Annotated in this window: 63 protein-coding genes, 1 tRNA gene and 1 pseudogene (1 of these 65 only partly in view); 35 read left to right on the forward strand and 30 right to left on the reverse strand. The window is 71.4% G+C overall.

Annotation, left to right across the window (positions count from 1 at the left end; all coding sequences use genetic code 11):
* Positions 1-363: DUF5811 family protein (locus B9G49_RS03295; protein WP_233125151.1), on the forward strand; the 363-nt coding region annotated here is incomplete at its 5' end.
* Between the two features lie 29 nt (positions 364-392).
* Here the strand turns inward: B9G49_RS03295 and B9G49_RS03300 are convergent.
* The 3 genes from B9G49_RS03300 to B9G49_RS03310 form a co-directional block, all read right to left on the reverse strand.
* Positions 393-1301, reverse strand: a complete 909-nt coding sequence (locus tag B9G49_RS03300) for a succinylglutamate desuccinylase/aspartoacylase family protein (protein WP_086215404.1) — start codon at positions 1299-1301, stop codon at positions 393-395.
* Positions 1302-1357: 56 nt separating this feature from the next.
* Positions 1358-2962, reverse strand: a complete 1605-nt coding sequence (locus B9G49_RS03305) for a lipopolysaccharide biosynthesis protein (RefSeq protein WP_086215405.1) — start codon at positions 2960-2962, stop codon at positions 1358-1360.
* Between the two features lie 91 nt (positions 2963-3053).
* Positions 3054-4040: an aldo/keto reductase gene (locus B9G49_RS03310; protein WP_086215406.1), complete on the reverse strand. Its 987-nt coding sequence runs from the start codon at positions 4038-4040 to the stop codon at positions 3054-3056.
* A 91-nt stretch (positions 4041-4131) separates the two neighbouring features.
* On the opposite strand from B9G49_RS03310, the gene B9G49_RS03315 reads away from it, so the two are divergent.
* Positions 4132-4359: a hypothetical protein gene (locus B9G49_RS03315; RefSeq protein ID WP_233125152.1), complete on the forward strand. Its 228-nt coding sequence runs from the start codon at positions 4132-4134 to the stop codon at positions 4357-4359.
* Here B9G49_RS03315 and B9G49_RS03320 read toward each other — a convergent pair.
* Together B9G49_RS03320 and B9G49_RS03325 are read right to left on the reverse strand one after the other, a co-directional pair.
* Positions 4319-4741 (reverse strand): hypothetical protein, encoded by a 423-nt coding sequence (locus B9G49_RS03320; RefSeq protein ID WP_086215407.1) that lies wholly within the window; start codon positions 4739-4741, stop codon positions 4319-4321. The two genes, B9G49_RS03315 and B9G49_RS03320, sit on opposite strands and share 41 nt — an antisense overlap.
* Positions 4742-4807: 66 nt before the next feature.
* Positions 4808-5890 (reverse strand): alanine--glyoxylate aminotransferase family protein, encoded by a 1083-nt coding sequence (locus B9G49_RS03325; protein WP_086215408.1) that lies wholly within the window; start codon positions 5888-5890, stop codon positions 4808-4810.
* 145 nt (positions 5891-6035) lie between these two features.
* On the opposite strand from B9G49_RS03325, the gene B9G49_RS03330 reads away from it, so the two are divergent.
* The 3 genes from B9G49_RS03330 to B9G49_RS03340 all read left to right on the forward strand — a co-directional run bounded on the left by B9G49_RS03330 (position 6036) and on the right by B9G49_RS03340 (position 8291).
* A complete protein-coding gene (locus B9G49_RS03330; RefSeq protein WP_198943803.1) occupies positions 6036-6632 on the forward strand; it encodes a metal-dependent hydrolase in 597 nt (198 codons plus the stop codon).
* A 97-nt stretch (positions 6633-6729) separates the two neighbouring features.
* Positions 6730-7758, forward strand: coding sequence for a thymidylate synthase (thyA, locus tag B9G49_RS03335; protein WP_049931586.1), 1029 nt, complete (start codon positions 6730-6732; stop codon positions 7756-7758).
* The gene (locus B9G49_RS03340; RefSeq protein ID WP_086215410.1) at positions 7758-8291 is read left to right on the forward strand and encodes a dihydrofolate reductase; all 534 of its coding nucleotides are present in this window, start codon (positions 7758-7760) and stop codon (positions 8289-8291) included. Before thyA ends, B9G49_RS03340 begins: the two co-directional genes overlap by 1 nt.
* A 42-nt stretch (positions 8292-8333) precedes the next feature.
* Here the strand turns inward: B9G49_RS03340 and B9G49_RS03345 are convergent, their stop codons facing one another.
* On the reverse strand, positions 8334-8750 hold the full coding sequence (locus tag B9G49_RS03345; RefSeq protein WP_086215411.1) for a thiol-disulfide oxidoreductase DCC family protein: 417 nt from the start codon (positions 8748-8750) through the stop codon (positions 8334-8336).
* Between the two features lie 214 nt (positions 8751-8964).
* On the opposite strand from B9G49_RS03345, the gene B9G49_RS03350 reads away from it, so the two are divergent.
* Both B9G49_RS03350 and endA read left to right on the forward strand, forming a co-directional pair.
* Positions 8965-10632, forward strand: a complete 1668-nt coding sequence (locus B9G49_RS03350; RefSeq protein WP_086215455.1) for an HTTM domain-containing protein — start codon at positions 8965-8967, stop codon at positions 10630-10632.
* A 55-nt stretch (positions 10633-10687) separates the two neighbouring features.
* Positions 10688-11854 (forward strand): tRNA-intron lyase, encoded by a 1167-nt coding sequence (gene endA, locus B9G49_RS03355; RefSeq protein WP_086215412.1) that lies wholly within the window; start codon positions 10688-10690, stop codon positions 11852-11854.
* 96 nt (positions 11855-11950) lie between these two features.
* Here endA and B9G49_RS03360 read toward each other — a convergent pair whose 3' ends face one another.
* On the reverse strand, positions 11951-12118 hold the full coding sequence (locus tag B9G49_RS03360; RefSeq protein ID WP_394334811.1) for a helix-turn-helix domain-containing protein: 168 nt from the start codon (positions 12116-12118) through the stop codon (positions 11951-11953).
* Between the two features lie 12 nt (positions 12119-12130).
* On the opposite strand from B9G49_RS03360, the pseudogene B9G49_RS03365 reads away from it, so the two are divergent.
* Positions 12131-12664: pseudogene (locus B9G49_RS03365) on the forward strand (P-loop NTPase); the annotation flags it as partial.
* A 17-nt stretch (positions 12665-12681) separates the two neighbouring features.
* Here B9G49_RS03365 and B9G49_RS03370 read toward each other — a convergent pair.
* Positions 12682-13173: a hypothetical protein gene (locus B9G49_RS03370; protein ID WP_086215413.1), complete on the reverse strand. Its 492-nt coding sequence runs from the start codon at positions 13171-13173 to the stop codon at positions 12682-12684.
* 130 nt (positions 13174-13303) lie between these two features.
* On the opposite strand from B9G49_RS03370, the gene B9G49_RS03375 reads away from it, so the two are divergent.
* A complete protein-coding gene (locus B9G49_RS03375; RefSeq protein ID WP_086215414.1) occupies positions 13304-13906 on the forward strand; it encodes a hypothetical protein in 603 nt (200 codons plus the stop codon).
* Between the two features lie 27 nt (positions 13907-13933).
* Here B9G49_RS03375 and serS read toward each other — a convergent pair whose 3' ends face one another.
* The 3 genes from serS to B9G49_RS03390 form a co-directional block, all read right to left on the reverse strand.
* Positions 13934-15304 (reverse strand): serine--tRNA ligase, encoded by a 1371-nt coding sequence (serS, locus tag B9G49_RS03380; RefSeq protein ID WP_086215415.1) that lies wholly within the window; start codon positions 15302-15304, stop codon positions 13934-13936.
* A gap of 91 nt (positions 15305-15395) precedes the next feature.
* Positions 15396-15635, reverse strand: a complete 240-nt coding sequence (locus tag B9G49_RS03385; RefSeq protein WP_086215416.1) for a hypothetical protein — start codon at positions 15633-15635, stop codon at positions 15396-15398.
* A gap of 87 nt (positions 15636-15722) precedes the next feature.
* Positions 15723-16244 carry a hypothetical protein gene (locus tag B9G49_RS03390; protein WP_086215417.1) on the reverse strand — a complete coding sequence of 174 codons (522 nt, stop codon included), beginning with the start codon at positions 16242-16244 and terminating at the stop codon, positions 15723-15725.
* Between the two features lie 127 nt (positions 16245-16371).
* Between B9G49_RS03390 and B9G49_RS03395 the strand changes: the two genes are divergently transcribed.
* The 5 genes from B9G49_RS03395 to yciH all read left to right on the forward strand — a co-directional run bounded on the left by B9G49_RS03395 (position 16372) and on the right by yciH (position 22786).
* Positions 16372-17739 carry a dihydroorotase gene (locus B9G49_RS03395; protein WP_086215418.1) on the forward strand — a complete coding sequence of 456 codons (1368 nt, stop codon included), beginning with the start codon at positions 16372-16374 and terminating at the stop codon, positions 17737-17739.
* Positions 17740-17954: 215 nt separating this feature from the next.
* Positions 17955-18995, forward strand: coding sequence for a MoxR family ATPase (locus tag B9G49_RS03400; RefSeq protein ID WP_086215419.1), 1041 nt, complete (start codon positions 17955-17957; stop codon positions 18993-18995).
* A 27-nt stretch (positions 18996-19022) separates the two neighbouring features.
* Positions 19023-20165 (forward strand): DUF58 domain-containing protein, encoded by a 1143-nt coding sequence (locus tag B9G49_RS03405; protein WP_086215420.1) that lies wholly within the window; start codon positions 19023-19025, stop codon positions 20163-20165.
* Positions 20162-22438 carry a transglutaminase domain-containing protein gene (locus tag B9G49_RS03410; protein WP_086215421.1) on the forward strand — a complete coding sequence of 759 codons (2277 nt, stop codon included), beginning with the start codon at positions 20162-20164 and terminating at the stop codon, positions 22436-22438. Before B9G49_RS03405 ends, B9G49_RS03410 begins: the two co-directional genes overlap by 4 nt.
* Before the next feature lie 54 nt (positions 22439-22492).
* Entirely contained in the window at positions 22493-22786 is a 294-nt protein-coding gene (yciH, locus tag B9G49_RS03415) for a stress response translation initiation inhibitor YciH (protein WP_004596695.1), read from the forward strand.
* Between the two features lie 119 nt (positions 22787-22905).
* Here yciH and B9G49_RS03420 read toward each other — a convergent pair whose 3' ends face one another.
* Entirely contained in the window at positions 22906-23739 is an 834-nt protein-coding gene (locus tag B9G49_RS03420; RefSeq protein WP_086215422.1) for a geranylgeranylglycerol-phosphate geranylgeranyltransferase, read from the reverse strand.
* Positions 23740-23877: 138 nt separating this feature from the next.
* On the opposite strand from B9G49_RS03420, the gene B9G49_RS03425 reads away from it, so the two are divergent.
* Both B9G49_RS03425 and B9G49_RS16470 read left to right on the forward strand, forming a co-directional pair.
* Complete coding sequence (locus B9G49_RS03425; protein WP_049931600.1) at positions 23878-24483, forward strand: helix-turn-helix domain-containing protein; 606 nt, start codon at positions 23878-23880, stop codon at positions 24481-24483.
* Positions 24484-24553: 70 nt separating this feature from the next.
* Entirely contained in the window at positions 24554-24712 is a 159-nt protein-coding gene (locus tag B9G49_RS16470; protein ID WP_158093597.1) for a hypothetical protein, read from the forward strand.
* Between the two features lie 21 nt (positions 24713-24733).
* Here the strand turns inward: B9G49_RS16470 and B9G49_RS03430 are convergent, their stop codons facing one another.
* The 3 genes from B9G49_RS03430 to fer all read right to left on the reverse strand — a co-directional run bounded on the left by B9G49_RS03430 (position 24734) and on the right by fer (position 26966).
* Positions 24734-25969, reverse strand: coding sequence for a TIGR04347 family pseudo-SAM/SPASM protein (locus B9G49_RS03430; protein WP_086215423.1), 1236 nt, complete (start codon positions 25967-25969; stop codon positions 24734-24736).
* On the reverse strand, positions 25966-26361 hold the full coding sequence (locus B9G49_RS03435; RefSeq protein WP_086215424.1) for an Htur_1727 family rSAM-partnered candidate RiPP: 396 nt from the start codon (positions 26359-26361) through the stop codon (positions 25966-25968). The genes B9G49_RS03430 and B9G49_RS03435 overlap by 4 nt, the downstream gene beginning before the upstream one ends.
* A gap of 215 nt (positions 26362-26576) precedes the next feature.
* Positions 26577-26966 (reverse strand): ferredoxin Fer, encoded by a 390-nt coding sequence (gene fer / locus B9G49_RS03440; protein WP_049931604.1) that lies wholly within the window; start codon positions 26964-26966, stop codon positions 26577-26579.
* A gap of 264 nt (positions 26967-27230) precedes the next feature.
* Here fer and B9G49_RS03445 point away from each other — a divergent pair, with 264 nt between their 5' ends.
* Together B9G49_RS03445 and B9G49_RS03450 are read left to right on the forward strand one after the other, a co-directional pair.
* Complete coding sequence (locus B9G49_RS03445; protein WP_049931605.1) at positions 27231-28100, forward strand: CheF family chemotaxis protein; 870 nt, start codon at positions 27231-27233, stop codon at positions 28098-28100.
* 79 nt (positions 28101-28179) lie between these two features.
* The gene (locus B9G49_RS03450; RefSeq protein ID WP_086215425.1) at positions 28180-29094 is read left to right on the forward strand and encodes a hypothetical protein; all 915 of its coding nucleotides are present in this window, start codon (positions 28180-28182) and stop codon (positions 29092-29094) included.
* A gap of 118 nt (positions 29095-29212) precedes the next feature.
* Here B9G49_RS03450 and B9G49_RS03455 read toward each other — a convergent pair whose 3' ends face one another.
* Positions 29213-30115, reverse strand: coding sequence for an MOSC domain-containing protein (locus tag B9G49_RS03455; RefSeq protein ID WP_086215426.1), 903 nt, complete (start codon positions 30113-30115; stop codon positions 29213-29215).
* A gap of 82 nt (positions 30116-30197) precedes the next feature.
* Positions 30198-31010 carry a hypothetical protein gene (locus B9G49_RS03460; RefSeq protein WP_086215427.1) on the reverse strand — a complete coding sequence of 271 codons (813 nt, stop codon included), beginning with the start codon at positions 31008-31010 and terminating at the stop codon, positions 30198-30200.
* Between the two features lie 100 nt (positions 31011-31110).
* Between B9G49_RS03460 and B9G49_RS03465 the strand changes: the two genes are divergently transcribed.
* Positions 31111-31506 (forward strand): CopG family ribbon-helix-helix protein, encoded by a 396-nt coding sequence (locus B9G49_RS03465; protein ID WP_086215428.1) that lies wholly within the window; start codon positions 31111-31113, stop codon positions 31504-31506.
* Positions 31507-31534: 28 nt separating this feature from the next.
* Positions 31535-31888, forward strand: a complete 354-nt coding sequence (locus tag B9G49_RS03470; protein WP_086215429.1) for a type II toxin-antitoxin system PemK/MazF family toxin — start codon at positions 31535-31537, stop codon at positions 31886-31888.
* Here B9G49_RS03470 and B9G49_RS03475 read toward each other — a convergent pair.
* The 5 genes from B9G49_RS03475 to B9G49_RS03495 all read right to left on the reverse strand — a co-directional run bounded on the left by B9G49_RS03475 (position 31885) and on the right by B9G49_RS03495 (position 35728).
* Positions 31885-32178: a chorismate mutase gene (locus B9G49_RS03475; RefSeq protein ID WP_049931610.1), complete on the reverse strand. Its 294-nt coding sequence runs from the start codon at positions 32176-32178 to the stop codon at positions 31885-31887. The two genes, B9G49_RS03470 and B9G49_RS03475, sit on opposite strands and share 4 nt — an antisense overlap.
* 32 nt (positions 32179-32210) lie before the next feature.
* A complete protein-coding gene (locus B9G49_RS03480; protein ID WP_086215430.1) occupies positions 32211-33170 on the reverse strand; it encodes a shikimate kinase in 960 nt (319 codons plus the stop codon).
* Positions 33171-33258: 88 nt separating this feature from the next.
* Positions 33259-33891: a hypothetical protein gene (locus B9G49_RS03485; RefSeq protein ID WP_086215431.1), complete on the reverse strand. Its 633-nt coding sequence runs from the start codon at positions 33889-33891 to the stop codon at positions 33259-33261.
* A complete protein-coding gene (locus tag B9G49_RS03490; protein ID WP_049931614.1) occupies positions 33888-34349 on the reverse strand; it encodes a hypothetical protein in 462 nt (153 codons plus the stop codon). Before B9G49_RS03490 ends, B9G49_RS03485 begins: the two co-directional genes overlap by 4 nt.
* Positions 34346-35728, reverse strand: a complete 1383-nt coding sequence (locus B9G49_RS03495) for a hypothetical protein (protein WP_086215432.1) — start codon at positions 35726-35728, stop codon at positions 34346-34348. Before B9G49_RS03495 ends, B9G49_RS03490 begins: the two co-directional genes overlap by 4 nt.
* Positions 35729-35885: 157 nt before the next feature.
* Here B9G49_RS03495 and B9G49_RS03500 point away from each other — a divergent pair, with 157 nt between their 5' ends.
* The 5 genes from B9G49_RS03500 to B9G49_RS03520 all read left to right on the forward strand — a co-directional run bounded on the left by B9G49_RS03500 (position 35886) and on the right by B9G49_RS03520 (position 38667).
* A complete protein-coding gene (locus B9G49_RS03500; protein ID WP_049931616.1) occupies positions 35886-36344 on the forward strand; it encodes a DUF5796 family protein in 459 nt (152 codons plus the stop codon).
* Between the two features lie 25 nt (positions 36345-36369).
* On the forward strand, positions 36370-36609 hold the full coding sequence (locus B9G49_RS03505) for a hypothetical protein (RefSeq protein WP_049931617.1): 240 nt from the start codon (positions 36370-36372) through the stop codon (positions 36607-36609).
* A 79-nt stretch (positions 36610-36688) separates the two neighbouring features.
* Positions 36689-37045, forward strand: coding sequence for a ferredoxin (locus B9G49_RS03510; protein ID WP_086215433.1), 357 nt, complete (start codon positions 36689-36691; stop codon positions 37043-37045).
* 51 nt (positions 37046-37096) lie between these two features.
* Positions 37097-37181, forward strand: a tRNA-Leu gene (locus B9G49_RS03515).
* Positions 37182-37536: 355 nt separating this feature from the next.
* Positions 37537-38667 (forward strand): ATP-binding protein, encoded by a 1131-nt coding sequence (locus B9G49_RS03520; protein ID WP_086215434.1) that lies wholly within the window; start codon positions 37537-37539, stop codon positions 38665-38667.
* A 171-nt stretch (positions 38668-38838) separates the two neighbouring features.
* Here B9G49_RS03520 and B9G49_RS03525 read toward each other — a convergent pair whose 3' ends face one another.
* From B9G49_RS03525 to B9G49_RS03545, 5 genes are all read right to left on the reverse strand, one after another.
* Positions 38839-39291, reverse strand: a complete 453-nt coding sequence (locus B9G49_RS03525; RefSeq protein ID WP_086215435.1) for a MoaD/ThiS family protein — start codon at positions 39289-39291, stop codon at positions 38839-38841.
* A gap of 120 nt (positions 39292-39411) precedes the next feature.
* Positions 39412-39855 carry a CBS domain-containing protein gene (locus B9G49_RS03530; RefSeq protein ID WP_049931622.1) on the reverse strand — a complete coding sequence of 148 codons (444 nt, stop codon included), beginning with the start codon at positions 39853-39855 and terminating at the stop codon, positions 39412-39414.
* A 105-nt stretch (positions 39856-39960) separates the two neighbouring features.
* A complete protein-coding gene (locus tag B9G49_RS03535) occupies positions 39961-40872 on the reverse strand; it encodes a 1,4-dihydroxy-2-naphthoyl-CoA synthase (RefSeq protein WP_049931623.1) in 912 nt (303 codons plus the stop codon).
* A gap of 196 nt (positions 40873-41068) precedes the next feature.
* Positions 41069-41308, reverse strand: coding sequence for a hypothetical protein (locus B9G49_RS03540; protein ID WP_049931624.1), 240 nt, complete (start codon positions 41306-41308; stop codon positions 41069-41071).
* A gap of 101 nt (positions 41309-41409) precedes the next feature.
* Entirely contained in the window at positions 41410-42183 is a 774-nt protein-coding gene (locus B9G49_RS03545; RefSeq protein WP_086215436.1) for a GTP cyclohydrolase III, read from the reverse strand.
* A gap of 150 nt (positions 42184-42333) precedes the next feature.
* Between B9G49_RS03545 and B9G49_RS03550 the strand changes: the two genes are divergently transcribed.
* From B9G49_RS03550 to B9G49_RS03575, 6 genes are all read left to right on the forward strand, one after another.
* On the forward strand, positions 42334-43113 hold the full coding sequence (locus B9G49_RS03550) for an HAD-IIA family hydrolase (RefSeq protein WP_086215437.1): 780 nt from the start codon (positions 42334-42336) through the stop codon (positions 43111-43113).
* 349 nt (positions 43114-43462) lie between these two features.
* Positions 43463-44797, forward strand: coding sequence for a DUF92 domain-containing protein (locus B9G49_RS03555; protein ID WP_086215438.1), 1335 nt, complete (start codon positions 43463-43465; stop codon positions 44795-44797).
* A 1-nt stretch (position 44798) separates the two neighbouring features.
* Positions 44799-45266, forward strand: coding sequence for an N-acetyltransferase (locus B9G49_RS03560; protein ID WP_049931629.1), 468 nt, complete (start codon positions 44799-44801; stop codon positions 45264-45266).
* Between the two features lie 73 nt (positions 45267-45339).
* The gene (gene hisI / locus B9G49_RS03565) at positions 45340-45723 is read left to right on the forward strand and encodes a phosphoribosyl-AMP cyclohydrolase (RefSeq protein WP_086215439.1); all 384 of its coding nucleotides are present in this window, start codon (positions 45340-45342) and stop codon (positions 45721-45723) included.
* Positions 45724-45726: 3 nt separating this feature from the next.
* On the forward strand, positions 45727-46902 hold the full coding sequence (locus B9G49_RS03570) for a hypothetical protein (RefSeq protein WP_086215440.1): 1176 nt from the start codon (positions 45727-45729) through the stop codon (positions 46900-46902).
* A 73-nt stretch (positions 46903-46975) separates the two neighbouring features.
* Positions 46976-47374, forward strand: coding sequence for a hypothetical protein (locus tag B9G49_RS03575; RefSeq protein WP_086215441.1), 399 nt, complete (start codon positions 46976-46978; stop codon positions 47372-47374).
* Positions 47375-47446: 72 nt separating this feature from the next.
* Here the strand turns inward: B9G49_RS03575 and B9G49_RS16640 are convergent, their stop codons facing one another.
* The 3 genes from B9G49_RS16640 to B9G49_RS03585 all read right to left on the reverse strand — a co-directional run bounded on the left by B9G49_RS16640 (position 47447) and on the right by B9G49_RS03585 (position 49530).
* Positions 47447-47614, reverse strand: a complete 168-nt coding sequence (locus B9G49_RS16640) for a hypothetical protein (protein WP_167373073.1) — start codon at positions 47612-47614, stop codon at positions 47447-47449.
* A 100-nt stretch (positions 47615-47714) separates the two neighbouring features.
* Positions 47715-48266, reverse strand: a complete 552-nt coding sequence (locus tag B9G49_RS03580; RefSeq protein ID WP_049931633.1) for a hypothetical protein — start codon at positions 48264-48266, stop codon at positions 47715-47717.
* Positions 48267-48369: 103 nt separating this feature from the next.
* The gene (locus B9G49_RS03585) at positions 48370-49530 is read right to left on the reverse strand and encodes an acyl-CoA dehydrogenase family protein (protein WP_086215442.1); all 1161 of its coding nucleotides are present in this window, start codon (positions 49528-49530) and stop codon (positions 48370-48372) included.
* A 234-nt stretch (positions 49531-49764) separates the two neighbouring features.
* On the opposite strand from B9G49_RS03585, the gene B9G49_RS03590 reads away from it, so the two are divergent.
* From B9G49_RS03590 to B9G49_RS03605, 4 genes are all read left to right on the forward strand, one after another.
* Entirely contained in the window at positions 49765-51084 is a 1320-nt protein-coding gene (locus B9G49_RS03590; protein WP_086215443.1) for a DUF362 domain-containing protein, read from the forward strand.
* Between the two features lie 89 nt (positions 51085-51173).
* Entirely contained in the window at positions 51174-51962 is a 789-nt protein-coding gene (locus B9G49_RS03595) for an SDR family oxidoreductase (RefSeq protein WP_086215444.1), read from the forward strand.
* Positions 51959-52306, forward strand: a complete 348-nt coding sequence (locus tag B9G49_RS03600; RefSeq protein WP_086215445.1) for a cupin domain-containing protein — start codon at positions 51959-51961, stop codon at positions 52304-52306. Before B9G49_RS03595 ends, B9G49_RS03600 begins: the two co-directional genes overlap by 4 nt.
* A 21-nt stretch (positions 52307-52327) precedes the next feature.
* Positions 52328-52851 carry the 5' portion of a fumarylacetoacetate hydrolase family protein gene (locus B9G49_RS03605; protein ID WP_086215446.1) on the forward strand. The gene runs 298 nt beyond the window's last position, so the window shows 524 of its 822 coding nt (coding positions 1-524); its start codon is at positions 52328-52330; the stop codon falls past the right edge of the window.

Raw genomic sequence — 52851 nt, forward strand, 5'->3', positions numbered from 1 at the left:
CGGGAGGCCGGGGCACGGGGGGGGCGGCGGCCTGGCTGGGCGCGGCCGGCGGGCGCTCGGGGGGACAGGGACCGGCAGCTCGGGGGCGCGGGCGCCGGAATCGTATCGCGCACGGAATCGTATCTGCCCGACAGCTACGCCGTCGGCTCCGAGCTGTCCGTCGGCGCGAACGGTCCGCAGGCGACGGTCGCCGTCAACCCTCCGGCCGGCCATCCCGTCTCGGCCGGGTTCACCCCCGACCCGGAGGACTTAGACGCCGGCATCGCCGAGTCCGACACCGACGAGGTCGCCCGCGGCCTCGCCGCCAGCGCGGCGGTTCAGGTGATGGACGCGGTCGGCGACATCACGCCGACCGCGAAGTGAGCTCCGGCTAACACGCAGTCCGACCGTTCTTACCGGTCCGCGCCGTTCCGCGCTCCGTCGCTTTCTCCCGTGCCCTCCGAGTCGTCGCGCGGGTACACCCGCAGGTCGCCCTCGCCCGGCGGCCTCAACGCGCCCGTGATGCGGCCGTACATGCCGAAGATGTCGTCGTACCCCTCCTCGCTCGCGAGGATCGGGACCAGCCCCGGCTCCTCGACGCGGTGGGTGTACACGTCGTCCTCCGCGAACACGGCGCCCTCCGGGATCGCCTCGAAGTTCGCGAAGTGGACGCGCGGCTCGCCGCCGCCCTTCGGCACCTCCTCGTCGCCTTTCACCACGACCGTCTCCGAGAACGTCGGCGGCTCGTCCGCGATCGCGCCGTGAACGCGGAGGAACGCTCGACACGCCTCGTGGCCGAACTCGACGGCCGCCTCGCTCCCCTGTCGGCCCACCTCGATCGAGACGGTGTGCGGGATCGTGGAGTCGAGCGTCGTCGACCGCAGGCCGCTCGCGTCGACGACGTGGTCGACCGGGAGCCCGGTGACGGTGCGGCGGACGGACTCCGTGAGGTCGCTGAAGATGGCGAACGGCGGCGGGGCGCTGTGGGAGGTGTGGAGCGCGAGCACGGCGTCGAACTCCTCCAACTCGGCGGCGAGCCGCGGCGCCAGCGCCCGCTCGTACTCGTCGCTGTCGGCGTCGCCCGGGAAGGCCCGGTTCAGGTCCGCGTCCGTGTAGCGCGTCTCGGCCGCGATCGCCGGTTCGTTGGCGAGTATCAGCCGGACGAGTCCGTCGGACTCCACGCGGTCGTCGTTCGGGTCGAGGGGTGGGAGTTCCTCGGCGAACCGCTCCACTATCCGGACGCCGGCGGGCTCGTCGCCGTGGATCCCGCCGACGATCGCGACGCGGGGCGACCCCGCCGACCCGCGGTCGATCGTTTGCATACCGTGGGTACGACGCGGTCGGCCAATAAATCGTCGCGATCCGCGCGCGGGGATCCTCAGCGGTCGAACCGCTCCGCGATCGCGGCGCGGTACCGGCGCGCCAGCCGCCGCGCGACGAACCGGTCGCGGGGGTCCACGCCGAGGAGTCGGAGCGCGGCCGCGTACGCCGCGAGCCCGATCACGCTCCCCGCGAGGACCGCCGGGAGACCGGTCAGCAGCGCCCGGACCGCGAACATCGCGGCGGCCGCGACGCCGCCGGCCGCGAGCGGGGTGAGGAACGTCCGGTCGAACGGCCACAGCCCCTCGAAGCGGCGGAGGAGGACGACCTGGATCCCGTTCTGGACCGCGATGGCGAGCGACGTGCCGAGCGCGGCGCCGACGAGCCCGTAGCGGACGACGAACGCGTACGTCAGGCCGACGTTGAGGACCGCGAGCAGCCAGTCGAGCGCCATCCGCGCGTACTGGTGGTCCGTCATCATCAGCAGCCAACCGGTCGCGCCGACCGCGCTCCCGACGAAGACGCCGCCGAGGTAGACGACGAGCGGGAGGTACCCGGCGACGTACGCCTCGCCGAACAGGCCGAGTATCTCCCGGCCGTACACCACGAGCGCGGCGAGTATCGGGACGACGGCTGTGACGATCTGCCGCGTGACGGAGCCGTACACCTCGTTGAGCGTCGCCGTCCGGTCGTCCGCGTACAGCTCCGAGGCGACCGGCGGGAGCAGTTGGTTGAAAGATAAGAGCGGGATCCACGCGACCGCGATCACCACGAGGACGACGTTGTACACGCCCGCCGCGGTCGCCGTCAGCAGCGCGCCGACGAGCAGCACGTCGACGCGGTTCTGGAACACCTTCCCGAGGCTGCTCATCGCGACGGGCGCGGCGTGGTCGTAGAAGCGGCGCGCCTCCGCGCGAGCACCGCGGAGCGTCGGGCGAACACCGGTGACGGACGCCGAGAGGGGGACGGCGGCCGCGGCGAGCAGTCCCGTCGCGGCGACGATGGCGCCGGCGACGCCGACGACCGAGTAGCCGAGCGCGAGCGCGCCGACGGCGCCGACCAGCCGGACGCCCGGGCGCAACAGCTTGTTGAACAGGACCTCGCCGCGGGCGGACCCCACCGCGCGGAAGAGCGCGGACGCGACCATCACGACCCCGAGCAGCCCGACGAGGCCGCCGAACGCGCGCATCGTTCCCGTGAACGCCGGCTCGGTGACGGTGCGGGCGTTTATCTCCGGCGCCGCGAGCCAGACGCCGGCCGCGATCGCGACCCCGAACCCGATCGTCGTCGCGTACGCGAGACCGGCGACGGCGCCCTGCCGGCCCCCGTCGTCCGCGTACTCCGGGAGGTACCGCTGGATCGCGGGGACGCTGCCGAACGTCACGAGCCGGGAGCAGAGCTGAGCGATCCGCCACGCCAGCGCGTACACGCCGTAGGCGGTCGGGCCGAGCCCGCGGGTCAGCGCGAACTCGGCCGCCACGATTAGCGCGCGCTGGCCGGCGACCCCGCCGGAGGTGAGCACAGCGCCGTGCGCGATCGTCTCTAACGCCTCGCGCTCGTCGTCGGGGATCTCGCCGCGCTCGCGCTCGTCGTCGGGCTCGGTCGCCGCCGCCTCGCGTTCGTCGTCGGGCTCGGTCGCCGCCGCCTCGCGTTCGCTCTCCACGGTCGTCTCTGCCGATCCGGTCGCGGTCGCGCAAAAAAAGGAACGCGTTTCGCGGCCGGCCCGACCGGACTCGCGGTCCCGCGGCCGCGACCTACCAGCGCTGGTGGACGTGTTCGCGCACGTGTTCGTCGTACACCGCCGCCGCGGCCTCGCGCTCGGCGTCGGAGAGCGCGGCGGCCACGCTCGCGGCCGCGTTCGCCCGGATGTGGTCGGGGGTCGTCGAGCCCGGGATCGCGGTCGAGACGGCGTCGTGGTCGAGGATCCAGCGCAGCGCAAACTCCGAGAGCGGCCGGTCGTCCGGCAGGCGCTCGTCGAGCGCGTCGGCCGCGTCGAGGCCCGCCTCGAAGGGGACGCCGGCGAACGTCTCGCCCACGTCGAAGGCGTCGCCGTCGCGGTTGTAGTTCCGGTGGTCGTCCTCGGGGAACTCGTCGTCGCGGGAGAGCGTGCCCGTCAGCAGCCCCGAGGCGAGGGGCACCCGGCAGATCACGCCCACGTCGCGCGCGGCGGCCTCGTCGAGGAACAGCTCCGCGGGCCGCTGCCGGAACGGGTTGAAGATGATCTGGACGCTCTCGACGCCGGGATACTCGATCGCCTTCAGCCCCTCCTCGACGCGCTCGACGCTGACGCCGTAGGCGTCGATCCGACCTTCGGATTCGAGCGTCGCGAGCGCGTCGAACGTCTCCGGCCGGTAGTACACGTCCGTCGGCGGGCAGTGGAGTTGGACCAAGTCAAGCGTCTCGACGCCGAGGTTCTCCCGCGAGCGGTCGACGAACCGGCGGAGGTTCGCCTCCGTGTACCCGTCGGGCTCGTGGGGGTCGAGTCGGCGACCGGCCTTGGTCGCGACGGTCACGTCACCGGCCGCGATCTCGTCGGCGAGCGTCTCGCCGAGGATCCGCTCAGAGCGACCGTCGCCGTACACGTCGGCGGTGTCGAAGAAGTCGATCCCGGCGTCGCGCGCAGTCTCGACCGCCGCGACCGCCTCGTCCTCCGTGACCTCGCCCCAGTCGCTCCCGATCTCCCACGCGCCGTAGCCGACCTCGCTGACCTCGCCGACATCGCCGAGTTCGCGGTGGTTCATACTGTCCGCTACTGATCGCGGCGGGGGCAAGGGCGTTCCGGAGGCGGCGAGGCCGCGACGTTCCATTCCACCGCTCACTTTTACCTGGAGTGTGGACGACACGAGTGACATGGCGAAGCTCGGGCTGGTAGTGAACGCGGTCGGTCTCCTGCTCAGCGCGGTCGGCACCCTCCTGCTGTACGCGCACGTGACCGACGAGTACCACTCGCACATTCAGGACATCGGGTCGATCGCGGTCGGCTACCTCGGCGTGATCCTGTTCGGGATGTCGGTGTCGCTCACCGGGATCGCGCTGTTGCTGCGGCGGTCCGCCGACTGAGGCCGCCTCCCTCGTGCGGGAACGGGAGGTGCGCCCGTCCCTGGTCCCACTCGGCGTTCATCACCCGCCAGCGGGGGTTGTCCCGCCACAGCGACAGTTCGTCGCGTTCGGCGAGCCGATGCGCCGTGGACTTGTCGTGGCCGTTCGCCCGGTGGAGGATCTCTCTGAGCTCATGATACAGGATGAACCGGTCGTACCTCGACCACTTCTCGGAGATCCAGACCTCGTTCCTCGGGATGCCTAGGTCGTCGGCCGCTGGCGGGTAGATCAGCTCCCCGTCGAGTTCGACGCGGTAACAGGCGTTGTACTTCGCGATCCTCTCGTGGGGGACGTGTTCGACTGTCCAGCCGTGCTCCCGAATCTCCTCGCGTGGCGACGGCATAACCGGATCGCCCGCCGCGTCTGAGATGAAGATATCGGCGGTTTGCGGGCTCGTCTCACCCCCCGTTCATAACACCGCCGCCAGCGCGTCCATCGTCTCGTCGACGCGCTCGACTCGCGCGTTGTGACCCATGTGGCCGACGCGGAGTACGTCTCCGGCGTCTTCGCCCAGTCCGGTCGCGAGAATCACGTCGTGCTCCTCGCGCAGCCGCTCCTGAAGCGCCTCGGCCCGACCGGGGACCTCGAAGGCGGTCACCGTCGGCGAACTGCGCTCCGGGTCGGGAACCGGCTCCAGCCCCAGCTCCGCACCGCGCTCGCGGCACCGGGCCGCGGCCGCCTCGTGTCGCTCTCGGACCGCGTCGAGGCCCTCGTCCAGCAGCAGCCCGAGCGCCGCGTCGAGCGCGACGACCTCGGTCGTCAGGTGCGTGTACGGGAACCCGTCGCTCACGTCGCGGAACGGGAGGAAGTTCGCGTACAGCGAGTGCGGGTCCCGCTCCTCCATCGCGGCCCACGCGCGCTCGCTCACCGCGGCGGTCGCGAGCCCGGGCGGCGCGCTGAAGCACTTCTGTGAGGCCCCGAGGCACACGTCGATCCGGTCTGTCGGGACCGAGACGCCGCCGAGCGACGAGACGGCGTCGACGACCGTGAGGACCTCCGCGTCTGCGGCCTCGATCCGGTCGAGCGCCGCCGTAACGTCGTTGAGCGCGCCGGTCGGCGTTTCGCAGTGGACCATCGTCGCGATGTCGAAGTCGGCCTCGTCCCCCGCCAGCGCCTCGTCGAGCGCGTCGACCGGGAGCGGCTCGTCGTGGTCGGCGGCGACCAGGGTCGGGGTCCCCCCGTACGACTCCACGAAGTCGGCGAACCCCTCGCCGTAGAGCCCGTTCGACAGACACAGCACCTCTGTGCCGGGCTCGACGAGCGACGCGACCGCCGCCTCCAGCCCGAGGATCCCCTCGCCGCCGAGGGCGACGACATCGCGGGCGTCCCCTCCGGGTGCGTCGGTGTCGACGCCGTAGACCCTCGCGAGCCGGTCGGTGAGCCGGTCGTATATCTCCCGGAACCGCGGGTCTACGTCGGGGTGTATCAGCTCGCGGGACATCGCGTCGCGCACGGGCTCTGGGACCGCGGTCGGCCCCGGTGTCATGAGCATACGTCCCGGTTTGACCGCCCGTATATAAACCGTCCGCGCGAAGCGCGACGGTCGGCGCCGCGGTCGAGCGATCGAGACGGTCGGGCGACGGAAACGGCTGGGCGACATACTCATATATTTCTGTCGCCTGAGTACGATCACAATGATGCTCCCGACCCACGTGCTGGCGGGGATGCTGCTCGCGACCCCGCTGGCGCTCGTGGGGCCGGAGCTGGCGCCGATCGGGTTCGTCGCCGGCTTTCTCGGCGGCCTCACGCCGGATCTGGACATGTACGTCGGTCACCGGCGGACGCTCCACTACCCGGTGTACTACCCGGTGATCGCGGTGCCGGCGCTGCTCGCGGCGGCGCTGGCGCCGTCACCCGTCACCGTCGGCGCCGCGTTCTTCCTCCTCGGGGCGGCGTTCCACAGTGTCACCGACATGTACGGCGGCGGGCTGGAGCTCCGCCCGTGGGAGGGGAACTCCGACAAGGCGGTGTACGACCACCACCGGGATCGGTGGATCCCGCCACGCCGCGGCGTCCGCTACGACGGCGCGGTGGAGGACCTCGCGCTCTCCGTCGCAATGTCGGTGCCGCTGTACCTCCTGCTCGACGGGCCGCTCCGACGGCTCGTCGTCGCCACGGTGATCGTCGCCGCCGTGTACGCGGTCCTTCGCCGGCGTCTCGCGGACGCCGCCGCAGTGTTCTTCCCGCTGCTGCCGGCGGTGTTGGACCCGTACGTCCCCGAGCGGTACCGGTGACTGCGGCGGGTTCGATCAACGTTATTAGGTTCCCCGCCCCGTTTCATCCGATATCAGCCCGCGCCGGCGACGGCCGTCCCGGCGCGTCCACCCCACCATGCAACAGTACCTCGATCTCGTCGACGACGCGCTCTCGACGGGCACGTACAAGCCGAACCGGACCGGCGTCGACACCATCGCGACGTTCAGCGGGCAGTACACCGTCGACCTCGCGGAGGGGTTCCCCCTCCTGACGACGAAGAAGATGGACGGCTACCGGTGGAACTCGCTCATCCACGAGGTGCTGTGGTACCTCTCCGGCGAGGAGCACATCCGGAACCTCCGCGAGGAGACGAAGATCTGGGACGCGTGGGCCGACGAGGAGGGGAAGCTCGACACCGCATACGGTCGGTTCTGGCGGCGGTACCCCGTCCCGGAGGCGGCGGCCGAACTCCCCGGCGAGACGTGGCCCGACGACGCGGACCGCTGGGTCACCGTGGAGGAGGACGACGACGGGACGCGGCGGCGCACGTTCGACCAGATTCAGTACGTCCTCGACACGCTCGAAGAGAACCCCCACTCCCGCCGGATGGTCGTGAACGCGTGGCACCCGGCGAACGCCGCCGTCTCGACGCTACCGCCCTGCCACTACACCTTCGTGGTGAACGTCCAAGACGGCCGGCTCAACCTCCACCTGACGCAGCGGTCGGGCGACATCGCGCTCGGCGTCCCGTTCAACATCGCGGCGTACGCGCTGCTTGCGAACGCGCTCGCGCAGCGGACCGGCTTCGAGGTCGGAGAGTTCGGCCACACGGTCGTCGACGCGCACGTCTACTGCGGCCGCGGCGAACGCGGGAAGTGGTACGCGAACAATCTCCGCTACGTCCAGGAGCGGCTCGCGAACGTCGAGAGCAAGGAGGACTACCTCGACGTGAAAAGCTGGGTCGAGCGCACCGCCCCCGACGAGCCGAACGGGCAGGAGGGGTACGACCACGTGCCCGGCCTGCTCGAACAGCTGTCGCGGACGCCCCGCGACCGCCCGCGGATCGAGATCGCGGACAAGCCGCTGGACGAGCTGACCTACGAGGACGTCGAGGTCGTCGACTACGACTCCGCGGACGGTATCTCGTTCGCGGTCGCGGAGTGATGGCGGGCATGGATTCGAACCCGGACCTCGTCCTCGTCGCCGCCGTCGCCGAGAACCGCGTGATCGGCGACGGCGACGCGATGCCGTGGCACTACCCAGCGGACCTGGCGCGGTTCAAGCGCCTCACGACCGGCCACCCGGTGATCGTCGGTCGGAAGACGTACGAACGCATCGCCGAGCGCGTCGGCGGCCCGCTCCCCGAGCGGACGAGCGTCGTGTTGACGACCCGCCCCGTCGACGACGACGACTTCCCCGACGGCGCGGTCGTCGCGCACGACGTCGAGTCGGCGCTCGCGCGGGCGAGAGCGGACGCCGCCGACCGCGGCGTCGACGACGTGTACGTCATCGGCGGCGCGACGGTGTACGAGGCGTACCTCGACCGCGCCGACCGGATGGAGATCACTGAGATCCCCGAGCGCCCCGACGGCGACACGCGGTTTCCGGACTGGGACCGGGAGACGTGGGTCGAGCGCGCCCGCGAGACCGACGACGACCTCGCGTTCGTCACCTACGAGCGGCGCGACGCGGAGTGATCGGCGCGACGCGAAGTGAGCGAGCCGGGGGTAACGCCTCGCTCACTCGATGAACCGCGACTCCACGTCGCCGGTGGGCATCATACACCGGTCCTTCTTCCCGAACCACCGGTATCGGTTGTCGGCGACGAAGTCGTAGACTCGGTCGCGGACCGACTTCGGGACGTAGCGGAACGGCGAGAGCAGCCGGTAGCGGCCGCCGAGCCCCGACGCGATCTCGATGATCGCCGACGACTTCACGTAGCTCTCGCCGTCCTCGATCAGGACGACCGAGTCGAGGTCGTCGCTCGCAAGGTCGTGTTCGGCCAGCAGCGCCTGTCCCACGTCGGACTGGAGCGAGGCGAAGCGGTACTTCCCCTCCGCGTCGCGGGGGACGACGAACTGTACGAACCCGCTACAGAGGTTACAGACGCCGTCGAAGAGAATGACGGCCTCATCGTCGGGGATATCCCCGTCCATCACTCGCGAACCTACGTCGCCGCCGCAGTTCAGGATTGCGGTGGACCCGGAGCCGGGGTTGCGGTGGCGGCGGAGCGGAAGATTGCGGCGAGCGCAGAAGGGGGATACCGGTTGCCGGGTACCCCGGCGGGCGCCGAGGCGGACGCGGTCCGTCCCGCGCACGGAAAACTTATACAGGTCCCTCGGCCTCTCCAACAAGTTGGAGTCCGACATCATGGCTCGAAGTTCCTCCGTCGCGACCGCCCGATCGCGGTTCCGGACCGTCGTGCGACGGCTTTCGGCGGCGCTCGCCGCGCGGTGTTCGGTGGACCTGCGCGCGCTCGCCGCCTTCCGGATCGGCCTCGGTGCGCTGGTGATCGCCGACCTGATCCGGCGGTCGCGCTCGCTGTCCGCCTTCTACACGGACGACGGCGTGCTCCCGCGGAGCGCGCTGTTCGCCGACTACGGGGAGGTGTACTCCGTCCACGCGCTCGTCGGTGAGCCGTGGGCCGTGGCCCTGCTGTTCGCGCTCGCGGGTGCGTTCGCCCTCGCGCTGCTCGCCGGCTATCGGACGCGGCTCGCGGCGCTCGCCTCGTGGCTGCTGCTGCTCTCGCTCCACGCCCGGAACCCGATGGTGTTGAACTCGGGCGACAGCCTGCTCCGCATGCTGCTCTTCTGGAGCGTCTTCCTCCCGCTCGGCGCCCGCTGGTCGGTCGACGCCCTCAGGCGGGCAGGCGCGGGGACCGACGCGGACGCCGCCGCTGGCGCGGGCGGCTCCGAGAGAGATCCCGGGGCGGACGACGGCGATGAGTCCGCGACAGCCGGGCCGTCCGGGTCCGCCGTGGCGACCGTCGCCACGATGGCGGTCCTGATACAGGTGCTGTTGATGTACGTGACGAACGGCATCCACAAGCGCGGGAGCGACCTCTGGATGGACGGCGAGGCGGTCGCGTACATCATGCAGGCGGACCACTTCACCTACCTGCTGGGGAACCACCTCGCCGAGTTCACCGGCCTGCTCCGCGGTCTCACGGTCCTGTGGATCGCGCTCCTGTTCGCCTCCCCGCTGCTGATCCTGCTCACGGGGATCCCGCGCGCCGCGATCGCCTCGCTGTTCGTCGGGATGCACCTCGGCATGGCGGTCACGATGCCGATCGGCCTCTTCCCCATCGTCGTCGTCGTCGGCTTCGTGCCGTTCTTCCAGACCCCGGTCTGGGACGCCGCGGAGCGCGCCGTGGATCGGTTCGGCCCGCCGGCGGCCCTCGAACGGTGGCGCGCGCGCCTCGAGTCCGTCGGAGAGTCGCTCGCCTCGCTCGACGCGTCGATACCCCGACCGACGCCGAGCGGCGCCCTCGCCGGCCTCCGCGCGCGAGTCGGACGCGGACGACCGCTCCTCTCGACGGTCGTGCCGTACGTCTTCCTCGTGCTGATCGTCCTCTCGAGCGCCCAGGCGGTCGGCTACGCCGAGACGCCAGACCCGGCCGAAAACGCCCTCGAAACCGTCGAGATGGACCAACACTGGCGGATGTTCGCACCGGATCCCACCCGCACGGCCCGGTGGTTCGTGACGGTCGGCACCCTCGCCGACGGGACCGAGCGAGACGTGTTGCGCGACTCGCCCGTGGAGTTCGACCGGCCGACGCGCGCGGAGGCCACCTACCGGAGCGCGCGCTGGCGGAAGTACCTCGGCAACGTCGCGTCGACGGACAACGAGAACCACCGGTCGTACCTCGCGAACTACCTCTGTGAGGACTGGAACCGGACCCGCGAGACGGCCGTGGAAAACGTCACGATCCACCAGCAGTACGAGCGGACCGACCCCTACAACGGGAGCGTGGTGGCCGCGAACGGGTTCGAGCTGATCGAGTACGACTGCTCGGGCGAGTTCATCCAAGACGAGTGACCGGCCCCGACCGCCGACCGCAACCCCCTTCCCTCGCCCGGCCGCCGTGACGGGTATGCAACCGACGGGACACCTGCGGGGCGACGCGGTCCGCGTGGGCGGGGACGCCCGCCAGCGCTTCTACGACGCCCGGGGGTACGGGCGGCCGCTCGACGGCAACGAGATCGCGCTCTCGCGGGTCGAGGCCGCCCACCTCCTGTTCCGCGGCGACCTCTCCGGGATCGAACTCGGGGGCGACGCGGCGGGCGCGTCGGGCGGCGACCCCGTCGGCTTCGAGCGCTTCTTCGTCGCGAGCGCGGCCGCCGCCGACCGCTTCGCGGTGCGGTTCCTCGTCTACTCAGACCTCCGCGACCGCGGCTTCTACCTCTCGCCCGCCCGCGAGCCGTGGCCCGGGGGGAGCGACGCGCCGGGAGACGCGGTCGACTTCGTCGCCTACGAGCGCGGCGAGACGCCCGACACGGGCAAGGTCAAGTACCCCATTCGGGTCGTCGGCGAGCGGGAGTCCGTCGCGGCCGCGGGGCTCGCGGGCCGCACCCTCGCGGTCGTCGACGAGGAGTCCGACATCACCTACTTCGCGGCCGAGGGCGGCGCGGTCGACGGCGCGACCGACTACGAGCCCCCCGCCGACCTGAGCGGCGTCCTCCTCGCCGACCGCGTCGTCGTCTGGGACGCCCCCGAGGGGTTGTACGAGCGCGGCTTCTACGGCCGCCCGCTCACCGGACGGGCCACAGACGTCGAGGGCGCGCTCCAGCTCTCCCTCGTCGAGGCCGCGTCGCTGGTCGCGGACGGCCGGCTGGCGCTGTCCACGTCGGTCGGAGACGAGGGGGGTGTTGCCGGCGACGACGCCGCCCGGATCGTTGCCCGCGGCCGCGAGGTGGAGGGGGACCGCTTCGACCGCCGGCTCGCGGTGTACGAGCGCCTCCGCGGTGCCGACGCGGTGCCGAAGACCGGCTTCAAGTTCGGCGCCGACTTCCGGACGTACCTCGACGTGGAGACGGTCGAGGACCTGCCCCACTCCGAACACCTGGTGCGCGTCGTCGAGGCCGACCACCGGTTCTCACCGCGCGAGCTCTCGCTCGACGTGCGGCTCGCCGGCGGCGTCCGCAAGGAGATGGTGTTCGCGGTGACGTCGGTCGGCGGCGGCGGACGCGGCGCGCGCGCGGCGGACTGGGTCCGCGCCGCCGACGTGGAGTGGGTCTCGGTCGACCGACTGACGCCGTAGCCGACCGGCACCGGAGTTGAGGGATACCGCAGCCGACCGTCTCGCGGCCGACCGATCACCGCCCCGTGGCCGACCAGTCACCGCTCCGCGGGCCGTTCACGACACCGTCACAGTGTCGTCGAACAGCGCGGCGAACAGCTTGTTTTCGGCCGCGCGGAGGTGCTGCGTGAACGTCGTCTGCGAGATGTCCATCATCGACGCCACCTCCTCTCCGGTGTGCTCGCGGGGCCACTCGAAGAACCCGGCGAAGTGCGCGGTGCGCACCGCTTCGCGCTGCCGGTCGGTCAGCTCGGACCGGTCGCGCAGAACACGCTCACCGACCTCTTCGAGGACGTGTCGTGGGGGCAGCTCGACTACCTCGTAGTGGACCTGCCGCCGGGGACGGGCGACGTCCAGTTGACGGTGCTTCAGAACCTCCCCGTGACGGGGACGGTCGTCGTCACGACGCCGCAGTCCGTCGCCGTGGGCGACACCCGTCGAGGCGTTCAGATGTTCGGGGAGTACCGGACGAACGTGTTGGGCGTCGTCGAGAACATGAGCGGGTTCGTCTGGCCGAGCTGCGGGGACAGACACGAGATATTCGGCGAGGACGGGGGGCGGACGCTCGCCGAATCGGTCGACGTCCCGTACCTCGGATCGCTGCCGCTGGACCCGGCCGTCCGCGCGGGAGGCGACGACGGTGAGCCGATCGTCTCCGACGGCGACGGCGAGGCCGCGGCGGCGTTCCGGGACCTGGCGGCCGCGGTCGCGAACAAGGTCGGCGTCCTCCGGCGTCACCACCGACAGCGGGAGAGCGAGGAGGCGGTCTGAGCGGCGCGCGCCGCCGTTCACGCCTCGATCTCGAAGGGGATCACGTAGGTCCTGTTGTTCGACCCGAGCGAGAAGACGTACTCGCCCGGCCGGTCGAGCACCGCGTCGCGCCGGTCGGACGCGTCCGACGCGGTCGGGTCGTAGCGGAGCGCCCACGTCCGCGTCTCGTCGGGGGCCAGTTCGATCACGGTCAGGTTGTACGTTCCCGCCGGCGCGTTCGCCGCCGCCCGCCACTCGGGGGCCCCCGAGTCGGCGGCGTTCCGGAAGACGACCCACCGGTCCGGATTGATCGGGACCGGCTCGTCGCCCACGTTCGTGGCGACGACGCGGACGGTCTCCCCGTCCCGATCGAGGGACAGCGAGAGCCCGCCCGTCCGCTGGTCGGGACACACCGGATCGTCGACCCGTTCGCCGTCCGGTCCTATCGCGGGGCAGCCCGGAGCGCCGCCCGACAGGCAGCCGGCGAGGACGACGAGACACGCGACCGCGACGAGGGCGAGTCGAGACATTACCGTCACGACGGTGCGCCGTTTCAAAAGGGGTCTCGGAGGCTACGACGATCGCTTGAGCTACCGACCGGCCGCGGGCGCCGCGGAGAGAGCAGGAAGCTTTTTCCGGCGGTGACGCGCGTCGACACCCATGGTCGACCCCTCCACGTTCCCCGCCGAGTCGAGCGCGTACGACATCTCAACGGTGGACCTCAGCGACGACCGATACGAGGTCACGCAGTCGCTGGTCCGCAACAAGTACGCCGTCACCGACAGCGCCGGCGATGTCGTCCTGCGCGGGAAACAGAAGATGTTCAAGCTGAAAGAGGAGTTCCCGTTCGTCACGGCCGACGGCGAGGACGCCTTCTCGGTGAAGGCCGGCGGCATCATGGACGTCGCGGGCAACTACGCGATCACCGACGCGGGCACCGGCGAGGAGGTCGTCGTCTTGGACGAGGACCTCTCGCTTCTCGTCGAGAACTGGACGATTCGCGACCCCGACACCGGCGAGGCGCTGGCGACGATCCGGTCGAAAAACAAGGTGCTGTCCGCGCTCCGGCACCTCGTCGGCCCCGCGAACCTGATCCCGAACAAGTACGAGATATTCGACGCCGACGGCGGCCACGTCGGCGACATCGCGGGGCAGTTCTCGATGCGCGACGCCTACACGGTCACCATCGACGACGCGAGCGGCGTGCCGAAGGAGGCGGTGATCGCCGCCGCGTGTATCCTCGACGCCCTAGAGAACAAGTAGCGGCCGCGACCGAGGGGACGGCGCCGGCTACTCCCCGCCCAGCTTCGACTCGCCGACCGCGTCGTGACCGTCGATGACCTCGGTGCCGCCCATGTACGGGCGGAGCGCCTCCGGGACGGTGACGGTGCCGTCGTCGTTCTGGTAGTACTCTAGGATCGCGACGACAATCCGCGGGACCGCGAGCCCCGAGCCGTTCAGGGTGTGGAGGTACTCCGCGGACTCGTGATGCTCCTCTCGGTACTGGATCCCGGCGCGGCGCGCCTGGAAATCCTCGAAGTTGGAGACCGAGGAGACCTCCAGCCAGCGGCCTCCCTGCTCTGGGCCCTCGTCCATGTCGTCCGCGGGGGCCCACACCTCGACGTCGTACTTTTTCGCCTGCGTGAACCCGAGGTCACCGGTACACATCTCCAAGATACGGTACGGCAGTTCGAGGCGGCGGAGCACCTCCTCGGCCTCGTCGACGAGCCCCTCGAAGCGCTCGTCGCTCTCCTCAGGCCGGACGAAGTTCACCATCTCCACCTTGTTGAACTGGTGGACGCGGACGATACCGCGCGTCTCGGTGCCGTGTTCGCCCGCCTCCTGTCGGAAGTTGGGCGTGTACGCCTGGTACTTCAGCGGGAGGTCCTCGCCGAGGAGGATCTCGTCGCGGTGGAGGTTCGTGACCGGCACCTCGGCGGTCGGGAGCAGCCAGAGGTCGTCGTCGTCGTAGTCGTCCTCGTTCGACCCTTCGACGCGGTAGGCGTCCTCGGTGAACTTCGGGAGTTGCCCGGTGCCGCGCATCGACTCGGAGTTGATGGGGATCGGCGGGAACACGTCCTCGTACCCCTGCTCGCGGTGGACGTCGAGCATGAACTGGATCAGGGCGTGTTCGAGGCGCGCGCCGTCGCCCTTCGCGACGTAGAACCCGCCGCCGGCGACCTTCGCGCCGCGCTCGAAGTCGAGGATCTCGAGGTCCTCACCGAGGTCGTAGTGCGGCTCCACGTCGGCGGGGACCTCGCGGTGGTCGTCGAACCCCTCGCGGCGCACCTCGACGTTCTCCGACTCGTCCGCGCCGACCGGCACGGAGTCTTGGGGGATCTGGGGCAGTTCGAGCAGCGACGCCTCCAGTTCGCGCTCCAGTTCGTCGGCGCGCGCCTCGACCTCCTGGAGCTCCGACTTGAGCTCCTGCGAGCGCTCGATCGCCTCCTGGGCCGCCTCCTCCTCGCCGGCGGCTTTCAGCTCGCCGATCGTCGAGGAGACCTCGTTGCGCTCGTGGCGCAGGTCGTCGCCGCGCTGTTTCAGCTTCCGCCACTCCTCGTCGACGTCGAGTATCCGGTCGAGGTCGACGTCGACGCCCTTGTTGTCGAGCGCCTCGCGGACGACCTCGGGGTTCTCCCGGACGAACTGTCGAGACAGCATTTGTCGGGAGTTCCGCGGGGCGACCCAAAACCGTATCGGAGCGTCGTCACCGCGTGACAAGGATTCGGGCCGGGGCGCGGAACCGCGGGCCTCAGGGGATGAACGAGAACGTACCGAACGCCATCAGGAGGGCGAGCGCGGCGACGACGACGCCCATCACGCGCATCAGCAGGATCCGCGTGTCGCTCGGTTCGATCCGCCCCGTCGATCCGTCTGGCGAGCGGGTCTGCCAGCTCGTCATCTTTCGCGGGAACGCCGCCATCGCCAGCGCGCCGGCGCTAACGAGGAGGGGGACGGCAACGAAGAACAGCCGGAATGGTGCGGGGAGCATGCGCGGGGGAGTCTCGACGCGAGGCAACAAAGTGTTATGGAATCGAGAGGTCCCGCGGAGTCGGGTCGCCCGGTTCGCGCGTCGCCGTCAGTACCCGCCCGGTAACGCCATCCCGACGGCGAGCGCGGCGAGCGGCACGGCGGCGACGACCGCGTACCAGAGGCCGGCGGCGCCGAGGAGGAGCCACGTCCCGACGCCGTATCCCGTCGGGTCCCAGTCGACCTCGAACCGCGGCAGCACGGCGACCGCGGCCGCCGGGGCGACGAGGCCGACGAGGACGCCGCCGAGAAGCGCCGTTGAGAGGAACCCCGAACTCCACGCGGGCCCCGCCTCGCCGGCGCGCGCCACCGTGAGGCCGACCCCGACGAGGTACGGGACGGAGAGCCCGACCGCGACCGCAAGGTACGAGGGGAGGACCCGCCCCGCCGGGGGAAGCGCCTCGAACAGCGCCCGGAGGCGCGACGCCGCGAGGAACGGCGCGCACAGTCCCGCGGCGACGAGCCCGGGGAAGCCCAGCAGCGCGAGCGTCCACAGCCAGCCGACGACCGAATCGACGACCGCGAGAGCGAGGGAGAGCGGAACCGACGGAGCGGGGACGGGCGAGACCATGCGCGAGACGAGCCGCCGCGGGCGGCAAACCTCTTGTGGTGACCTGCGAGGCGTCGCCGTCGCGGTCGGCCGGCGCCCGCCCGGAACCACCAGCGTTTATCCCGCTCGCCGCGACCGGCCGACAACGATGCTCATCACGGGCGCGACGCTGGCCGACGGCCGGGTGCGAGACGTGCGTATCGGCGACGACGGACGGATCGACGCGGTCGCCGAGGGGCTCGGCGCCGACGGCGGCGAGCGCGTCCTCGAAGCCCGCGGGAGGCACCTCCTGCCGGGCGCTGTCGATGTCCACGTCCACTTCCGGGAGCCCGGCGGGGGGCACAAGGAGACGTGGACCTCCGGGTCCGAGAGCGCGGCCGCCGGCGGGGTCACGACCGTCGTCGACCAGCCGAACACCTCGCCCCCGACGGTCGACGGCGCGGCGTTCGACGAGAAGGCCGCGCTCGCGGCCGACTCGCTCGTCGACTACGGGATCAGCGGCGGCGTGACCCCCGACTGGGACCCCGAGGAGCTGTTCGATCGGCGCCTCTTCGCGCTCGGCGAGGTGTTCCTCGCGGACTCGACCGGCGACATGGGGATCGACGCCGACCTGTTCGCCGACGCGCTCGACGAGGCGAGCGCCCGCGACGTGCCGGTCACGGTCCACGCCGAGGACGCGACGCTGTTCGACGACGGCGCGCTCAACGGCGACCTCGGCGGGGTCGGCACGGCCGCGACCGCCAACGCGTGGTCCGCCTATCGGACGGCCGACGCCGAGGTCGCCGCGGTCGAGCGCGCGCTCGCGACGGCCGCGGAGCGCGACGCCCAGCTCCACGTCGCGCACACCTCGACGCCGGAGGCGGTCGACGCGGTGACGGAGGCCCGCGAGGGCGGGTCTGGAGCCGACGAGGACGGGGGCGACGCCGACACCGCACTGGTCACCTGCGAGGTGACGCCGCACCATCTCTACCTCTCCCGCGAGCGGGCGCGGTCGCTCGGCACGTTCGGGCGGATGAACCCGCCCCTCCGGTCGGAGGAGCGCCGCGAGGCACTGTTCGCCCGGCTCGCCGCGGGCGACGTCGACGTGGTCGCGACCGACCACGCGCCTCACACGGTCGAGGAGAAGCGGCGGGGACTCGTCGACGCGCCGAGCGGCGTGCCGGGCGTGGAGACGCTGTACCCCCTGCTCCTAGAGTCGGCGCGGACGGGCGAACTGTCGCTCGAACGCGTCCGGAACGTGGTCGCCGCGAACCCGGCCGAGATATTCGGCCTCGACCGGAAGGGGCGGGTCGCGGCGGGGCGCGACGCCGACCTCGTCCTCGTCGACATCGCCGACCCCCGCGAGATCGAGGCCGCCGCGCTCCACAGCGCCCCCGCGTGGACCCCATTCGAGGGGCTCCGCGGGGTCTTCCCCGAGGTGACGCTCGTCCGCGGCGAGGTCGTCTACGAACGCGACCCGGCGACGGGGGCGGCGTCGTTCGGCGAGCCCGTCGGGCGGAACGTCAGGGAGTCGTAATCGCGGGGGACCGAAGGGAATCGCGGAGCGCTGTGCGGAAACCGCGCGTCCGGGCGATCGACGGCCGAGACGCCGAAATCGGCCGCGACGGCGGATCGGGGGCGGCGGAACGCATATGCCGTTGCTCGCCTTAGCCGGTGTATATCGATGACCACGGGGAGCATTCGCACGGTCGCCTCGGGGCGGGAGCCCGACCCGGACGAGGTCGGCCGGACATGACCGACCCCGGAGAGTCCGGGCCGGTCGGGACGGGTCCCGCGGGGTCGGCCGACGCGGAATCGAGCGACGCCGAGGCCGCGGGAGCGACGACCGGGGCCGGCGCGGGGAGCGGACCGGAGACCCCCGCGGACGTCGCCACGCTCGCGGACCGCATCGTCGAGGAGGTCGAGGACGTGATCGTCGGCAAGCGAGGCGCGGTCGAGCACGTCCTCGTCACCGTGCTGGCGCGCGGCCACCTGCTCGTGGAGGACGTGCCGGGCGTCGGGAAGACGACGCTCGCGAAGTCGGTCGCGCGCTCGATCGACGGCTCGTTCAAGCGCGTCCAGTTCACCCCCGACCTCCTTCCCTCCGACGTCACCGGCGTCAACGTGTTCAACCGCCGCACCGACGAGTTCGACTTCCAGCCCGGTCCGGTGTTCGCGAACGTCGTGCTGGGCGACGAGATCAACCGCGCCCCGCCGAAGACGCAGTCGGCGCTCTTGGAGGCGATGGAGGAGAACCAGGTGACGACCGACGGGACCACCCGCGAGCTGCCGGACCCGTTCTGCGTGATCGCGACCCAGAACGACGTGGAGCCGGGACAGACGTACGAGCTTCCGGTCGCGGAGGTCGACCGGTTCACGAAGAAGATCCGGCTCGGCTACCCGGACACCGAGGAGGAGGCCGCGATCCTCGGGCGGCTCACCGGCGACCACCCGGTCGACTCGGTCGAGCCGGTCGCGACGATCGCGGACGTGCGGGCGGCCCGCCGGGTCGTCGGCGAGGTCGAGGCCTCGGAGGCGGTCCGGGAGTACGTGGCCCGGCTCGCGGTGTTCACCCGGCGGAACGCGAAGCTCGGGGCGAGCCCGCGCGGGAGCCTCGCGCTGATCCGCGCGTCGCAGGCCCGCGCCGCGCTCGACGGCCGCGGGTACGTGATCCCGGACGACGTTCAGACCGAGGCGCCGACGGTGCTCTCGCATCGGGTCCGGACCGAGTCGGGCGGGACCGACGGCGCGGACGTCGTCAGCGACGCACTCGACCGGATTCGCGTGGAGTGACCCGCCCATGACGCCCCCCTCGCGCCGATGACGCCAGCGCTCACCCGACGAGGGCGCGTCGCCGGCGTCGTCGGCCTCGTCGCAGCCGCCAGCGCGTTCGCAGCAGGCGGCCGCGCCTTAGACGCGATCGTGATCCCGGTCGCCATCGCGCTCGCGGCCGGCTACGTCCAAGTGTTGCGGGTCGACGTGCCCGCGGTCCGCCACGTGGCGCCCGCCGACGGATTCGTCGGGGAGACGCGGGAGGTCCGCCTGGAGTTCGGACCCGACGCGGTCGGGGGCGGCGACGCCTCCCCGTCGTTCCTCGCCGACGTGTCTGTCCGGGTAGACGAGGGGCTCGACGGGCCGACGGCGCCGATCCGAGCGTCCGTCGGCACTGAGCCGGTGTCGTACCGCGTGACGTACCGCGAGCGCGGCGAGCGGACCCTCGGACCGATCGACCTCACCGTGACCGACGTGTTCGGCCTCTTCGAGCGCGAACTGGTCGTCGACGAGACCGACGCCGTGACGGTGTACCCGCCCCGCGACCCGATGCCGACGCGGTTCCGGCGGGCGCTGTACGCGGCCGACGCGGTCGACGTGAGCCGGCAACGGGAGGAGTTCGACCGGCTCCGCGAGTACACCCGTGGCGACGCGGTCCGCGACGTCCACTGGGCGACGACCGCCAAGCGAGACGAGATCGTCGTCAAGGAGTTCGCGGCCGAGACCGCGCGGAACCGGGTGACGATCGCGGGCGGGACAGACGTCGGCAGCGGGAAGGAACGACCGGTGTTCGCCGGTATCGACCACGGCGACACCGACCGGGCCGCGAGCGCGGTCGCGGCCGACGAGCTCGCCCGGGCGGCGGTGAGTCTCGCGCTGGCGCTGCTCGACGACGGGGTCCCGGTCGACGTGCGGCTCCCCGGCGGTCGCGTCTCGGCGGCACCGGGCGGCCGCGGTCGACGAGAGGTGCTGGAGCTGGCGGCGGTGACCGGCCCGGGAGCTGTGGCCGACGACGAGGCCGACGTGACGATCGTCGCCGGGGCGGACGGCGCCCGGTTCCGCACGGGTGACCGGGCGGTCTCCTTCGCGGACCTGCGCCGCGAGGCCGAGGAGGAGGGCACGCCGACCGGGGCCCACGGCCCGCGCCGAGCCGAGAGTGCGGCGGACCCCGGGGAGGTGGCGTCGCCGTGAGCCGCGGTTCGTCGCTCCGGGAACCCCGTTCACCGGGCGAGCCGACCGACGGCGACGGGCGGCTCGCCGACCCGGCGGTCGTCGGCGTCGCGGTCGTCACCGCGGCGTACCTCGCCGTGTTCTTCCAAATAACGAACGTCGTCGGCGGGACGGGACGGACCGCCGGCGTCGTCGCGCTCGCCGGCCTCGGCGGCGTCGCGCTGGCGCGGGCCGTCGGCGAGCGGACCGCGCTGTGGCTGGCCGGCCTCCTCCTCGCCGCGGGGCTCGCCGCCTACGTCCTCGCGATCCCCGAGAGCCGGCGAGCGCTGTTCACGGCGCGGAGCGTCACCTTGGACCTCCTCGCGCTGTCGACCGGGCTCTCCGTGTTGCGGCTGGCGCTCGCGGACGTCTGGGTGCTCGCGGTGGCGCCGGTGCCGACGTTCCTCGTCGGCTACTTCGCCGGGCGCGGGCGACACGTCGCGGCCGCGTCGGTCGCGGGAGGGACGCTCGGCTTCCTCGTGTTGACCGGCGACGCCGAGACGGGAGCCGCGGTCGCCGGGGTCGTCGGCCTGGCGCTCGCCGTCGGCCTCGCGACGCTCTCGACGCCGAGCCGGCGCCGCGGCCACGCGGGGACGTTCGCCGTGGTGGTCACCGCGATGGTCGTCGCGAGCGCGACCGTCACCGTGATCCCGGCGGGGGCGGCGGCCCCGCTGGGGCTCGACCGCGGGACGACGACGTTAGAGTCGAGCCTGAGCGGCGACGACGAGCTGGAGGTCGTCGGATCGACGCGGCTCTCGCCGGAGGTGCGGTACACGATCGAGAGCCCGGTCGAGCGGAACTGGCACACCGGCGCGTACGACACCTACACCGGCGATGGGTGGGTGCGGAGCGGCGAGCGGTCAGCGGTCAACGGCTCGCTGTCGGGCCCGCCGGGCGCGAGCGACCTCGTCGAGACGCGGATCACCTCGGAGGCCGAGTCGACCGCGCTGCCGGCGCCGTGGAAGCCGGTCTCGGCTCTGGGCGGCGGCGCGGTCGAGGTCGACGAGCGGGGGAGCCTCCGGCTCGCGGAGCCGCTCGAACCGGGCGACGGGGCGGTCGTCCGGAGCCGCGTGCTCGACGCAGACCCCGCGGCGCTCCGGAACGCCAGCGACGACTACCCGACGGCCATCGAGGAGCGGTACACGCAGCTGCCCGAGAGCACGCCCGGGCGGGTCGGCGACCGAACAGAGGAGATCGTCGCTGCCGCGGGCGCGGAGTCGCCGTACGACCAGGCGGCCGCGGTCGAGGCGTACCTCCGCTCGGAGTACGAGTACACGCTGACCGTCGAGGAGCCCGAGGGAGACGTGGCGGACGCGTTCCTCTTCGAGATGGACGCCGGGTACTGCGTGTACTTCGCGACGACGATGGCGGCGATGCTCCGGTCGCAGGGGATCCCGACGCGCTTCGAGACCGGCTACACCCCGGGCCAGCGGGTGGGCGACGACGAGTACGTCGTCCGGGGACAGAACGCCCACGCGTGGGTGTCGATCTACGTGCCGGACCACGGCTGGGTGGCGTTCGACCCGACCCCGTCCGGGCCGCGCGACGAGACGCGGGCGACCCGGCTCGCGGAGGCGCGCGCCGACGGGGCGGAGAACGTCGACACGGACGCGTCCGTCCCGGACCGGACGCCGGACCCCGAACCGAACCAGACCGACGCGGAGACGACCGACGACGCGCCGAGCGGGGGGACGAACGACTCGACGGTCGGGAACGCGAGCGGCGGCGGCGCGGTCGGTCCCACCGACATCGCGCGGCTCGACGGGACCCGGACCGGAACCATTCCGGCGGCGGCCACGCGGTCGGCGAGGGGATCCGAGGCGGACGGGAGCGACGGCGGCCCGCTCGGGTCGCTCCCCGACCCGGAGACCGCGCTCTACTGGCTGCTCGTCGCGGGGCTCGGCGTCGCGGGGGTCCGCCGGACGGGACTCGCGGGACGAGTTCACCGTCGGATCGGTCCGGCGCTCCCGCGGCGGCGGCGCGATCCGAGGGCGGACGCCGAGCGCGCGTTCGGGGACCTCGAACGGCTGTTGGCCGGGCGCTACCGCGAGCGGCGCCCGGGGGAGACGCCGCGGAGCTACGTCGACGCGGTCCGGACGCTCGGCGCGGACGAGCGCGTCGAGACCGTCGCCGCCGCGTACGAGCGCGCCGCGTACGCCGGGTCGGTGACGCGCGCCGAGGCCGACGAGGCCCGGCGGGCCGTGCGCCGGCTCGCGCTCGAACGGCTGCCGCTCGTCGGGCGGTTCGTCCGCTGAACGGGGGGCTTCCCGACACTATTTAATATGGGCATCCTGTAGACTCAGGCTGTAATGTCGGAAGTCTGCTCGACGTGCGGACTGCCCCAGGAACTCTGCGTCTGCGAGGACGTCGCGAAAGAGTCCCAGCAGATCAGCATCCGCATCGACGAGCGCAGGTACGGTAAGGAGGTAACGGTCATCGAAGGATTCGACCCGAAGGACGTGGACCTGAGTTCCCTCTCGTCGGATCTCAAGTCGAAGTTCGCCTGCGGGGGCACCGTCGAAGACGGCGCCATCGAACTCCAGGGGAACCACTCGGGTCGCGTGGAGGACTTCCTCCGCGACAAGGGCTTCAACGTCGCGTGACCGTCACCTGACCGTCCGCCGTCGAGCGTCGGTTCGAACCGCAGTCGGCTCTCGTTTTTACCATGAGTCGCGTCCGGGAGCGACGGCACCGTCGACTCACGCGGCCGGAACGGACCGTCTCAGGCGACTACCGCGGCGCGGCCGACGACGAACGCCACCGCCGCGAGGAAGGTTCCGTACTTAAATCTGCGCTGCGCGGCGGCCGGGTCGGCGAAGCCCTCGTAGGCGGCGTACAGCATGACCGCGTCGGCGACCGCGACGACCGCGAGGTACGCCGCGCCGAGCGTCCCGGAGAGGTACGGTAGCGGGCTGACGGTCACGGCGACGCCGAGCGCGGCCGCGCCGATCCACAGCGCGCGCCGCTCGCCGACCGCGATGGGGAGCGTCGCGAGCCCCTCCTCGCGGTCGCCCGCCACGTCCTCGACGTCTTTGATCACCTCGCGGGTGAACGTCGAGAGACCGGCGAGCGCGGCGAGGACGAGGACCGCGCGCGGGTTCCCGACCGCGGCGCCGCCGAACAGGAACGTCGAGCCGACGAGGTAGGCGACCAGAGCGTTGCCGAGCCCGGGCGTACCCTTGAAGACGCTCGTGTAGGTGACGAGCGCGACGAGGTTCACCGCGGCGATGCCGATCGCGAGGGTCGGGAGTCGGACCGCGAACGCGACCGCGACCGCGAACCAGACGGCGGCGGTCGCGAGCGCGGTTCGCGGCGACACCGCGCCGCGGGGGATCGGCCGGTCCGGGCGGTTGACCGCGTCGATCTCGCGGTCGAAGTAGTCGTTGATCGCGTTGCCCGCGGCGACCGCGAAGACGGTCGTCGCGGCCGCCAGCGCGGTCGGGAGGGGGGCGCCGCCCGCGCCCGCGACGAACGCGCCGGTGGCCGTGAGCCCCCCGGCGGCGACGCAGTTGCCGAGGCGCGCGAGCTCAACGATACCGCGGAGCGCGTCTCGCACGTCGTCCGCCTACTCCCGCCCGCGAGGAATAAACGGTGCGGGATCGGTCGCGCTGCGCCGCCGGCCCGGCTCGGGTCGTCCAACCGGTCCGCGGGAATCCGCCGAAAAGTAAAACCGGCGCTGCCCGTACCGGCTGTCATGTCCGACGCCGCCGTCAGCGGGGACCGCCGCCTGCGGGTCGACCTCGACGTCGACCTCGTCGACGACAGCGGGTGTCCGATCGTCACCGAAGCCACCGAGGCCGCCGGGGTGGCTGTCAACGCCGTCGGCGAGGAGTGCGTCGTCGACGTGACGACGCCCGACGGCGACGTGCGCCGTGGGACAGGCGAAGTGAGCGAGGACTGCCTCTGTCACGCCTTCTCCCGGCTCGGCTACGCCCCGCACTTCCGGCGCGTCGAGGACGGGACGATCCTCGTGACCGCGTACGTCGACGACCGCGACGCCGTGCGCCGACTGGTCGAGGAGCTCCGCGAGGTCGTCGACCGGGTGCGGCTCGTCCGGCTCGCGGTCGTGGAGGGCCCCGACGCGACCGAGCAGGTCACCTTCGACCTCTCCGCGCTGACGCCGAAACAGCGCCGCGGCCTCGAACTCGCGGTCGTCCGCGGCTACTTCGACGACGACCGCGACGTGCGCCTGAGCGACCTCGCGGACGAGCTCGGGATCAGCAAGTCGGCGCTCTCACAGCGGCTCCGCACCGCGCAGGCGAAGCTGGTGACCGACGTCTTCGACGGCGTCGAAGGGTGAGCGCGGTCCTCTTGAAGGGATACACACGTGAAGCGGGACGCGGAGGTGTCGTCGACGCGTCGGGCCGGGTATGACCGACGACGAGCCGGCGGTTCCCGAACCGGCCCGAGACGACGCCACCGTCGAACTCGTGCGCGACGCCATCGGCGTCGCGCGGGGCGAGGTGCCCGCGGAGCGGTTCTCGACGAAGTACGGCACGGGGATCGAGTCGGACGGCGACCCGGAGTGAGGCCCGCCGCCGGACGGCGACTCAGTCGTCCGCGGGCGCGGACCGGTCGGGGCCGTCGATCCGTGCGAGGGCCTCCTCGCCGGCGCGCTCAGACTCCGTGAGGTAGCACTTCGGGTCGGGCGCGAACGGGTCGCCGTGCGCGGAGAGCGCCCGGAGCCGCGAGCCGCCGCGACAGATCGACTGGTACGCGCAGTCGACGCACCGCCCGGAGAGGTGTTCCTCCCGCTCGCGGAGCCCGGAGAGGAGCGGGTTCGACTCGTCGGACCAGATCGCGCCGAACGAGCGGTCACGGACGTTCCCGGGCGAGTACCCCTGCCAGAACTGTGTCAGGTGGACGTTGCCGACGGGGTCGACGTCGGCGACGCGCTCGCCGGTCGGGTCGCCCCCGTTGCGTTCGAGGTACCGGTAGATGAGCCGGGCGCGATCCTCCCCCATCTCGCGGTCGGCGTACTCGACCAGGTGGCCCGCATCGGCGTAGTTGCCGACGAGCAGGGTCTCTATCTCCTCGCCCCGGTCGTGGTACTCGCGGGTGAGGTCACAGAGGTCGGTGACCGCCTTCCGAGTGGCCTCCGGGGAGAGGTCGACGTCGGAGATGTCGGCGCCGCGGCCGCCGTAATCGAGGTGGTAGAAGCAGAAGCGGTCGACGCCCACGTCGGCGAGCAGGTCGACGACGCCCGCGAGGTCGTCGACGTTGTGCTCGGTGATCGTGTACCGCAGTCCGGTCTTGAGCCCCACGTCGAGGCAGGCCTCGATCCCGCGCACGGCGGCGTCGAACGCGCCCTCCTCGCCCCGGATGCGGTCGTTGCGCTCGGGGAGTCCGTCGACCGAGACGCCGGCGTACTTGAGGCCGGCCTCCTTCAGTTCGCGGGCGCGCTCCCGGGTGAGGAGCGTGCCGTTCGTCGAGAGCACCGGCCGGATTCCGCTGTTGTCGGCGTACGCGACCAGCTCGGTGAGGTCCTCGCGGACGAGGGGCTCGCCGCCGGAGAAGAGGAGGACCGGGACGCCGAACTCGGCGAGGTCGTCGACGAGCGCCTTCCCCTCCGCGGTGGAGAGCTCGTTCGGCGCGCCCGCCTCGTCGGCGCCGGCGTAGCAGTGCTCGCAGTAGAGGTTACACCGCTTCGTGGTGTTCCAGACGACGACCGGGCGCTGCTGTACCTCCTCGGTGATCTGCGGCTTCTTCGAGCCGTCGGCCGCGTCGTAGCGGAGCCCGTCGCTCTCGGCGTCGAGCCCGCAGAGCAGCTTGCTGACGGATATCATCGCTGGTCCCCCGCGTCGTCGGCGTCGACCGCGTCGGCCGGGGGCGCGCCGCCGCAGGAGACGGTCGGCGTCCCCTCCGTCTCCTCGTAAACGCGCGGTTCGTCGGCGTCCCCGTCGCCATCGTCGCTCTCTCCGGCCTCCGCCCCGTCGTCCGCGAGCGACCCGGCGGAAAACCGGGAAACCTCTGCGGCCGGGCACACCCACACGTCGCGGGCGTACCACGCGAAGAGCTTGCTCGCCTCCTCGTGGGCGGCGTCCGGCGTCGGGGCGGCGACGGTTCCGACGTGGCGGAGCGGGTCCGACTCCGCCTCGCGGACGAACACCTCGAAGCGGCGACCGTCGGCCGACCGCGGCCCGTTCGCGCCCTCGCTTCGGTCCGTCTTCTCGACCATACCCCACCGTACGGACGGTTCCCCGAACGGGGTTTCGCGCGTTCCCACGGCCGCGAAATTCGACCGAACGGGTTCGGGCGAGACGGTAACGCGGAGGGGTCGCCGTCCGAGTCGAGCGACGGCGGCAGACCTGCCGCTCCCGGCTCCGAGAGAATCGAGGACCGCGTACGCCGCGATCCCGTGTGAGAGCGGCCGTTACCGAAGGAGAAACCCGATCAGATGACGCGGTTCTGCAGGTAGTCGAGGTGTTTCGCGTTGTAGACGATCTTGACCTCGTCGGTGGCCGGGCTCCCGATACAGGTGAGCCGGACGTTCTTCTCCTCGACCTCCTCGTCGGAGAGGATCTGCTGCATGTCCATCTCGATGTCACCTTCCTTGACGATGGACGCGCAGTTCGCGCACGCGCCGGCGCGGCACGAGAAGGGCCAGTCGTAGCCCTGCGCCTCGGCCGATTCGAGGATGTATTCGCCCTGGTTCACTTCGAGGGTGCCGTAGTCCTCTTCGTCGAGGCCGGCGTCTGCGGCCTCCTCGAAGAGATTATCGTCGTCCATCGACCAGCCGTGGTCGTCGAGCACTTCGTAGTTGAGGTATTCTACTGTGGGCATCACCTGACGGTTTGGTGCCCACCTCATTAGGCTTTGCTGTTCCCCGTCCGCCGCCACCGAGACGAGAGCCCGACGACCGAACGAGTTCGCTTCCGCGGCCGAACGAGTTCGGCACGTTCCGTCGCCTCGTCCGGGGATCGGGGCGTCGTCGATCGGCCGGGTTCCTCACCGCCGGCGACCTCCGTCCGATCGCGTGACTGCGCGTTATCGCGACTGATACGAGGTGAGTAACAATAAATAGCGTACGACGCGCAGAACGTACCGATGGAGGAGTCCGTCGTCGCCGACTTCGTGGGCCGCGTTCACGCGGCGAGCCTGTCCGCCGACGAGCCGGCGACCGGTCGCGTCCTGTTGAGCCAGCGACGGCTGGTCCTCGCGACCGACGACGGTAAGGAGACGATCCCCCTCTCGCGGGTGTTCGACGTCGTCGTCGGGAGCGTCCCCGGCGACCTGCGCTCGTTCTTCAACGACAGCGTCACCGTCGCGTACGAGCGCGACGGGTCGCGGCGCTCGGCGCTCGTGGAAGGCGAACCCGACGACATGGACAAGTTCGTCAGGCTGCTGTTCACGTCCCTGTTGCGGAACGTCACCGTGACGGTGCGACACCCAGCGAAGGTCGGCGGCCGCGTCACGGACGCGACCGACCACCGCGCCTCGGTGTCGGTGTCGCCGGGCGAGATACGGTTCAACAACTGTCCGGACCCGTTCACGGTCGACCTCTCTTCGGTGATCGACTACGAGCGGACGGACCGCACCCTCGGCGGGAAGAAGCGCCCCGCGCTCGTCTTCGAACACGTCGTCGACGACCAGACGGTCACGTCGATCACGACCGTGCCGAACGAGCGCGCGCTCAACATCCTCGGCCGGTACATCAAGATCGAGTACGACGAGGCGATGGAGGACTTGGAGTCCTTCGACCCGACCGAAGAGCAGCTGGAGATCCTCGTCTCTATCTACTCCGCGGGCGGCGAGGCGAACATCGCGGACGTCGTCACCGGCGATGTCGCCCAGACGTCGATGATCCTCGACACGCTCCGAGAGGAGGACCTCGTCGCCGACGGCGACAGCGGAACCACGCTCACCCGCAAGGGACAGATGATCGTGAGCTCGTACCTCGAATCCGTCAACGCCTGAGCGCCGCACGCGGAGTTTGGGCCGGACGCGGCGCGCGCTCGGGGGAAGTTTCATAGTCGTGTACCCGTAGGTATCTCTCATGCGAGACAGCAACCACCCCGGCGGCGAGTCGCCGCTCGACGCCGTGGTCCGCGAACGGGGACTCGACGCGCCCGACGGGGCGGGGAAGCCCGATCCGACCGGGGACTCGACGTGTCCGGGCGACGCCGGCGGTTCGGGGCCGCGAGTCGCCCGCGTGCCGGAGAGCCACACCCACGACACGTTCTCTGTCGAGGGGATCGAGACCGACCGCCGCGAGGGGTTACTGGAGGCGGTCCTGCGCGACGTCGACGGCGTCAGCGCCGCCTCGGCAACGCGGCGCAACGGGACCGTCGGCGTCCACCACGACCCGTCGCTCTCGCGGGACGCGCTCCGCGGGGAGCTCGAATCCTGCGGCCTCGTCGTCGCGCCCGGCGACGAGGCGTTCGAGTCCCGGCGCGCCTCGCAGTTCGCGTCGGCGCGCGTCGCGGTCGCGACCCTGTTCGGCCTGATGGTCGCGACGCCGTACATCGCGGTGCTGTACCCGACCCGGGTCGAGTGGCTGTTCTACGACCCGGTGACCGTCCAGTACCTTCAGTCGATCCTCGACTCGCAGATGACGACGCACTTCTTCATCAACCTCGGCGCGCTCTCGGGGCTCGCGTTCCTCGTCGCCTGCGGCCCGACGATCCGTCGCGCGGCCGCGGCGGTGCGCGACGGTGAGTTCACCAACGAGGTCGCGTTCGTCGGGGGGGTCGCCGCCCTCTACGGCTACAGCACGCTCACCGCGTTCACCGGGCTGGAGGGCGCGGTCCACTACGACCTGGTCGCGTACGCGGTCGTCGTCGCGACCTTCTGGACGCAGTTCGGCGTCACGGACACCGCGGTCGATCCCGCGTCGCGCGGCGAGTCCGCCGCGGAGCCGGCCGACGCCGACGCGGACGAACCGGTCGCGATGACCGACGGCGGGCGCTGACGCGTCACGGCGGTCGTCACTTTTACCCTCGCGCGCTGATCCCGCTCTCGACCGTTTCCGATTCCGCTCGCTGACCCGCCCGCTCGCCTTTTACCGTTCGTGCGTCGCTTCCGGAGAGTCACTCCGCCGCGTCCGCGCCCGCGACGGGCGTCCCGCTCTCGTCGACGGTCACGACGCCGTCGACGGTGACCTCGTCGCCGACGGCGAGGACATCGCCCCACGATCGCTCCTCGACGACGGTGTTGACCATCAGCCGGAAGTCGTGGTCGAAGCGGTCGCTCGCGGTCCACTCGGGCAGCGTCTCGCGGCGCTTCCGGACGAACCGCTCGCGGAACCCGTCGATCTCGGCCCCCGTGTCCGGGTCGCGAGAGGGGACGACGCAGCGCTGACACGGGTTGACGCCGATCAGCGCCGTGTCGCCGACCGCGACGCGGACGCCCTCCCCGTGGTCGGCGAACAGCCGGTCCTCGAAGAACGCCGGGCAGTCGTCCAACACGACGTTCGGGCGGAGCCGCCGGCGCATCTCCGTCGCGTCCGCCACGTCCTCGAACCACGAGGCGATGGTCGCCAGCGTCGCCCGCGAAACCACCGTCGGCCCGCGCGCGGCGCGGTCGTCGGGGAAGCCGCCCGCGTCGTCTCGCACGAGGTCGACCGCGTACCCGAGGTACTCGCCGACCCAGTCGGCCAGCGCGTCGCCTTCGTCGGGGAGCGGGAAGGTGCGCTCGTCGGCCGGGGCGCGTTCCGTCGCCGGTCGCGAGAGCGTCACGGCCGTCGGCGTGGCGTCGGGCGGGCCGGCGAGTTCGTACTCGGCGCTGAGCCCGTGGATCGCCGGCTCGCTCTTCCCGTTGACGTAGCCGCCGCCACCGCTGACGGAGGCGCGCTCCGGGTCGACGCCGGCTTCGACGAGCGCGTACGTGCGGTCGCCGCGGAGCGCGCCCTCGGGGCCGATCGCGGCGCGGTCGACGGCGACGCCGTCACAGGACTTCAGGGGATACGCGAGGAGTTCGGCGACGCGTGTCATACCGCGAGTTCGACGGGCCGGATAAAAAGCGATCGGCCGACGGGGGCGTCCCCGCCGGACGGTGGTCGCGCGCGACGACGGGTCAGAACAGCCCGGCGATGAACCCGACGCCCATGACGACGAGGACCGCCGCGGAGAACGCGGGCAGGTACGGGGTGTACCGCTCGACGCGCTCCCGAGAGCGGTGGTAGCCGGCGATCAGCAGCAACGTGAGTCCAACGATACCCGCGATGACGGTGAGCGCGTAGGCGCTCATCAGTTCGAGACAGTAGTTCGACCCGGCACAGAGCGCGATGATCTCGAACTCCTCCTCGTGGGCGAACCCGAGGACGAACGCGAACCACGCGATTCCGAGCAGGCCGCGGTCGGCCCCCTCGTCGAAGCCGCCGTGCGAGTGGCCGCCGACGAACGGGAGAAGCCGCTTCAATCGAGCGAGGCGTCCGTCGTCGTCATCGTGGTCGTGGCTGTGGTCGTGGTCGTGGCTGTGGTCGCGATCGTGGCCGTGGGCGTGAGCGTCGTGATCGTCCGACGCCTCAAGAGAGCCGTGAGAGTGCCCGTGGACGTACTCGCGGACGCCGAGCCCGATCAGCAGCGCGCCGGCGACGAGGCTGACCGGCCCACCGATCTGGACGCCGCCGAGCACCGTGATCGGCTCGTTGACCTGCGTGAGATCGAAGTAGCTCTTCGCGTAGAAGAAGACGACGACCATCGCGATGCTGCTCACGAGGTGGCCGAGGCCGATGATGGCGCTCGCCGCGAACCCGTACAGCCACTTGTTGGTCTGGGCGAGGGCGTAGGAGGCGGCGACCGGCCAGCCGTGGCCCGGTTCGACGCCGTGGACCGCGCCGAGGAGGACCGCGCCCGCGAGCGGCCCGAACAGTTCACTTGAGAGCATACGCGGCGCTCCGAGCGGGCGGGGTTTAGCGGTTGTTAGTACCGAACCGGATGAATCGTCATAACGAACCTCTTGTACTCGCGGGATCCACGACGGCACAATGCGAACGAGCTTCAACGTCCCGGACGACCTCGTCGACGAGTTCGATCGGACGTGGCGGGAGGAGGGGATCGAGAACCGGTCGCGGGCGGTCCGCGAGGCGATGCGCGAGTTCGTGGAGTCACACTCGCGGCTCGAAGACACGACCGGCGAGGTGGTCGCGCTCGTCGGCTTCGACTACCGCCACCACGAGGTCATCCGGGAGCTCCACGGCGCGCAACACGAGTATCAGGACGTGATCCTCAACACGAGTCACACCCACCAGGGCGAGTGGTGTCTGGAGTCGCTGTTCTGCCGCGGCGACGCCGAGCGCGTCCGACAGCTCACGTACCGGATCCGCGACTTCGACGCCGTCCGTCAAGTGAAGGTGATGCTGATTCGGGACGGCCCCGACTGACCGGGACGAGGTTCCCGAGTGGTAATCGATGAACGTTCGCCGCGGCGATGTCGTCATCGTCGAGTTCGATCCGACGGAGGGCTCGGAGCAGAGAGGGACACGGCCCTGCGTAGTCGTCCAGAACGATATCGGGAACGAGAACGACCCGACGATCATCGTCGTTCCGATCACGACATCGCGGGGAGACGAACTGTGTCCCTTCGAGGTGCGTATTCCGGCCGCGGAGTCGCCGCTTCGGGAGGATTCGGTCGCGCTCTGTAGTCAAATTCGCACGGTGCCTATCGAACACCGCATTACCAACAGCAGTGGTTCCGTCCCGGAATCTCGAACGAACGAAGTCGACGAGGCGCTCAGGTATGGCCTCGGCCTGATCGATCCCTAGCGATTCTCTCGCTGTTCGACCTTGTTCAACTCGATCAACAGCCGGAAGATCGCCTTCACGAGGTTCGCGTCCACGTCGAAGCGCTCGGCGTTCTCCCCGGCGCGCTCCATCACGCGCTCCTCCTGCCCCTCGTCGGTGGTCGGGAGGTCGCGCTCCTCCTTCACTGCCGCGACGGTGTCGGCGACGTACGTCCGGCGGGCGATCAGCTCGACTATCTCGCGGTCGATGTCCTCTATCTCGTGTCGCAGTTCGTCGAGGCTCCGGTCCTCCGCGTTGGGTGTGTCGCTCATTGGTAGTAGGGTCAGTGATCTGTCGCGGGCGCTCACTCGACGGTCGCGCCGTCGGCTCTCGTCGTCGTTCGCCGCAGCGTTCCGGGACGGTCGGCCCAGGCGTCGGCGACCGCGTCGAGGTCGGTCTCGGGATCGGCCGGGTCCGCGACGGCGACGACGCTCGGGCCGGTCCCCGACAGCGACACCGCGGTCGCGTGCGGCATCGCCTCGACCGCGGGGTCGGCGTCGAAGCCGAGCGCGGCGGAGAACGCCAGCCCGTTCACCGTCATCGCCTCGCCGTACCGCCCGTCGAGCACGAGATCGGTGACGAGGTCAGCCATGGGCGCGACGGCCTCGCAGCGCGCCACGTCGGCGTCCGCGCTGTAGGCGCGCTCGGGCGGCGTCCAGACGAGAACGTCCCAGTCGACTGTCTCGCGGGCGCGGAGTTCGTCGGCGTCGTTGTCGGTGACGGTGACGCCGCCGAGCATCGACGCGGTCGCGTCGTCGAACGCGCCGGTGACCGTGACGCCGACCTCACGGGCCGCTCGCACGCCAAGTCGACAGGCCTCCAGGCGGGTCACGTCGACCGCGGGGTCGTCCGGGTCGTCGCCGACCGCGTCGTCACTTGCGCGGCCGCCGTCGCCGACCGCGTCGTCACTTGCGCGGCCGTCGTCGCCGACCACGAGCCCGAGCGCGTCGCAGGTCGCGAGGACGGTCGCGTTGGCGGCCGCGCTGGAGCTTTTCAGCCCCGCCGCAAGCGGCACGTCGCTGTCGGTCCGGACGGTGCCGCCCTCGCCGTCGCCCCAGCGGTCGGTCGCGAGGCTCACGCAGCGCTCGATCAGGTCGGTGTCGGCGTCGGGGTCCTCGGCGATCTCGCCCGCGACGCCGTCGGCCGCGGGGTCGAGGTCGACCGCCGCGCGCGTCTCGACGTCGATGCCGAAGGCGGCGCCCGTGCCGGTCGCGAGCGCGTTCAACACGGTCCCGGCGCCGAGCGCCGCCGCCCGTCCTTCCATGGGTTCACGGCTCGCGAGCGCGGACAAAGAGGTAGCGATCACGGCGAGTCTCTCTGTCAGGGAGGCCGGGCGCACCGGTTCCGGGCTATCAGAGCGGTTCCGCGCGCCTGACGGCCGCGTCGACCGCGTACCGCTCGGCGTCGGGTCGGACGGGCGTCCCGCCGGTCTCGAACCGGATCGTCACCTCGAACGACCGCGATCTCGTCCCGTCGAACCGGTCGTCGCGGGGGAAGCGTCGCGTGACGGACGCGAACCCGACCGCCTCGCGCTCGTCTGAGCCCCGCGGGACGGCGTACGCGTCGGCCCGGAACTCGATCGTTCCGTACTCGAACCGCCCCGCGTTCTCGACGGTTAAGCGGGCCCTGACCCGCGTCCAGCCGCCGCCCTGCGTCACGTCGCGGACCGTCGCGTCGGTGACGACGAGCCCTGACCCGTCGGGGTTGACCTCGTCCGGCATCGCTTCCTCGGCGTCGCCGTCGGACCCACCTCCGTCGCCGTTGGATCCGGTCTCGTCGCCGTCGGACCCGCCTCCGTCGTTCGCGTCCGAGCCGCCGGTCGTCCCGTTCTCGGTCTGTCGAGGGGTCGAGCCGCCCTCCTCCGAGGTCACCAGACAGCCGGCGAGCAGCCCGGCGACGCCGACCGCGACGACGCCCCGCCGCGACGCTCGCCGGACGGGTCGGTCGGCGTCCCGGCCGTCCGCCCCGTCCGCGGAACGGGTCATCGCATCACCGTCCCGAGGACCCCGGTCGACGCGCCGACGGCCGCGGCGACGAACGCCGTCGCGACCGTCGGCACGAACGCGTCCGCCAGCCCGTGCGCCTGCGCGGCGGCGTCGCCCTGCGAGACGACGATCATGGTGACCGCGACCAGGCCGTACGCCAGCGCGCCGAGTCCCGTTCCGAGCCCGCATGTCACAGCCGCGGCGGTGACGCCGCGGGCACGGGACCCGACGAGGACGCCGAGGACGCCGGCCAGCGGGACCGCGCCGACGAGGACCGCCGCGGTCACGGCGAGGTACGACTGGGCGACGAACACGGGTCCGAAGCGCGCGGTCTCGCCGGTCGCGGCGGTCGCCAGCGCCGCCTCCGCCCAGCCCGTCGCGGCCGCGCCGACGATGCCGGCGCCGGCGCCGACGAGGGCGAACGCCGCGGCCACGAGGCCGATCTCGTTCGCGTTCACGCGCCGGTCACCCACCCGTGCCGTAGTCGGCCGTGCCAGCCCGTCCGCTCCTCCCACGCGTCGCCGGAGAAGCCGGTGGCGAGTAGGAACTCGCCCGCTCGGACGAGGTAGCCGTACTGGACGCCGGCGTGCTCGTCGAAGCCGTACCGCTCTCCCTCCGCCTCGCGGTGATAGAAGCGGTACCAGGGGGTCGGGCCGCCGTCGTCCCCAATTCCCCCGGCGGCGGCCGTGCCGTTCTCGGTCGCCGAGCCGTTCTCGGTCGCCGAACTGTTCCCGCTGAAGTCGGAACCGGCGAGCGTCGCCTCCGGGTCGATCGGCGCGCGCCCCTCCGTGGCGCCCTCGTCGAGGGCGGTCGAGAGCCGCGCGTCGGCGGTCTCCGCGTCCGGGTACCGCTGGACGTACACCGGGACCCCGTCCAGTTCGCGGGCCCAACCGCGGAACGTCTCTTCGGGCCGATTCCCCGCCGGCGGGCGGCGGGCGAACGAGAAGAACAGCTCCTCGACGCGGTCGGCGGGCCGCGGGATCGGGCCGAGGCGGGCACGCAGTTCGCGCCGGCGATCGGCACTAAGGGCGTCGCCGTAGATGCGCGGGACGCGGTCGCGGTCGATCTCATCTCGGTCGTACGGCCGGTGCGCGAACGTCGAGAAGCCGCGGCTCGCGACGGCGAGTTCGACGAGCGTCCCGGTCGTGACGCGACCCCGTTCGGGATTGTCCGGCGGGAGCGGCGCCAGCAGCCTCCGGAACAGGCGGTTGTGGATCGGGTTCCGCGAGAACTGTTCCTCGACGTAGAGGGAGGTTCCCATGCCCGCCAGCCCGGTGCGCAACCGGTCGAGTTCTTCGAGGGCGCGGTCCACGTCGCCGCGGGGCGCGAACTCGCGTAAGACCTCGACGTGGCGGTCGACTCGGTCACGGATCCGGGACCCGGGCGAGAAGTGCGGTTCGAGGGCCTCGGCCGCGCGGGACGCCGCGGTCTCCCCCGCGGCGGCGACCGCGTCGACCTGTTCGGTCGCGATCGCCGCCTCCTCGTCGACGGTCGCCCGGACCGACCGGACCGTCGAGACCGCCTCGGCGACAGCGTCGCGGTAGGTCGCGACCGCGTCCGGGTACTCGGTCGCGAACCACACCGCGTCGTCGACGACCTCGCGCGTCGCGTCCGCGAGCGCGGCGTTCGTCACCGGCGGGTCGCCGTCGGCGTCCGCCGGGTCGTCGGAGGGGGGGTCCTCTGGCGGGTCGTCGGCGTCGCCCCCGTCTCCCCCGTCGCCCGGCGCGTCGGCGGCCTCGGGCGCGTCGGGATACTCGACGCCCTCGACGCCGAGGCACCCGGCGGTCCCGACGAGGGCGGCGCCGACGCCTAAGAGCGCCCGTCGCGTCCGTTGCATGACACGCACTCCCAGCGGCAGGAACTTAAATGTGGTACGCCGATTCTCGCTGTTGAGGGCGCGCCCGCAGTCCGGCGGTCCGACCGGCAGCCGAGCGACGCGTTGGGGCCGAGGGCCGAGCGCGTCCCTTTTGAGGCCGGCACCCCGAGCGTCGCGTATGTCCGCGCCATCACGCAGCGACGTGCCGCCGACCTCGATCGGCGTCGACCTCCGCGAGGAGGGCGTCGTCGTCGAGTACCTCGACGGCCGAACGACCCTCTACCGGGGCGCCCCCGACTCCGCCGAGGGGTCGGTCACCGCCGGTCCCGGCAAGGAGACGCACGTGCTCGTCACCGACCCGACGGAGACGGAGGGCGTGATGACGTACGTGAACGATTACAAGACCGACGACGAGATCCTCGAGGAGTCCGGCGTCGGTCGCGTCATCGTCGAGGACGGCGATCGCGACGAGGTGTTCCCCGGCGTGATCGTCGGTCGGGACGGTAAGCGCAACGAGGTCGTCGCCGATCCCGAGGTCGCCGGCGGGCGCGTGTTCGTCTTCGTCGAGGACGGTTGGACCGAGGGGAGCTACGAGATCGTCGAGGGCCCGGAGGACGGGCTCGACGCGCACCGGTGACCCCGACGCCGACGGGATCCTTCTGATGAGCCTCGCGAAACCCTGGCGCGAACTCGACCGCTCGACCGTCGGGAGCGCGCCCGATCGCTACGCACTCTACGAACTCGGCGATGCCGACGGCGACACGGTCGGGTTCGGCACGGGCGTCCTCCGCGACGAGCTGAAGGAGGCGCTCGCGTACGGCGACGCCGCGACGGTTCGGTGGGAGCTCGCCGACTCGCCCGACCACGCCGAGCGGCTGCTCGCGGACCACGTCGAGGAGTGACCCACTCGTCCGGTCCGCCCGTCCCGACCGACCGGGAACGACCGACAGACGAAAGGCCCGCGGCCGCCGAGGAGGCGACATGAGCGACGAGGCCGAGACCGACGGCGGCGACGAGGTGCTCCGCGCCAGCGACATCGGCGGCGAGGGGCCGCCGATCGAGGAGAAGCCGTACAAGATCGTCTTCGAGGCGAACAAGTGCTTCGGGGCGGGGAAGTGTGCCGAGGTCGCGGACAACTGGGTGATGGACGTGGCGAGCGGGATGGCGAAGCCGGAGGCGTACTACATCGGCGAGGAGGACCTAGCCGAGAACGTCAGCGCGGCAGAGGCGTGTCCCGCGAAGAAGGACGCGGGTGTGATCCACGTCGTCGACCGGCGGACCGACGAGGAGATCGCGCCGGACCCGCACGGCGACGGGACGCTCTCGGTCGACTGGTAGGGCCCGGGCTTCCGAAAGGGGTTTCACCCCGCCGCCGGTAGCCGAATCCGCGCGGGGGTGGCTGAGCCTGGCCAAAAGCGGCGGACTTAAGATCCGCTCCTGTAGAGGTTCGAGGGTTCGAATCCCTTCCCCCGCACTCCTGCGGCGAGCACTTCGCGAGCCGCGGGTGGAGACAAGGAACGGTTCGAACTAGGGAGCGGGAGGTGAGCGAGCCGCGACGCGGCGAGCGAACGGGAGCGACTGGAGTTCGAATCCCTTCCCCCGCACTCCTGGGGCGAGCACTTCGCGAGCGGCCCGCGAATTAACTGGCACCGTCCACCTGCTCGGCGAGCAGATCTCCGCTCCCGATTCCGAATGTCGATACTGGTGGGATCCGCGTCACGGCCCGAACGACCGACCTCGGAGGACCGGAAGCGGTCGCCCGAGCCTAAGGCTATCAGATGCGATAATCTCTCCCGTACAGTTTTGTGAGGGCGGTCGGAGCAGGGGACATGGAAGTTCCGCCCACCGTCCGGGAACACGCCGGCGTGCCGTTACTCGTCTGGATCGGCGGGGGGTTGTTCGCGACGCACGTGTGGCACGCGATCGGCGAGGAAGAGAGCGCCGCGACGTTCCTGTTGGGTATCGTCGCTCCCATGCTCTTCGCCGCCGGCGTCGTAGGCGGCGGCGTCTGGCTGTGGAGGCGGGACACGGACGGCGAGTACGCGCTCAGAGTCGGGAGTTGGTCCGCGGTCGGAGCCGCCGTCCTGGCCGTCGGTGGGGTCCTCGTGATACTGTATCAGCAGCAGTACGGCGTGGTGATGGACGAGCAGGCGTTCGTCGTCGTCAACGCCGCGTCGGGCGGAGCCCTCCTCGGATTCATCGTCGGCGTGTACGACATCCGGCAGCGGAGAGCGGAGGAGAGAGCGACCCGACTCACCCGGCAGCTAACCGTCCTCAACCGCGTCCTCCGTCACGACATCCGTACCAACGCCAACGTCATTCAGGGGAACGCGAGTCTCCTGACCGAGGAGTCGGTCGACACCGACGAGAAGGCCGACACGATCCGACAACAGGCGACCGATCTGGTGAAACTGGGGAAACAGGCCCGGAGCGTCGAGCAGATCCTGACTACGGAGGAGGGCGACCGAGAGTCACAGGAGCTCACCCCCACCGTCGAGGCGTGCTGCGAGCGAGTCCGGCGCGACAATCCGTCGGCGGAGATCGACGTCTCGCTGCCGCCGACGGTGCCCGTCGTCGCGCACCGGCTGATCGACTCGGCGCTGGCGAACGTCATCGAGAACGCGGTCGAACACAACGACAAGGAGACGCCGCGCGTCCGCGTCGAGACCGAGCCCGTCTCGCGGAATGGGACCGACTACGTCGAACTGCGAGTCGCCGACAACGGGCCGGGGATCGCCGAGAGCGAGATCGAGGTGTTGAAGCGCGGCTACGAGACGGACCTCGAACACACGAGCGGGCTCGGCCTCTGGCTCGTCAGCTGGATCGTGGCGCGCTCGGGCGGAGAGGTCCGCTTCGAGGAGAACGATCCCGAGGGCAGCGTCGTCTGCCTGCGACTGGCGCGGGCCGACGGCGGCGCGCGGTCCGTCGGGGGATCGGACACCGCCGCGCCCGCCGTGTAGCGGTCGCCGAGAGCCGTCTCTGCGTTCGACGACTGCTCTCGCCGCTCGGTCAGCGGATCGGCGCGCCGCCATCGGGTGCCGGATTCGGAGGGAGTCGCACGCGCGGCCCCGTGCTCGCGACCGCGGCGGGCGACGCCGGCGGCAACGGCGGGGCGGAGTGGGGCGGTCGCGCTAACAGCAGAACATGAACGGGTAGACCAGGGCGACGCGGTCGCCCGCCTCGAGCTCCGTGTCGAACCCGTTCTCGTTCTCGTTGAAGTGGCCGTTCACGAGGATCCGGGCGTACGTCGTCGTCTGCTCGCCGACCGGGTTCTTCGTCCACGTCCCCGGCAGCTCGTCCGGCGCCGGCGCCCAACCGCTGTGAGTCGCGTCCGCCTCGGTCTCCGCGATGAGCGTCTCCTGGAGCTGCGGATACTCCTCGAACAACTCGTCGAGGAACGCCCGGAGCGTGTCGCCCTCGAACGCGTACTCGAACTCGTGCTCGTCGAGCTCCGTGCGGACGTGGCCGGTACACCGGACGGTGACCGTCGTCTCCGCCTCGGTCGCGGCGGTCGGCGCATCCTCCGGGTCCGTGCCGTCCGCCGCTGTCGGAGGCGACTCCGCCAGTTCGCTGGTCTGAGTCATGTGTCGGCGTACGCCGCCGCCTCGGGTAAGACAGAGTGCGAACATGTTCGCCGGGATAGTGCCGACAGGACGCGGGCACCGTCGGCCGTCGCCCTCTGCGCGCGGGTCGAGTCGCCCGCCTCACTCGTCGAGCCGGTCGGAACGCTCCGACCACCCGGTCGCGTCCGTCGCGAGGTCGTGGACCTCCTTCCGGATCCCCGCGTAGTTGTCGACGATGTCCTGCGTGGTGACGATCCCCTCCGGTGTCGTCCCGTCGACGACGACGAGCTTCTTGACGCCCTCCGACCGCATCCGCTTCGTCGCCGTCCGGAGCGTCGCGCTCGGTCGGACCGTGACGAGGGGAGCGCTCGCCGCCTTCCGGACCGGAATCGCCGACAGCGGGTCGTCGGTCGCGTAGCCGGCGCGGAGCACGTCGCTCTCCGTCAGGATCCCGGCCGGCGTCCCGTCGTCGGTGACGACGACGCTGCCGACCCGGTTGCGGAGCATCCGCTCCGTGGCGTCTCGGACCGCGGCGTCGGCCCCGCAGGTCACGAGGTCCGTCGTCATCACCTCCTCGACGAGCATACACTGGGGTACCGCGTCGGCGTACTTGTAGGTGTCTTCGCGGGGCGCGGAACCGGGCGCGGCGCGGAACCGGGCCTCGGCCCCGCGCGGCGCGGCCGCCGCCGCTCAGTAGTGCCAGGGGTACTCGCGGAACCGCGGCTCCCGGCCCTCAAGGAACGCGTCGCGGCCCTCTTGGGCCTCCTCTGTCATGTACGCGAGCCGCGTCGCCTCGCCCGCGAACACCTGCTGGCCGACCATCCCGTCGTCGGCCATGTTGAACGCGTACTTCAGCATCCGCATCGCCGTCGGCGACTTCCGAGTCATCTCGTCGGCCCACTCTAGGGCCACCTCTTCCAAGTCTTCGTGCGGGACGACCTCGTTGACCATGCCCATGTCCGCCGCCTCCTCGGCGGAGTAGGTCTTCCCGCGGAAGAACACCTCGCGGGCCTTCTTCTGGCCGATCTGCTTCGCGAGGTAGGCGGAGCCGAACCCGCCGTCGAACGAGCCCACGTCGGGGTCGGTCTGGAGGAACTGCCCGTGCTCCTCGCTGGCGAGCGTCATGTCGCAGACGACGTGGAGCGAATGACCGCCGCCGACCGCCCAGCCGGGGACGACCGCGACGACGGGCTTCGGCATGAACCGGATCAAGCGCTGGACTTCGAGGATGTGGAGCCGCCCCGCCCGCGCCTCGCGGACGAGGTCGTCGTCGTCGTCGCCCGCCTCGTCGTCGTCGCGGTACTCGTAGCCGGAGCCGCCCCGGACGGACTGGTCGCCCCCCGAGCAGAACGCCCAGCCGCCGTCCTTCTCGGACGGACCGTTGCCGGTGAGGAGGACGCAGCCGACCTCGGCCTGCTTGCGCGCGTGGTCGAGCGCGGCGTACAACTCGTCGACCGTGCCCGGCCGGAATGCGTTGCGGACCGCGGGGCGGTCGAAGGCGATCCGGACCGCGGGGACGTCGACGGCGCGGTGATAGGTGATGTCGTCGAACTCGTCGGTGACGGGCTCCCACGCGTCGGGATCGAAGATCTCCGAGACCATGCCGGATCGTACGTCCGGACCGTTGATAAACGGCGTCGGATCGACGGACGGAGAACGCGACCGCGCCCGGACCGGGGTGAAGTGAAGCCGTTCGGCTCAGAACGGTGCGCGCTCGGTGCGCCGCACGGCCGGAAGCGGGAGCCGGCTCCGGAGTCCGAGGGGGACGCGGGAGCCGCGACTCGCCCGTCGGGACCCGTCAGTCGTTCTGCGCGTACGCGCCCTTCGGGTGGCCCTTGTGCTGGAGGTTGCGGTTGTCGCGCTTCCGCGTCGCCGTCGCGGGGATGACCTCGCGGGACGGGTCGATCTCGGACCGCGGCATCCCGGTGTACCCGTGGTCGGGATGCTCGGAGCAGTGTGCCATCGCGTCGTGCGAGCCCTCCCACGGGCCCTCGTCACAGCCGTCCGCCGTACAGACGAACACTATCTCCTCTGACATGCTAACCGTGGCTTCCGGGCCGGTGTACAAAAACCCCGCACCGAAATTATCAGAATTGATTACGGGCCGTGTCCGAGGCGGACCGACGGCGCGGCGGAGGGTCAGTCTCCCGCGGCGGGCGCGCCGAACAGCTCGACGCTCGTCCCGTCGTGTCGGCAGTCCTCGAGGGCGTGCTTGGCCGCGAATCCGGCCTCATGGGCGGACGGGCCGCGGCCGACGCCGACCTGGAGCTCGATGTCCACGTCGTCCTGTACGTGGGTGACCGCCGACAAGAACGCCGCCTCCGGGAGGTCGGGACAGACGGCCACGACGTTGTCGCCGCCGACGAAGAAGGAGAGGGCGCCGTGCGCCTCGCGGAGGTGGCGCATCAGCGAGCCGTACGCCCGTTCGATGTTGATGAACGTGTCGAACTCGTTGAGCCGGTCGGTGTACTTGCCGGTCGCGTTGACGACGTCGAAGTGCGCGATCTGGAGGTCCGACCGCTCCGTCTCCGAGAGGTACTCGCCCGCGAGCACCTCGGTCCGACTCTCGTCCTGCGCGCTGCCCGCGGTCTGGAGCCGCCGGTTCGCCGCTTCGAGCGCGTCGACCGGGCGCTCGGCGACGGCGGTCCCGAGGCTGATACTGACCGGGTAGCGGTTGCCGATCGACTCTTGGAGGGTCGCGTGGGCCGCGCCGTCGACGCCGTTGGTCACCGCGATCATGTTGTCGAAGCGAGTGAAAAAGACGTAGGCGTCGCGGTGGCCGAGGAACTGGGCCACGTCGGCGAAGAGCCGCGACTGGAGCGTCTGGAGATCCATCTCACGGCGCGGCTCCGGCGTCGTCGTCCACGGCCCGTAGTTGTCGATCTGGACGAGGGTCACCTGAGTCGTCGTCACAGTGAACGTCGGTACGGAACCCGGCCGCTTTACCCTTCCGTTATCCCGAAGGTGGGATCGGTACCGAGTTCGTGATCGGCGCGGCGGCGGCAGCGGTCCGTTCGCGGACGCAAGCGCAACTCCTAGGACCGTGGCGCCCCCACCACGAATATGGATTTCAGCGGCGCCGTCCTCGACGTCGACGGCACGGTCGTGCGGGGCGACGATCCGATTCCGGGCGCCCCCGCTGGGTACCGCCGCCTCCGGGAGGCCGGCGTCGAGACGCTGTTCGTCTCGAACAACCCGACGAAGACGCCGCGGGCGTACGTCGACCGGCTCGGTGGGGCGGGGTACGACATCGACGCGGACCGCGTCTTCACCGCGGGCAGCGTGACGACGCGGTACCTGCGGGAGCACCACCGCGACGACGACCTGCTCTGTATCGCCGACCCCGGACTGCTCGACCAGTTCGCCGAGGCTGGGCTCTCGACGACCGACGACGTGGACGCCGCCGACGCGCTGGTCGCCTCCATCGACCGCGAGTTCGACTACGAGGACCTCTGTACCGCGCTCTGGGCCCTAGAGCGCGACATCCCCTTCATCGGTACCGACCCAGACGTGGTGATCCCAGCCCCGGAGCGCGACGTGCCCGGCTCCGGCGCCGTGATCAACGCGATCGCCGGCGTCGCGGAGCGCGACCCCGACGCCGTCCTCGGCAAGCCCTCGGACACCGCGACCGAGATGGTGCGCGAGCGGCTCCCCCACCCCGCCAAGGAGTGTCTCGTCGTCGGCGACCGGCTCGACACCGACATCGCGCTCGGCGAGCGCGCCGGGATGACGACCGTCCTCGTCCGGTCGGGCGTCACCGACGACGGTGACCTCGCGGCGTCCGAGATCGAGCCGGACCACGTGCTCGACCACCTCGGTCAGATCGACCGAGTCGTCGGCTGAGGAACCCCGAAGCGGTCGGTACCCGTTCGCCGCGTGGGAAACAGTTATGCGCGGTCGAGCGTACCGTTCTCGCATGGGAGTGGTTGACTCACACGAGGACCGGACCGGAGACGACGAGGAGGACCCCGAGGAGTCCGTCCGCGTGGTGGAGGGACACGCGGTCCAGTTCAACGAGTACCGGTACTGACGGGCGAGCGCGTTCGGGCCTGACGGGCGAGGAAATGCGGTTGTGACGCCTGGATCGGTGTCCGCGCTGTCCTGACGGCCGGCGCCGGCGTCCGCGCGGGCCGCGACCGACCGCCCGACGGCTGTCGGGACCGTTAAGTGGTCGTCGCGGGTAGCCGAGGGTGTGATACCGAGGCTCCGACGCGCGAGTACCTTCGCCGCGGTGGCCGCGATCGCGGTCCTCGCGCCGGCGCTCGACACCGCCGCAGCCGTCCCCTTCTTCGCCGTCGCCGGGGCGGCGTTCTTCGGCGTCCGCGACGGCGAGTGGTTCGAGACGCTCGCGCTGCCGGGCGACCGCGAGGCGGAGCGCCTCTACGGCCTCGTCTCCTTCGCGCTCGCCGGCGCGGGCCTCGCGCTGTTCGCGTCGCTGCCGCGCGCTCCGCTGCCGTACGAGGCGTTCGCGGCCGCGACGCTCGCGGTCGGCGCCGGCCGCCTCGGCCGGACGCTCGTCTCCCGTCGGACCGCGGACGAGTTCCCGCTCGTCGCCGGCTACGTGGTCGCCGGCACGGCCGCCGCCCTCGCCGGACAGATCGCGGTGCGCCTTCAGACCGGGGCGCCGGTCGACGGCGCGACGCTCCCGGTCGCGGTGTTCTTCGCGGCGGCCGCGGCGCTGACGGCCGCGCTCGTCCGCTCGCTGGTGTTCTCGCGGGACGCCCATATCACGACGATCCTCGTCGCGTTCGTGACGTGGGGGTTCATCGCCCTGGAGCCGACCGTCGACGCCCCCCTCGTCGTCGCCGGCCTCGCGGTGACCGGCGCGCTCGGGTACGTCTCCTTCGCCATCGGCACCGCCTCGGTCGCGGGGATGCTCACCGGGGTCGTCTCGGCGCTGCTCGCGGTCGTCCTCGGCGGCGTCGGCTGGTTCCTTACCCTCATGTCCTTCTACGCGTTCGGGGGGCTCGCCTCGAAGTACCGGTTCGACGAGAAGGCGGCCCGCGGGGTCGCCCAGGAGAACGAGGGGGCCCGCGGCACCGGGAACGTGCTCGCGAACTCGGCGGTCGCGCTCGCGGCGGTGGTCGGCTACGCGGTCGCGCCGCACCTCGCCGTCCCGGCCGCGCCCTTCGGCTTCGCGTTCGCGGGCGCGACCGCGACCGCGATGGCCGACACGCTCTCCTCGGAGATCGGCGGCCTCTACGACGGCCCGCGGCTGGTGACGACGCTCCGCCGCGTCGAGCCCGGGACCGACGGCGCGATCACCTGGCAGGGCGAACTGGCCGGCCTCGTCGGCGCGCTGCTCGTCGGCGCCCTCGCCGCCAGCGGGTCGCCGCTGATCAGCCCGGTGGTCGCCGGCGGCGTCGCGGCGGGCGGGGCCGTCGTCGCGGCCGGCGTCACCGGGATGACCGTCGACAGCCTCCTCGGCGCCCTGATCGAGGGGGATCGCGTCGGGAACCAGTCGGTGAACTTCCTCGCGACGCTCGCCGGCGCCGTCGTCGCCGTCGCGCTCTGGGCGGGGGTGTGAGATGACGGGCGACGGCGACGGCGCCGGGCGAAAACCCGACGCCTCCGGCGATCCCGACCCACGAGTGCGCCCCGGCCGACCCGCCGACGCCGACCGGATCCGCGGGCTCCAGTCGCACCTCAGGCAGCCGAGCCCGGACCTCCTGGAGTACGGCCTCGCGGTTGGCGCCGCCCGCGTGAGCGTCGCCGAGGGACGCGTCGTCGGCTACCTCCTCCCCGTGGACGCGCCGAACCGCCCGGGGCTCCACGTCGCGGAGCTCGTCGTCGCGCCCGGCTTCCGGCGCGAGGGGCGCGCCCGCGGGCTCCTCGACGCGGCGATCGCGGACGCCGACGGCCCCGTCACGCTCCAGGCCCACCCCGACAACGACGCCGCCCGCTCGCTGTACGAGTCGCTCGGCTTCGAGGTCGTCGACCGCCGACCGGACGCGTACGCCGACGGCGACGCGCTCGTGCTGCGATACGTCTCGTAAGGGGTCGGCGGCGCACTCGTATGTGGGGACCGCAGGCACAAGGACTATTCGAGCGCCACGCCTCCGGACAGCCATGAGTGACGCCGACGCGGAGACGGGGTCGATCGAGGTCGACTTCGGCGAGGACGGGCTGGTGCCGGCGGTCGCCCAAGACGCCGACTCCGGCGAGGTGTTGATGCTCGCCTACGTCTCGCCGGAGGCGCTGGCGCGCACCCGCGAGACCGGCGAGGCGCACTACTACTCCCGGTCCCGCGAAGAGATCTGGCACAAGGGAAATACCTCGGGCCATACCCAGTCGGTCCGGGAGGTCCGGGTCGACTGCGACGCCGACGCGCTGCTGTACCTCGTCGACCAGGCCGGCGGCGCCTGCCACACCGGCCACCGCTCCTGTTTCCACCGGACGGTCGACGGCGAGAACGTCGGCGAGCGCGTCTTCGACCCGGACGAGGTGTACTGACCGATGTCGGGGGAAACCGCCGGCGCCACGTCGGGAGGCGCCGAGGGCGACGAGGACGACCCCGTCCGCGGGGCCGGCGAGGCGGCCGCGCGGCTCCGGGAGCGCTACGACGAACTCCGCCGGATCGAGTCGCGGATCGACGACCACGGGCGGGACCGGGTCGAGGCGGCGGCCGACGCGTACCGCCACGCGCACCGGATCCTCGACCGATACGAGGAAGACGCGGTCGGCTCCGGCGACTTCGAGTCGTACGTCCGGTTCCGCGGCGAGTTCGGGGACGCGGTCGACATCGACGACGACCTGCCGGCCGCCGAGGCGTTCGAGGCGGCGGACGAGGCGGTCGACAAGCGGCGCCTCTCCGACGAGGACTTCGCGGCCGCCCGCGAGGCGCTGGAGCCGGCGGGGGAGTTCGTCGACCTCCTGGAGGCGTACGACGACGCGGTCGACGACTACCGGGCGGGCCGGAAAGCGGCCAAGGAGGCCCGCAAGCGGCTGGAGTCGCGGGTGGAGGAGCTCCGTGAGGTCGCCGACATGGCCGACGCGGACCTCGACGCGGACCTCGACCGCCTCCGCGGGCCGATCGATTCGTACGATGAGGCGGTGATGGAGGCGTTCCGGGAGTTCTTCAAGTCGGCGTCCGCCCGCGAGGTGTTCGACTTCCTCGACCGCGCGGACGCGACTCCCTTCGTCGACGTCGACGTGCCGCCGACCGACCTCGCGGAGTACGTCGAGACGCACGCGGCCGGCGAGGAGCCGCCCGCGACGCTGCTGGAGTACGCCGACTACACGAACTCGAAGCTCGACCACTACGTCGACGACCCGGGCGCGCTCCGCACGGCGGTCGCGGTCCACCGGACGTACCTCGAACGGCTCGACGGCGAGCCGCTGACGCTCGACTGGCCGCCGAAGCCGGGCGACGAGCTCGCCTACGAGATCGACGAGCTGGTCCCGCTCGTCGGGCGGATCGCCGACGACGACGCGGTCGCGACCCTGCGCTCGGTCCGCGAGCTCGCGCGGAGCGACGAGTACGGGCGCCTCCGCCGCGCGGCGGAGGTGCGCCACGCGCTCGACGACGGGGACCTCGCCCTGATCGAGCGCGGCGAGGCCGACGAGCGGCTCGCCGAGGCCGAGCGGACGCGCTCGGTCGTCGACGACGTGTTGAGCGAGACGGAGCGGTGAGCGGCGCGGGCGGCGACCGGATCCCCCGCCGTCGAGTGCGGATTTTTAAGCCTCGTCGCGGCGGAGCACGGGTATGACCCGATTCGACGCCGCGACCGAGGACGAGCGGCTGAAGCTGTTCGCCGACGCCGCGGCCGCGCACCGCGCGCGCTCCGGCGACGTGATGACCGTCGACGTCGACCCCGACAGCGACGACACCAACGGCGGCGAGGTCCCGCCGTGGATCCAGCTCGCGGGCACGGAGCTAATTCTCGACTGTACCGACGAGGAGCTGGAGCGGCTGAAGGCCCTGCTCTCGGAGTTCCCGGAGTTCCGCATCGACGAGCTCGTCAGCCCGGAAGAGGCCGAGGGGACGAACGCGGTCGTCACGGCGCGGTCGGACGCGAACCGCGTCGCCGGGTTCGTCGAGCGCGCCTTCCGAGAGGTGTACGAGCTCGACGCCGAGTACCGGGCGTGGGTGACGGCAATCTGAGGCGGGCGATCGGCAAAGGCGTCACCGACCGGCCGGGCGTTACCGGCCGACCCGAACGTCACCGACCGCGAGTCACTTCGCGAAGTAGCTCGTGAAGTAGCCCGAGAGGAAAGAGCTGATCGCGACCGCGAGGAGGAGGTCGGTCGTGTCGTGGTCGCCGTCGTCGGCCGCGAACCAGGTGACCGCGACGCCGATGCCGAGCGAGATCAGGCCGTTCGCCGTGTCTTCTTTGACTCCCATACCCCCCGTTGGCGGCGGAGCGACAAAACCGATGCGGCGGGTCCGGTCTCGTCCGCACCGCGGCGAGTCGGCGCGGTCGCGCTAGCGCCCTCACCGCCGCTCAGTGGAACCCGCGGTCGACGTCGTCGTCCTCGATCAGGTCGTCGAGCTCGGCGGTGAGCAGCTCCTCGGCCTCCTCGAAGGTGTCGGAGAGTTCGTCGAGCTCGTCGGGCCGTCCGTCGAACTCGTACTCCATCGGGCCGAAGGCGGGGGAGTCGACCGCTTCCATCACGTCCTCAAAGAGGTGGTCCGGGTCGGTCGGCGCCTCGGCGTGGACTCTCAGCGTCTCGGTGAGCCGCGTCGCCATCTCCTCGGCGTGGTCCTCGTCCTCGGGCGCCGTCCGGACCGCGAACCGCCCGTCGCTGTCGGCGTCGGGCAGGAGCGGGTCCAGCCCGTCGTCGACCTTGCGGGCGACCTGCGCTCCGACGCCGCGGAGGTCGCGAGGGTTCTTCGCGTACGTCTTCAGGTGGTAGAGGCCGACGCTCGGGTGACCGAAGTAGAGGTCCTCCCCGAGGCCGCCGCGGCGGGAGCCGGCGACCGCGCGCCAGCCGTCGGGGTCGGTCGAGTCGCTCGCGACGTCCGCGAGGATGTCGTCCCAGTCTCGCACGCGCATGTCGGTCGACAGTACGGAAACGCGGGCGCAAGAGCGTGTCGGTGGCGGCGGCGCGCGCCGGAGCGGGTCGTCAGGGCGCGTGGAACGAGGGCGGTCGGCGGGACTACTGGTACGCCTGAATCCCGGTGAGGTCCTCGCCGAGGATCAGGGTGTGGATGTCGTGGGTCCCCTCGTAGGTGTAGACGGTCTCCATGTTCGCCATGTGGCGCATCGGGGAGTAGTCGGCCGTGATCCCGTTGCCGCCGAGCATCTCGCGGGCGATCCGCGACTGGTCGCGCGCCGTCCGCACGTTGTTGCGCTTGGCCATCGAGACGTGCTGTGGCCGCAGCTCCCCCGCCTCCTTGAGGTCGGCGAGCCGGTGGGCGAGCAGCTGCGCGAGCGTGATCTGCGTCGCCATCTCCGCGAGCTTCTCCTGTTGCATCTGGAAGCCGCCGATCGGCTTGCCGAACTGCTCGCGGTCCGCGGCGTACTCCCGGGCGGTCTCGAAGCAGTCCTGCGCGGCGCCGACGGCGCCCCACGCGATGCCGTAGCGGGCCTGTGTCAGACACGACAGCGGTCCCTTCATCCCCTCGACGCCGGGGAGGCGGTTCTCGGCGGGCACGCGGACGTTCTGGAGGCTGATCTCGCCCGTGATCGACGCCCGGAGGCTGAGCTTCTCGTCGATCTTGTTCGTCGTGACGCCGTCGCGGTCGGTCTCGACGAGGAACCCGCGGACGGGCGTCCCCTCCTCGCCGTGGTCCTTCGCCCACACGACCGCGACGTCCGCGATCGGGGAGTTCGTGATCCACGTCTTCGAGCCGTTCAGGACGTACTCGTCGCCGTCGGGCTCGGCCATCGTCTCCATCGCGGAGGGGTTCGACCCGTGTTCCGGCTCCGTGAGCCCGAAACAGCCGACCGCATCGCCGGTGCCGAGCCGCGGGAGCCACTCCTCTTTCTGCTCGTCGCTGCCGAACGCGTGGATCGGGTACATCACGAGGGCCCCCTGAACGCTCGCCATCGAGCGGAGTCCGGAGTCGCACGCCTCCAGCTCGCGCATCAGCAGGCCGTACGCAGTCTCGCTGACATCGGGTAAGCCGTACCCGTCGAGGTTCGGCGCGTAAAAGCCCATCTCACCCATTTTCGGGATGAGGTCCGTGGGGAACGTCCCCTCGATCCAGTGGTCGCCCATGTCCGGGACCTCCCCGTCGACGAACGAGCGCGCGGAGTCGACGAGCAGGCGCTCCTCCTCGGACAGGGTCGACTCCATGTCGAAGTAATCCAGCATACCATCGCTATCGAACCCAAGAATAAATAACCATAGTTGTGTCCGCCACCCGACCGGAGCCGCGGGCAGCGGTGGTCAGGGAGAGACGGGCGACCCCGGCGAGAGGCCTATCGGGAACGGTTCGGCTCCGGTCACGCGTCCGCGTGGCACGAGTAGCCGCACGCGGACGTGGAGCCCGCCCGATCTGCGGGTCTCCCACCCGTAGTTTTGTATCGCGGTTACGAGGGGTCCCCCATGGAGTTTCCCGACCGTTCCGAGGTCGACGGGCTCATCGATCCGCAGCCCCTGCCGGAGTTCGCGCGGGTCCGGTACGAGCCGCGGGCCGAGCGCCTCGACGGGGTCGCGGAGACGGCGCGCGAAGAGCTAGACGAACTCGCGCTCGACGGCCTCGACTCGGGCGCCACCGTGGCCGTCGGGGTCGGCAGCCGCGGGATCGACCGGATCGACGAGGTCGCGGCGGCGGTCGTCGAGCGGATCGCCGAGCGCGGCTTCGAGCCCGTGGTGGTGCCGGCGATGGGGAGCCACGGCGGCGCGACTCCGGAGGGGCAACGAGAGGTGCTGGCGGCGCTCGGAGTCACCGAGGAGCGCGTCGGCGCGCCCATCGACGCGCGGATGGGAGCCGAGCGGCTGGCGACGGCGGGCGTCGGCGACGCCGACCTGCCGGTGTACTTCTCCGAGGCGGCGCTCGCGGCCGACGCCGTCGTCGTGGTGAACCGGGTGAAGGCTCACACCAACTTCACGGGGGAGATCGAGAGCGGGCTGACGAAGATGACGGTCGTCGGGCTCGGTAAACAGCGCGGGGCGAAGTCGTTCCACTCGACGGCGCTCGCCGAGGGGTACGTCGAGACGCTGACGGCCGCGCTCGACGTGATCGAGGAGGAGACTCCCCTCGTCGGGGGAATCGCGCTCGTCGAGAACTTCGAGGAGGAGATCGGTCACCTGGAGGCCGTCCCGGCGGGGTCGTTCCTCGCCCGGGAACCGGAGCTGTTGGAGCGCGCGAACGACGAGATGCCGACGCTCCCCGTCGACGACGTGGACCTCCTGGTCGTCGACGAGATCGGGAAGGAGATATCAGGGGCGGGGATGGACACGAACGTCATCGGGCGCTACCGCGTCCTCAACGCGCCCGACCCGGAGACGCCCGACGTCGACCTCATCTACGTCCGCGGGCTCACCGAGGCGACGAAGGGGAACGGCAACGGGATCGGGCTCGCGGACCTCACCCGGCGGTCGGCCGTCGACCAACTGGACCTGAAGAAGTCGTACGCGAACGCGCTCACGAGCGGGTCGCTCGCGAAGTCGAAGCTCCCCGTCGTGGCGCCCGACGACGAGTTCGGGCTCCGGACCGCGGCGGCTGCGTTGGGGGCGTACGACCCCGAGACCGCCCGGATCGTCTGGATCCGAAACACGCAGGACCTCGGCGAGTACCGCGTCTCCGACGCCGTGGTCGACGACCTCCCGGAGGGGGCTGACGTGGTCGGCCGCGAGACGGTCGCGTTCGAGGACGGGACGGCGCGGTTCGAGGCGGCGGGCGGCGACGCATCGGGCGCCTGACGCCCAGTACGGCCGCGTCGAGCGTGTCGGTCGCTCCGCCGTTTGCCTACAAGAAAATGTTTTCACGGCGTACGCGGGATGGGAGAGACATGGACCTACAGATCGACGGGAACGCGGCGCTCGTCACCGCATCGTCCAGCGGGCTCGGCAAGGCATCGGCGAAGGCGCTGGCGCGGGAGGGCGTCGACGTCGTCATCAACGGCCGCGACGAGGAGCGACTGGCGGCCGCGAAAGAGGAGATCGAGGCGGTCGCGACCGGCGAGGTCGTCGCACAGCCGGCCGACCTGACGGACGCCGCCGAGGTCACAGCGCTCGTGGAGGCGACCGTCGACGAGTTCGGCACTGTCGACCACCTCGTGACGAGCGCCGGCGGCCCTCCTTCCGGCTCGTTCCTCGACACCGACGACGAGGACTGGCAGCATGCCTACGACCTGCTCGTGATGAGTGTCGTCCGGCTGGCGCGGGAGTCGTATCCCCACCTCAGGGAGGGCGACGGCGGCACCATCGTGAACATCACCTCCCGCAGCGTGAAGGAGGCCATCGACAGCCTCGTGCTGTCGAACGCGGTCCGGATGGGCGTCATCGGGCTGGAGAAGACCCTCTCGAAGGAGTTCGCTCCGGAGGTGCGCGCGAACGCGGTCCTGCCGGGCCCCCACGAGACGAGCCGGATCCGGGACCTCGTCGAGGCCGCCGTCGAGCGGGGCGAGTACGACTCCTACGAGGAGGGGCTCGACGACTGGGCGGGGAACCCCCTCGAACGCATCGGCGACCCGATGGAGCTCGGCAACACGGTCGCGTTCCTCTCGTCGCCGAAGTCCGGCTACGTCAACGGTACCGCGCTCCCGATCGACGGCGGCTCCACCGGAGCGAACCTATGAAGCCGGTTGCGTTCGACGAGGCGGAGACGTACGAGCCGGAGGAGGGCTGGCGGCGCGTGTCGATGGCGGGCAGCGACCGGTTCTCCTTCGAGTGGTTCGAGAAGCCGCCGGGCCACAGCTCGCCGATGCACGACCACGAGAACGAGCAGGTGTGCCTCTGTCTGGAGGGCGAGCTGACCGTCGCGACCGAGGACGACGAGGTGACGCTTCAGAAGAACGACTCCGTCCTCTTAGCGCCCAACGAGCCCCACCGCGTCGAGAACACGGGCGACAAGCTCGCCGTCGGTCTCGACGTGTTCGCGCCCGGACGCTCGTTCGACTTCTGGACCGACCGCGAGGAGTGAGATGAGCGGGGCGACCGCGCGATGAAGTACCTCGCACGGACGGCGACCGGCGACCCCCTGCTCGGCGGCGAGGAGGGGTACGTCCCCCTCGGCGCCGTCGAGCCCGACCTCGAGACGGTCCGCGACGCGCTCCCCCGAGCTGCCGCGGGGACGCTCGGCAGCGTCGCCAGCGCGACGGCCGACCCCGTCCCGGCGGCCGACCTGTCGTTCGGCGCGCCGCTGGCGTCGTTCGGGAAGCTGTGGGGGATCGGCCTGAACTACGCGGAACACGCCGGCGATCTCGACGAGGAGCGCCCGACGGAGCCGGCGAGCTTCATGAAACCGTCGTCGGCCCTGACCGGGCCGGACGGCCCGATCCGCCTGCCGCCGCGGTCGCAGAGCGAACGGGTGACCGCCGAGGCGGAGCTGGCCGTCGTGATGGGCCGGACGTGCCGGGGCGTCGACGAGGGCGAGGTGAGCGACGTGATCGCCGGCTTTCTGCCCGTGATCGACATGACCGCGGAGGACGTGCTCCAGCAGAATCCCCGGTTCCTCACCCGGGCAAA

Origin of the sequence: Halorubrum sp. SD683, assembly GCF_002135045.1 — an archaeon.
Taxonomy (GTDB): domain Archaea; phylum Halobacteriota; class Halobacteria; order Halobacteriales; family Haloferacaceae; genus Halorubrum; species Halorubrum ezzemoulense.

Excerpts from the sequence above, each read along its gene's own strand:
- B9G49_RS03300 (WP_086215404.1), bottom strand. The coding sequence starts at position 1,301 with ATGCAAACGATCGACCGCGGGTCGGCGGGGTCGCCCCGCGTCGCGATC.
- B9G49_RS03310 (WP_086215406.1), bottom strand. The coding sequence starts at position 4,040 with ATGAACCACCGCGAACTCGGCGATGTCGGCGAGGTCAGCGAGGTCGGC.
- B9G49_RS03320 (WP_086215407.1), bottom strand. The coding sequence starts at position 4,741 with ATGCCGTCGCCACGCGAGGAGATTCGGGAGCACGGCTGGACAGTCGAA.
- B9G49_RS03325 (WP_086215408.1), bottom strand. The coding sequence starts at position 5,890 with ATGCTCATGACACCGGGGCCGACCGCGGTCCCAGAGCCCGTGCGCGAC.
- B9G49_RS03330 (WP_198943803.1), top strand. The coding sequence starts at position 6,036 with ATGCTCCCGACCCACGTGCTGGCGGGGATGCTGCTCGCGACCCCGCTG.
- thyA (WP_049931586.1), top strand. The coding sequence starts at position 6,730 with ATGCAACAGTACCTCGATCTCGTCGACGACGCGCTCTCGACGGGCACG.
- B9G49_RS03340 (WP_086215410.1), top strand. The coding sequence starts at position 7,758 with ATGGCGGGCATGGATTCGAACCCGGACCTCGTCCTCGTCGCCGCCGTC.
- B9G49_RS03345 (WP_086215411.1), bottom strand. The coding sequence starts at position 8,750 with ATGGACGGGGATATCCCCGACGATGAGGCCGTCATTCTCTTCGACGGC.
- B9G49_RS03350 (WP_086215455.1), top strand. The coding sequence starts at position 8,965 with ATGGCTCGAAGTTCCTCCGTCGCGACCGCCCGATCGCGGTTCCGGACC.
- endA (WP_086215412.1), top strand. The coding sequence starts at position 10,688 with ATGCAACCGACGGGACACCTGCGGGGCGACGCGGTCCGCGTGGGCGGG.
- B9G49_RS03370 (WP_086215413.1), bottom strand. The coding sequence starts at position 13,173 with ATGTCTCGACTCGCCCTCGTCGCGGTCGCGTGTCTCGTCGTCCTCGCC.
- B9G49_RS03375 (WP_086215414.1), top strand. The coding sequence starts at position 13,304 with ATGGTCGACCCCTCCACGTTCCCCGCCGAGTCGAGCGCGTACGACATC.
- serS (WP_086215415.1), bottom strand. The coding sequence starts at position 15,304 with ATGCTGTCTCGACAGTTCGTCCGGGAGAACCCCGAGGTCGTCCGCGAG.
- B9G49_RS03385 (WP_086215416.1), bottom strand. The coding sequence starts at position 15,635 with ATGCTCCCCGCACCATTCCGGCTGTTCTTCGTTGCCGTCCCCCTCCTC.
- B9G49_RS03390 (WP_086215417.1), bottom strand. The coding sequence starts at position 16,244 with ATGGTCTCGCCCGTCCCCGCTCCGTCGGTTCCGCTCTCCCTCGCTCTC.
- B9G49_RS03395 (WP_086215418.1), top strand. The coding sequence starts at position 16,372 with ATGCTCATCACGGGCGCGACGCTGGCCGACGGCCGGGTGCGAGACGTG.
- B9G49_RS03400 (WP_086215419.1), top strand. The coding sequence starts at position 17,955 with ATGACCGACCCCGGAGAGTCCGGGCCGGTCGGGACGGGTCCCGCGGGG.
- B9G49_RS03405 (WP_086215420.1), top strand. The coding sequence starts at position 19,023 with ATGACGCCAGCGCTCACCCGACGAGGGCGCGTCGCCGGCGTCGTCGGC.
- yciH (WP_004596695.1), top strand. The coding sequence starts at position 22,493 with ATGTCGGAAGTCTGCTCGACGTGCGGACTGCCCCAGGAACTCTGCGTC.
- B9G49_RS03425 (WP_049931600.1), top strand. The coding sequence starts at position 23,878 with ATGTCCGACGCCGCCGTCAGCGGGGACCGCCGCCTGCGGGTCGACCTC.
- B9G49_RS16470 (WP_158093597.1), top strand. The coding sequence starts at position 24,554 with ATGACCGACGACGAGCCGGCGGTTCCCGAACCGGCCCGAGACGACGCC.
- B9G49_RS03430 (WP_086215423.1), bottom strand. The coding sequence starts at position 25,969 with ATGATATCCGTCAGCAAGCTGCTCTGCGGGCTCGACGCCGAGAGCGAC.
- B9G49_RS03435 (WP_086215424.1), bottom strand. The coding sequence starts at position 26,361 with ATGGTCGAGAAGACGGACCGAAGCGAGGGCGCGAACGGGCCGCGGTCG.
- fer (WP_049931604.1), bottom strand. The coding sequence starts at position 26,966 with ATGCCCACAGTAGAATACCTCAACTACGAAGTGCTCGACGACCACGGC.
- B9G49_RS03445 (WP_049931605.1), top strand. The coding sequence starts at position 27,231 with ATGGAGGAGTCCGTCGTCGCCGACTTCGTGGGCCGCGTTCACGCGGCG.
- B9G49_RS03450 (WP_086215425.1), top strand. The coding sequence starts at position 28,180 with ATGCGAGACAGCAACCACCCCGGCGGCGAGTCGCCGCTCGACGCCGTG.
- B9G49_RS03455 (WP_086215426.1), bottom strand. The coding sequence starts at position 30,115 with ATGACACGCGTCGCCGAACTCCTCGCGTATCCCCTGAAGTCCTGTGAC.
- B9G49_RS03460 (WP_086215427.1), bottom strand. The coding sequence starts at position 31,010 with ATGCTCTCAAGTGAACTGTTCGGGCCGCTCGCGGGCGCGGTCCTCCTC.
- B9G49_RS03465 (WP_086215428.1), top strand. The coding sequence starts at position 31,111 with ATGCGAACGAGCTTCAACGTCCCGGACGACCTCGTCGACGAGTTCGAT.
- B9G49_RS03470 (WP_086215429.1), top strand. The coding sequence starts at position 31,535 with ATGAACGTTCGCCGCGGCGATGTCGTCATCGTCGAGTTCGATCCGACG.
- B9G49_RS03475 (WP_049931610.1), bottom strand. The coding sequence starts at position 32,178 with ATGAGCGACACACCCAACGCGGAGGACCGGAGCCTCGACGAACTGCGA.
- B9G49_RS03480 (WP_086215430.1), bottom strand. The coding sequence starts at position 33,170 with ATGGAAGGACGGGCGGCGGCGCTCGGCGCCGGGACCGTGTTGAACGCG.
- B9G49_RS03485 (WP_086215431.1), bottom strand. The coding sequence starts at position 33,891 with ATGACCCGTTCCGCGGACGGGGCGGACGGCCGGGACGCCGACCGACCC.
- B9G49_RS03495 (WP_086215432.1), bottom strand. The coding sequence starts at position 35,728 with ATGCAACGGACGCGACGGGCGCTCTTAGGCGTCGGCGCCGCCCTCGTC.
- B9G49_RS03500 (WP_049931616.1), top strand. The coding sequence starts at position 35,886 with ATGTCCGCGCCATCACGCAGCGACGTGCCGCCGACCTCGATCGGCGTC.
- B9G49_RS03505 (WP_049931617.1), top strand. The coding sequence starts at position 36,370 with ATGAGCCTCGCGAAACCCTGGCGCGAACTCGACCGCTCGACCGTCGGG.
- B9G49_RS03510 (WP_086215433.1), top strand. The coding sequence starts at position 36,689 with ATGAGCGACGAGGCCGAGACCGACGGCGGCGACGAGGTGCTCCGCGCC.
- B9G49_RS03520 (WP_086215434.1), top strand. The coding sequence starts at position 37,537 with ATGGAAGTTCCGCCCACCGTCCGGGAACACGCCGGCGTGCCGTTACTC.
- B9G49_RS03525 (WP_086215435.1), bottom strand. The coding sequence starts at position 39,291 with ATGACTCAGACCAGCGAACTGGCGGAGTCGCCTCCGACAGCGGCGGAC.
- B9G49_RS03530 (WP_049931622.1), bottom strand. The coding sequence starts at position 39,855 with ATGCTCGTCGAGGAGGTGATGACGACGGACCTCGTGACCTGCGGGGCC.
- B9G49_RS03535 (WP_049931623.1), bottom strand. The coding sequence starts at position 40,872 with ATGGTCTCGGAGATCTTCGATCCCGACGCGTGGGAGCCCGTCACCGAC.
- B9G49_RS03540 (WP_049931624.1), bottom strand. The coding sequence starts at position 41,308 with ATGTCAGAGGAGATAGTGTTCGTCTGTACGGCGGACGGCTGTGACGAG.
- B9G49_RS03550 (WP_086215437.1), top strand. The coding sequence starts at position 42,334 with ATGGATTTCAGCGGCGCCGTCCTCGACGTCGACGGCACGGTCGTGCGG.
- B9G49_RS03560 (WP_049931629.1), top strand. The coding sequence starts at position 44,799 with ATGACGGGCGACGGCGACGGCGCCGGGCGAAAACCCGACGCCTCCGGC.
- hisI (WP_086215439.1), top strand. The coding sequence starts at position 45,340 with ATGAGTGACGCCGACGCGGAGACGGGGTCGATCGAGGTCGACTTCGGC.
- B9G49_RS03570 (WP_086215440.1), top strand. The coding sequence starts at position 45,727 with ATGTCGGGGGAAACCGCCGGCGCCACGTCGGGAGGCGCCGAGGGCGAC.
- B9G49_RS03575 (WP_086215441.1), top strand. The coding sequence starts at position 46,976 with ATGACCCGATTCGACGCCGCGACCGAGGACGAGCGGCTGAAGCTGTTC.
- B9G49_RS16640 (WP_167373073.1), bottom strand. The coding sequence starts at position 47,614 with ATGGGAGTCAAAGAAGACACGGCGAACGGCCTGATCTCGCTCGGCATC.
- B9G49_RS03580 (WP_049931633.1), bottom strand. The coding sequence starts at position 48,266 with ATGCGCGTGCGAGACTGGGACGACATCCTCGCGGACGTCGCGAGCGAC.
- B9G49_RS03585 (WP_086215442.1), bottom strand. The coding sequence starts at position 49,530 with ATGCTGGATTACTTCGACATGGAGTCGACCCTGTCCGAGGAGGAGCGC.
- B9G49_RS03590 (WP_086215443.1), top strand. The coding sequence starts at position 49,765 with ATGGAGTTTCCCGACCGTTCCGAGGTCGACGGGCTCATCGATCCGCAG.
- B9G49_RS03595 (WP_086215444.1), top strand. The coding sequence starts at position 51,174 with ATGGACCTACAGATCGACGGGAACGCGGCGCTCGTCACCGCATCGTCC.
- B9G49_RS03600 (WP_086215445.1), top strand. The coding sequence starts at position 51,959 with ATGAAGCCGGTTGCGTTCGACGAGGCGGAGACGTACGAGCCGGAGGAG.